Source organism: Streptomyces sp. iso_384 (assembly GCF_056172905.1).
The window spans coordinates 5,327,404-5,385,074 of record NZ_JBWBTT010000001.1 but is presented as its reverse complement, the minus strand read 5'-3'; the positions used below and the strand labels follow the sequence as shown (position 1 = coordinate 5,385,074).

The 57,671-nt window shown below is 71.2% G+C and carries 45 protein-coding genes (2 of these 45 only partly in view); 22 read left to right on the top strand and 23 right to left on the bottom strand.

Going from position 1 to position 57,671, the window contains the following annotated elements; all coding sequences use genetic code 11:
• A protein-coding gene (locus AC0VY3_RS24155) for a GNAT family N-acetyltransferase (RefSeq protein WP_475550574.1) crosses the window boundary here: on the top strand, nucleotides 1–438 show its 3' portion. 126 nt of this gene lie to the left of the window's left edge; 438 of the gene's 564 nt are visible here — the last part of the coding sequence; the start codon falls outside the window, past its left edge; the stop codon is at nucleotides 436–438.
• A 195-nt stretch (nucleotides 439–633) separates the two neighbouring features.
• A complete protein-coding gene (gene acnA, locus AC0VY3_RS24150) occupies nucleotides 634–3,360 on the top strand; it encodes an aconitate hydratase AcnA (protein ID WP_103510278.1) in 2,727 nt (908 codons plus the stop codon).
• An 81-nt stretch (nucleotides 3,361–3,441) separates the two neighbouring features.
• Here the strand turns inward: acnA and AC0VY3_RS24145 are convergent, their stop codons facing one another.
• Nucleotides 3,442–3,954, bottom strand: coding sequence for a hypothetical protein (locus AC0VY3_RS24145; RefSeq protein ID WP_242742840.1), 513 nt, complete (start codon nucleotides 3,952–3,954; stop codon nucleotides 3,442–3,444).
• Nucleotides 3,955–4,253: 299 nt separating this feature from the next.
• Between AC0VY3_RS24145 and AC0VY3_RS24140 the strand changes: the two genes are divergently transcribed.
• Complete coding sequence (locus AC0VY3_RS24140) at nucleotides 4,254–4,874, top strand: histidine phosphatase family protein (RefSeq protein WP_475550573.1); 621 nt, start codon at nucleotides 4,254–4,256, stop codon at nucleotides 4,872–4,874.
• Between the two features lie 95 nt (nucleotides 4,875–4,969).
• On the opposite strand, the gene AC0VY3_RS24135 is transcribed toward AC0VY3_RS24140, so the two are convergent.
• Nucleotides 4,970–8,851: a GH92 family glycosyl hydrolase gene (locus AC0VY3_RS24135; protein ID WP_475551729.1), complete on the bottom strand. Its 3,882-nt coding sequence runs from the start codon at nucleotides 8,849–8,851 to the stop codon at nucleotides 4,970–4,972.
• Nucleotides 8,852–9,357: 506 nt separating this feature from the next.
• Between AC0VY3_RS24135 and ngcE the strand changes: the two genes are divergently transcribed.
• The 9 genes from ngcE (at nucleotide 9,358) to AC0VY3_RS24090 (ending at nucleotide 21,600) form a co-directional block, all read left to right on the top strand.
• Nucleotides 9,358–10,803, top strand: a complete 1,446-nt coding sequence (ngcE, locus tag AC0VY3_RS24130) for an N-acetylglucosamine/diacetylchitobiose ABC transporter substrate-binding protein (RefSeq protein ID WP_103510282.1) — start codon at nucleotides 9,358–9,360, stop codon at nucleotides 10,801–10,803.
• 49 nt (nucleotides 10,804–10,852) lie between these two features.
• The gene (locus AC0VY3_RS24125) at nucleotides 10,853–11,773 is read left to right on the top strand and encodes a carbohydrate ABC transporter permease (RefSeq protein WP_030079758.1); all 921 of its coding nucleotides are present in this window, start codon (nucleotides 10,853–10,855) and stop codon (nucleotides 11,771–11,773) included.
• Nucleotides 11,773–12,723, top strand: a complete 951-nt coding sequence (locus AC0VY3_RS24120) for a carbohydrate ABC transporter permease (RefSeq protein WP_103510283.1) — start codon at nucleotides 11,773–11,775, stop codon at nucleotides 12,721–12,723. The genes AC0VY3_RS24125 and AC0VY3_RS24120 overlap by 1 nt, the downstream gene beginning before the upstream one ends.
• 228 nt (nucleotides 12,724–12,951) lie before the next feature.
• Complete coding sequence (locus tag AC0VY3_RS24115) at nucleotides 12,952–14,151, top strand: ROK family transcriptional regulator (protein ID WP_030079755.1); 1,200 nt, start codon at nucleotides 12,952–12,954, stop codon at nucleotides 14,149–14,151.
• A 120-nt stretch (nucleotides 14,152–14,271) separates the two neighbouring features.
• Nucleotides 14,272–15,384, top strand: a complete 1,113-nt coding sequence (locus AC0VY3_RS24110; protein ID WP_103510284.1) for a sugar ABC transporter substrate-binding protein — start codon at nucleotides 14,272–14,274, stop codon at nucleotides 15,382–15,384.
• 361 nt (nucleotides 15,385–15,745) lie between these two features.
• Nucleotides 15,746–16,534, top strand: a complete 789-nt coding sequence (locus AC0VY3_RS24105) for an ATP-binding cassette domain-containing protein (protein WP_030079750.1) — start codon at nucleotides 15,746–15,748, stop codon at nucleotides 16,532–16,534.
• Nucleotides 16,531–17,853: a sugar ABC transporter permease gene (locus AC0VY3_RS24100; RefSeq protein WP_181010950.1), complete on the top strand. Its 1,323-nt coding sequence runs from the start codon at nucleotides 16,531–16,533 to the stop codon at nucleotides 17,851–17,853. Before AC0VY3_RS24105 ends, AC0VY3_RS24100 begins: the two co-directional genes overlap by 4 nt.
• 164 nt (nucleotides 17,854–18,017) lie before the next feature.
• The gene (gene dxs, locus AC0VY3_RS24095; RefSeq protein ID WP_103510285.1) at nucleotides 18,018–19,931 is read left to right on the top strand and encodes a 1-deoxy-D-xylulose-5-phosphate synthase; all 1,914 of its coding nucleotides are present in this window, start codon (nucleotides 18,018–18,020) and stop codon (nucleotides 19,929–19,931) included.
• A gap of 190 nt (nucleotides 19,932–20,121) precedes the next feature.
• A complete protein-coding gene (locus AC0VY3_RS24090; protein ID WP_475551728.1) occupies nucleotides 20,122–21,600 on the top strand; it encodes an amino acid permease in 1,479 nt (492 codons plus the stop codon).
• 94 nt (nucleotides 21,601–21,694) lie between these two features.
• Here the strand turns inward: AC0VY3_RS24090 and AC0VY3_RS24085 are convergent, their stop codons facing one another.
• The 9 genes from AC0VY3_RS24085 to AC0VY3_RS24045 all read right to left on the bottom strand — a co-directional run bounded on the left by AC0VY3_RS24085 (nucleotide 21,695) and on the right by AC0VY3_RS24045 (nucleotide 32,256).
• Nucleotides 21,695–22,570 (bottom strand): hypothetical protein, encoded by an 876-nt coding sequence (locus tag AC0VY3_RS24085; protein WP_475550572.1) that lies wholly within the window; start codon nucleotides 22,568–22,570, stop codon nucleotides 21,695–21,697.
• A 780-nt stretch (nucleotides 22,571–23,350) separates the two neighbouring features.
• Complete coding sequence (locus AC0VY3_RS24080) at nucleotides 23,351–23,767, bottom strand: NYN domain-containing protein (RefSeq protein ID WP_475550571.1); 417 nt, start codon at nucleotides 23,765–23,767, stop codon at nucleotides 23,351–23,353.
• 39 nt (nucleotides 23,768–23,806) lie between these two features.
• The gene (locus tag AC0VY3_RS24075) at nucleotides 23,807–24,892 is read right to left on the bottom strand and encodes an LCP family protein (RefSeq protein WP_475550570.1); all 1,086 of its coding nucleotides are present in this window, start codon (nucleotides 24,890–24,892) and stop codon (nucleotides 23,807–23,809) included.
• Nucleotides 24,893–25,114: 222 nt separating this feature from the next.
• Nucleotides 25,115–27,244: a 3-hydroxyacyl-CoA dehydrogenase NAD-binding domain-containing protein gene (locus AC0VY3_RS24070; protein ID WP_475550569.1), complete on the bottom strand. Its 2,130-nt coding sequence runs from the start codon at nucleotides 27,242–27,244 to the stop codon at nucleotides 25,115–25,117.
• Nucleotides 27,241–28,467 (bottom strand): thiolase family protein, encoded by a 1,227-nt coding sequence (locus tag AC0VY3_RS24065; RefSeq protein ID WP_103510291.1) that lies wholly within the window; start codon nucleotides 28,465–28,467, stop codon nucleotides 27,241–27,243. The genes AC0VY3_RS24070 and AC0VY3_RS24065 overlap by 4 nt, the downstream gene beginning before the upstream one ends.
• A gap of 133 nt (nucleotides 28,468–28,600) precedes the next feature.
• Complete coding sequence (locus AC0VY3_RS24060; protein ID WP_475550568.1) at nucleotides 28,601–29,299, bottom strand: ferritin-like domain-containing protein; 699 nt, start codon at nucleotides 29,297–29,299, stop codon at nucleotides 28,601–28,603.
• Nucleotides 29,300–29,331: 32 nt separating this feature from the next.
• Nucleotides 29,332–30,606, bottom strand: a complete 1,275-nt coding sequence (locus AC0VY3_RS24055) for an HRDC domain-containing protein (protein WP_103510293.1) — start codon at nucleotides 30,604–30,606, stop codon at nucleotides 29,332–29,334.
• A gap of 114 nt (nucleotides 30,607–30,720) precedes the next feature.
• Nucleotides 30,721–31,383, bottom strand: coding sequence for a response regulator transcription factor (locus AC0VY3_RS24050; protein WP_003965521.1), 663 nt, complete (start codon nucleotides 31,381–31,383; stop codon nucleotides 30,721–30,723).
• Between the two features lie 213 nt (nucleotides 31,384–31,596).
• On the bottom strand, nucleotides 31,597–32,256 hold the full coding sequence (locus AC0VY3_RS24045; protein ID WP_103510294.1) for a DUF3000 domain-containing protein: 660 nt from the start codon (nucleotides 32,254–32,256) through the stop codon (nucleotides 31,597–31,599).
• Between the two features lie 92 nt (nucleotides 32,257–32,348).
• On the opposite strand from AC0VY3_RS24045, the gene hemE reads away from it, so the two are divergent.
• Nucleotides 32,349–33,446, top strand: coding sequence for a uroporphyrinogen decarboxylase (hemE, locus tag AC0VY3_RS24040; RefSeq protein ID WP_103510295.1), 1,098 nt, complete (start codon nucleotides 32,349–32,351; stop codon nucleotides 33,444–33,446).
• Between the two features lie 49 nt (nucleotides 33,447–33,495).
• On the opposite strand, the gene AC0VY3_RS24035 is transcribed toward hemE, so the two are convergent.
• Both AC0VY3_RS24035 and AC0VY3_RS24030 read right to left on the bottom strand, forming a co-directional pair.
• Nucleotides 33,496–34,884: an FAD-dependent oxidoreductase gene (locus tag AC0VY3_RS24035; RefSeq protein ID WP_475550567.1), complete on the bottom strand. Its 1,389-nt coding sequence runs from the start codon at nucleotides 34,882–34,884 to the stop codon at nucleotides 33,496–33,498.
• 75 nt (nucleotides 34,885–34,959) lie between these two features.
• Nucleotides 34,960–35,946: a DUF4349 domain-containing protein gene (locus AC0VY3_RS24030; protein ID WP_475550566.1), complete on the bottom strand. Its 987-nt coding sequence runs from the start codon at nucleotides 35,944–35,946 to the stop codon at nucleotides 34,960–34,962.
• 126 nt (nucleotides 35,947–36,072) lie between these two features.
• On the opposite strand from AC0VY3_RS24030, the gene hemG reads away from it, so the two are divergent.
• Complete coding sequence (gene hemG, locus AC0VY3_RS24025) at nucleotides 36,073–37,536, top strand: protoporphyrinogen oxidase (protein WP_475550565.1); 1,464 nt, start codon at nucleotides 36,073–36,075, stop codon at nucleotides 37,534–37,536.
• Between the two features lie 4 nt (nucleotides 37,537–37,540).
• Nucleotides 37,541–38,269, top strand: coding sequence for a hydrogen peroxide-dependent heme synthase (gene hemQ, locus AC0VY3_RS24020; RefSeq protein ID WP_103510299.1), 729 nt, complete (start codon nucleotides 37,541–37,543; stop codon nucleotides 38,267–38,269).
• A 154-nt stretch (nucleotides 38,270–38,423) separates the two neighbouring features.
• Here the strand turns inward: hemQ and AC0VY3_RS24015 are convergent, their stop codons facing one another.
• From AC0VY3_RS24015 to AC0VY3_RS23995, 5 genes are all read right to left on the bottom strand, one after another.
• A complete protein-coding gene (locus tag AC0VY3_RS24015; RefSeq protein ID WP_475550564.1) occupies nucleotides 38,424–39,986 on the bottom strand; it encodes an alpha/beta hydrolase in 1,563 nt (520 codons plus the stop codon).
• Between the two features lie 163 nt (nucleotides 39,987–40,149).
• Nucleotides 40,150–41,205 (bottom strand): TIGR04222 domain-containing membrane protein, encoded by a 1,056-nt coding sequence (locus tag AC0VY3_RS24010; RefSeq protein ID WP_475550563.1) that lies wholly within the window; start codon nucleotides 41,203–41,205, stop codon nucleotides 40,150–40,152.
• A gap of 5 nt (nucleotides 41,206–41,210) precedes the next feature.
• Nucleotides 41,211–42,602 carry a multinuclear nonheme iron-dependent oxidase gene (locus tag AC0VY3_RS24005; RefSeq protein WP_475550562.1) on the bottom strand — a complete coding sequence of 464 codons (1,392 nt, stop codon included), beginning with the start codon at nucleotides 42,600–42,602 and terminating at the stop codon, nucleotides 41,211–41,213.
• 129 nt (nucleotides 42,603–42,731) lie between these two features.
• Nucleotides 42,732–43,478 (bottom strand): DUF4142 domain-containing protein, encoded by a 747-nt coding sequence (locus AC0VY3_RS24000; protein WP_181010952.1) that lies wholly within the window; start codon nucleotides 43,476–43,478, stop codon nucleotides 42,732–42,734.
• A gap of 218 nt (nucleotides 43,479–43,696) precedes the next feature.
• Nucleotides 43,697–44,419 carry an aminoacyl-tRNA hydrolase gene (locus AC0VY3_RS23995; RefSeq protein ID WP_103510303.1) on the bottom strand — a complete coding sequence of 241 codons (723 nt, stop codon included), beginning with the start codon at nucleotides 44,417–44,419 and terminating at the stop codon, nucleotides 43,697–43,699.
• Nucleotides 44,420–44,489: 70 nt separating this feature from the next.
• Here AC0VY3_RS23995 and AC0VY3_RS23990 point away from each other — a divergent pair, with 70 nt between their 5' ends.
• Genes AC0VY3_RS23990 through AC0VY3_RS23975 form a run of 4 tightly spaced genes read left to right on the top strand, consistent with a single transcriptional unit; the run spans nucleotide 44,490 to nucleotide 47,151 of the window.
• Complete coding sequence (locus AC0VY3_RS23990; RefSeq protein WP_103510304.1) at nucleotides 44,490–45,164, top strand: AIM24 family protein; 675 nt, start codon at nucleotides 44,490–44,492, stop codon at nucleotides 45,162–45,164.
• A gap of 2 nt (nucleotides 45,165–45,166) precedes the next feature.
• Complete coding sequence (locus AC0VY3_RS23985) at nucleotides 45,167–46,243, top strand: ABC transporter ATP-binding protein (protein WP_475551727.1); 1,077 nt, start codon at nucleotides 45,167–45,169, stop codon at nucleotides 46,241–46,243.
• Nucleotides 46,240–46,908, top strand: a complete 669-nt coding sequence (locus AC0VY3_RS23980; protein ID WP_475550561.1) for an ABC transporter — start codon at nucleotides 46,240–46,242, stop codon at nucleotides 46,906–46,908. The genes AC0VY3_RS23985 and AC0VY3_RS23980 overlap by 4 nt, the downstream gene beginning before the upstream one ends.
• 9 nt (nucleotides 46,909–46,917) lie before the next feature.
• A complete protein-coding gene (locus AC0VY3_RS23975; protein WP_181010764.1) occupies nucleotides 46,918–47,151 on the top strand; it encodes a hypothetical protein in 234 nt (77 codons plus the stop codon).
• Nucleotides 47,152–47,168: 17 nt separating this feature from the next.
• On the opposite strand, the gene AC0VY3_RS23970 is transcribed toward AC0VY3_RS23975, so the two are convergent.
• Nucleotides 47,169–47,876, bottom strand: a complete 708-nt coding sequence (locus tag AC0VY3_RS23970; protein ID WP_475550560.1) for an AAA family ATPase — start codon at nucleotides 47,874–47,876, stop codon at nucleotides 47,169–47,171.
• A gap of 316 nt (nucleotides 47,877–48,192) precedes the next feature.
• On the opposite strand from AC0VY3_RS23970, the gene AC0VY3_RS23965 reads away from it, so the two are divergent.
• Together AC0VY3_RS23965 and AC0VY3_RS23960 are read left to right on the top strand one after the other, a co-directional pair.
• A complete protein-coding gene (locus AC0VY3_RS23965; RefSeq protein ID WP_475550559.1) occupies nucleotides 48,193–49,806 on the top strand; it encodes a S8 family peptidase in 1,614 nt (537 codons plus the stop codon).
• Between the two features lie 245 nt (nucleotides 49,807–50,051).
• A complete protein-coding gene (locus AC0VY3_RS23960) occupies nucleotides 50,052–52,928 on the top strand; it encodes an ATP-binding protein (protein ID WP_475550558.1) in 2,877 nt (958 codons plus the stop codon).
• 48 nt (nucleotides 52,929–52,976) lie between these two features.
• Here the strand turns inward: AC0VY3_RS23960 and AC0VY3_RS23955 are convergent, their stop codons facing one another.
• The 4 genes from AC0VY3_RS23955 to zapE all read right to left on the bottom strand — a co-directional run bounded on the left by AC0VY3_RS23955 (nucleotide 52,977) and on the right by zapE (nucleotide 57,079).
• Nucleotides 52,977–53,696 (bottom strand): polysaccharide deacetylase family protein, encoded by a 720-nt coding sequence (locus AC0VY3_RS23955; RefSeq protein ID WP_258047375.1) that lies wholly within the window; start codon nucleotides 53,694–53,696, stop codon nucleotides 52,977–52,979.
• Nucleotides 53,697–53,955: 259 nt separating this feature from the next.
• Nucleotides 53,956–55,329, bottom strand: coding sequence for an alkaline phosphatase PhoX (locus AC0VY3_RS23950; RefSeq protein ID WP_475550557.1), 1,374 nt, complete (start codon nucleotides 55,327–55,329; stop codon nucleotides 53,956–53,958).
• A 140-nt stretch (nucleotides 55,330–55,469) separates the two neighbouring features.
• The gene (locus AC0VY3_RS23945; protein WP_475550556.1) at nucleotides 55,470–55,895 is read right to left on the bottom strand and encodes an OsmC family protein; all 426 of its coding nucleotides are present in this window, start codon (nucleotides 55,893–55,895) and stop codon (nucleotides 55,470–55,472) included.
• A gap of 92 nt (nucleotides 55,896–55,987) precedes the next feature.
• Nucleotides 55,988–57,079, bottom strand: a complete 1,092-nt coding sequence (gene zapE / locus AC0VY3_RS23940) for a cell division protein ZapE (RefSeq protein ID WP_103511958.1) — start codon at nucleotides 57,077–57,079, stop codon at nucleotides 55,988–55,990.
• A gap of 37 nt (nucleotides 57,080–57,116) precedes the next feature.
• Here zapE and AC0VY3_RS23935 point away from each other — a divergent pair, with 37 nt between their 5' ends.
• Nucleotides 57,117–57,671, top strand: partial view of a pyrimidine reductase family protein gene (locus AC0VY3_RS23935; RefSeq protein ID WP_103511957.1) — the 5' portion only. It continues 234 nt past the right edge of the window; the window shows 555 of its 789 coding nt (coding positions 1–555); the start codon lies at nucleotides 57,117–57,119; its stop codon lies beyond the right edge, outside the window.

Sequence of the window (57,671 nt, the reverse complement as noted above, 5' to 3'; positions counted from 1 at the left end):
GCCTACCTGGGTGGCGCTCGGCCGCGTGACGAACTGGAGCGCGCGATACCCGCGGCGCCCGCACGGCGTTCCGGTCTTTTCGTGGTCGACCTCGGCGGGGCGATGATCGGCCAGGTCACGCTCACCAGGGATTCGGGGCACCTTGCCCAAGCCGCCGGGAGGGCCGAGCTCGGCTACCTCTTCCTGCCGCGGGCGTGGGGACACGGGTATGCCGCCGAGGCGTGCGCCGCGGTGCTGGGCTGGTTCGCCGGTGCGGTGCCCGGTGAGCCGGTGGTGCTCGCCACCCGGACCGCCAACGTCCGCTCGATGCGCCTCGCGGAGAAGCTGGGGTTCATCGAGGTGGAGCGGTTCGAGGCCTACGGTGCCGAGCAGTGGTTCGCCGAGCGGTCCTCGGTCACGTCGTCCGGCCGATCGCCGGTCAGGGGCACCTGGGCATGACCGAGCGGCGGCTATGTACTAGAGTTATCTCGACATCGAGATATCTGCCGAGGCGCACCACGGCCGCCGCCCAGTAAGGGTTACCTAACTAATCCTTACCTTAGCGGATGGCCGGGGCCGTAGGTGGCAAAACGCGGCGCCGGCTGCCAATGAGGCGCGGCGCGGTAGACGCGCACATTGAAGAAGGAGACTGTCGTGTCGGCGAACAGCTTCGACGCCCGCAGCACGCTGCGCGTGGGCGACGAGTCGTACGAGATCTTCAAGCTGGACAAGGTAGAGGGCTCCGCGCGCCTCCCGTACAGCCTGAAGGTCCTGCTGGAGAACCTGCTCCGTACCGAGGACGGCGCGAACATCACCGCCGACCACATCCGGGCCATCGGCGGCTGGGACTCCCAGGCGCAGCCCAGCCAGGAGATCCAGTTCACGCCGGCCCGCGTGATCATGCAGGACTTCACCGGCGTTCCGTGTGTCGTGGACCTCGCCACCATGCGTGAGGCCGTCAAGGAGCTCGGCGGAGACCCGGCGAAGATCAACCCGCTGGCCCCGGCCGAGCTGGTCATCGACCACTCCGTCATCGCCGACAAGTTCGGCACCAACGAGGCGTTCGCCCAGAACGTCGAGCTGGAGTACGGCCGCAACAAGGAGCGCTACCAGTTCCTGCGCTGGGGCCAGACCGCCTTCGACGAGTTCAAGGTCGTCCCCCCGGGCACCGGCATCGTCCACCAGGTGAACATCGAGCACCTGGCGCGCACCGTCATGGTCCGGGGCGGCCAGGCCTATCCCGACACCCTCGTCGGCACCGACTCGCACACCACCATGGTCAACGGCCTCGGTGTGCTGGGCTGGGGCGTCGGCGGCATCGAGGCCGAGGCCGCGATGCTCGGCCAGCCGGTCTCCATGCTCATCCCGCGCGTCGTCGGCTTCAAGCTGACCGGCGAGCTCCCGGCCGGCACCACCGCCACCGACCTCGTGCTGACCATCACCGAGATGCTCCGCAAGCACGGCGTCGTCGGCAAGTTCGTCGAGTTCTACGGTGAGGGCGTCGCCGCCACCTCGCTGGCCAACCGCGCCACCATCGGCAACATGTCGCCGGAGTTCGGCTCCACCGCCGCGATCTTCCCGATCGACGACGAGACGCTGAAGTACCTGCGCCTGACCGGCCGCGACGAGAAGCAGGTCGCCCTCGTCGAGGCGTACGCCAAGGAGCAGGGCCTCTGGCTGGACCCGGCCGCCGAGCCGGACTTCTCCGAGAAGCTGGAGCTCGACCTCGCCACGGTCGTCCCCTCCATCGCCGGCCCGAAGCGCCCGCAGGACCGCATCGTCCTCGCGAACGCCAAGGCGCAGTTCGCCCAGGACGTCCGCAACTACGTCGCCGACGACGAGGAGGCGGGCAAGGAGTCCTTCCCGGCCTCCGACTCCCCGGCGTCCTCCAACGGCGTCCCGTCGAAGCCGACCACCGTCACGGCCCCCGACGGTTCGACGTACGAGATCGACCACGGCGCCGTCACCGTCGCCGCGATCACCTCCTGCACCAACACCTCGAACCCCTACGTCATGGTCGCCGCCGCACTCGTGGCGAAGAAGGCGGTCGAGAAGGGCCTGACCCGCAAGCCGTGGGTCAAGACCACCCTCGCCCCGGGCTCGAAGGTCGTCACCGACTACTTCGACAAGGCGGGCCTGACCCCGTACCTCGACAAGGTCGGCTTCAACCTCGTCGGCTACGGCTGCACCACCTGCATCGGCAACTCCGGCCCGCTGCCGGAGGAGGTCTCCAAGGCGGTCAACGAGAACGACCTCGCGGTCACCTCGGTGCTCTCCGGCAACCGTAACTTCGAGGGCCGGATCAACCCCGACGTCAAGATGAACTACCTGGCGTCCCCGCCGCTGGTCGTCGCGTACGCCATCGCCGGTTCGATGAAGGTCGACATCACCAAGGACGCCCTCGGCGTCGACCAGGACGGCAAGCCGGTCTACCTGACCGACATCTGGCCCTCCGAGGCCGAGGTCAACGACGTCGTGGCGAACGCCATCGGCGAGGACATGTTCAACAAGTCCTACCAGGACGTCTTCGCGGGCGACGCCCAGTGGCAGGCGCTGCCGATCCCGACCGGCAACACCTTCGAGTGGGACTCCGAGTCCACCTACGTGCGCAAGCCCCCGTACTTCGAGGGCATGACGATGGAGACGACCCCGGTCGAGGACATCACCGGCGCCCGGGTGCTCGCCAAGCTCGGCGACTCGGTCACCACCGACCACATCTCCCCGGCCGGCGCCATCAAGGCCGACACCCCGGCCGGCAAGTACCTCACGGAGCACGGCATCGAGCGCCGTGACTTCAACTCCTACGGCTCGCGCCGTGGTAACCACGAGGTCATGATCCGCGGCACGTTCGCCAACATCCGCCTGCGCAACCAGATCGCGCCGGGCACCGAGGGCGGCTACACCCGCGACTTCACCCAGGCTGCGACTGCTGACGCGGCTCCGGTGTCGTTCATCTACGACGCCTCGCAGAACTACCAGGCCGCCGGCATCCCGCTCGCGATCCTCGCGGGCAAGGAGTACGGCTCCGGCTCGTCCCGCGACTGGGCCGCCAAGGGCACCGCGCTCCTGGGCGTCAAGGCCGTCATCGCCGAGTCCTACGAGCGCATCCACCGCTCGAACCTCATCGGCATGGGCGTCCTCCCGCTCCAGTTCCCCGAGGGCCAGACCGCCGAGACCCTCGGTCTCACCGGCGAGGAGGCCTTCTCCTTCACCGGCGTCACCGAGCTGAACAACGGCACCACCCCCCGTACGGTCAAGGTCACCACCGACACCGGAGTGGAGTTCGACGCGGTCGTCCGCATCGACACCCCCGGCGAGGCGGACTACTACCGCAACGGCGGCATCCTGCAGTACGTGCTCCGCAGCCTGATCCGCAGCTAGTCGATCCGGCGGCCGAGTGAAGAAGGGCCGCATCCCGGGACTTCCCGGGGTGCGGCCCTTCCGCCGTGCTGAGCCCTCGGGTCAGCCGGTCATCGCTTCGCGCTCGACCCGGTCGATCCGGCACTTCGTGCCCGCCGGCACCTCGCCGAGGCCCTGGGCCTCGATCCTGGCGGTCGCGCCGGGGGCGACGTCGTCGTCCGTGACCGCGAGGCCCTCGGTCACCACATCACCGTCACGGTCCACGAACGAGACGAAGACGACGTAGGACGCCGGGCTCGTGCTCCCGTTCACCACCTTGACGTCGGCGGACATCCAGTTGATCAGCGAGTCCCGCGTGCACTTCGTGATCGTGGCGTCTTTCTCGGCGGGCGGTCCGTCGGCCTCCGGCTCTTCGAACTCCCCGAAGCCCTCGGCGTCCTCCAGCTCTTCGAACTCCTCCCAGCCCTCGCCGTCCTCCGGCCCCGTCGTGTCGTACCGCGACGTCACCCGGTCCTCGGCCCGGGCGAAGGACTCCGAGGCCTCCTGCAGGAACGCGTAGACCAGGCCCGCCGTCGCACCGGCGACGACGAGCCCGCCGATCAGGGACAACGTCACGATCAGCCCCGTACGCCGCTGCCCCTGCGGCGGCGCGGCGGGCGGCGCCCACGGTGAGGGCGGCTGAGTGAACGCGGGCTGTTGCGGTGCCTGTGGCTCCGGGTCGGTCGGCGGAGGCGGAAAAGCGTCGGACATGAGGTCCCCCCACGGGAAATCGATCAAGTGAAGGCCCAACCGTACGTGCCTCCGGCTTCCCGCCGCTCCCGGATGCGATCGTGGGCCGGGGACCCGGACCCGCGGTCCCCACCCGCCGCACCCGACACCACCGGCATCATCGGTACAGAAAGCGAACGGACCCCATGGGCGAGCTGATCCTCATCCGGCACGGCGAGACCGAGTGGTCACGCTCCGGACAGCACACGAGCTACACCGACCTCCCCCTCACCGACGTCGGCGAGCGCCAGGCCCGCGCGCTCGTCCCGCTGCTGGCCGACCGGCACATCGGGCTCACGCTCGTCAGCCCGATGATCCGGGCCCGCCGCACCGCCGAACTGGCCGGACTCACCGACCCCCGGGTCACTCCCGAGCTGCGGGAGTGGGACTACGGCGGGTACGAGGGCGTCACCACCCGGGAGATCCGCCGCACCCGGCCCTTCTGGAACCTGTGGACCGACGGCGTCGACCCCGGTTCCGACGAGCACCCCGGCGAGAGCCCCGCCCGGATCGGGCAGCGGGCCGACCAGGTACTCGCGGGTGTCCGGTCGGCCGCCGAGGAGGTCGCGGACGAGGAGGACATCGCGCTCGTCGCCCACTCGCACTTCCTGCGCGTCCTCACCGCCCGCTACCTCGGCCTGACCCCGGCCGAGGGGCGGCTCTTCCAGCTCGCCACCGGTGCCGTCTCCCGGCTCGGCACCGAACACGGCCGGCCGGTCGTCGTCGCCCTGAACCTCGCCCTGCCCGAGAGCCTCCAGGACCGCTGACCGGCTCCGCCCGGGAGCCCGCGCAACGGATGAGGAACGCAGCCGGCCGGTGTCCCGCCACGGGACACCGGCCGCCTGCGCTCATCGCGTACGGATCAGGAGAGCAGCTCCACCTCCGCGAGCGTCGCCGAACCCGTCAGCACCAGCCGGTACTTCGGGTACGAGCCCGGCTTGGCCACCGAGAACACCCGGGTCTGCCTGTCCCAGGCGAACGACTGGCCGGAGCGGCGGTCGATGTCCGTCCACTTCTCGCCGTCCGTCGAACCCTGGAGCGTCCAGCCCTTCGGGGCCTTGTCCGCCGCCGCCGAGGTCAGCGTGTACTGGACGCCCTTCGTGGCCGAGGCCACCGGCAGCTCCACCGACTCCACCGTCGTCGACGTGGCCGAGGTGTCGTCGAACAGCGCGCCGTCACCCTTCAGCGCGTCGCCCTTGGGCGTCGGGACCTTGTCGTCCTTCTGCACCGAGACCGGGGCCGCGTCCTTGCCCGTGCCCCAGGCCGACGGCTTCGGGCCCATGTCGAACTCCAGCGTGCCGCCCTTGGCCAGCACGTCGTGCGGGAGCGCGGTGGAGGTCCACTTCTTGCCGTTGACCTTCACGCCCTGCACGTAGATGTTCTTGTCGCTGTTCTTCGGCGCCTTCACGACCAGCTTGCGGCCGTTGTCCATGCGGACGGTGACCTTCTTGAAGAGCGGCGAGCCGATCGCGTACTCCCCGCTGCCCATCACCAGCGGGTAGAAGCCGAGCGAGGAGAAGAGGAACCACGCCGACTGCTCGCCGTTGTCCTCGTCGCCGTGGATGCCCTGCCCGATCTCGCTGCCGATGTACAGCCGGCCCAGCACCTCGCGGACCTTCTCCTGCGTCTTGTACGGCTGCGAGGCCGCGTTGTACATGTACGTGGCGTGGTGGGCGACCTGGTTGCTGTGGCCGTACTGGCCCATCCGCACGTCCCGCGCCTCGGTCATCTCGTGGATGACCCCGCCGTAGCTGCCGACGAACTCAGGGCCCGCCGTCTCCGGCGTCGAGAAGTACGTGTCCAGCTTCTTGCCCAGGCCCGCGCGGCCGCCGTACAGGTTGGCCAGGCCCCGGCTGTCCTGCGGGGCGGTGAAGGCGTAGCCCCAGCCGTTGGTCTCGGTGTAGTCGTAGCCCCAGACGCGCGGGTCGTACTGGTCCGAGGGCAGGCGCCAGTCGCCGTTCGGCTTCTTGCCCTGGAAGAACCCGGCCTTGTCGTCGAAGAGCTTGACGTACTTCTGCGCCCGGTTCATGAAGTACTCGGACTCTTCCTTGTACCGCGCCTTCTTCGTCTTCTTGTACAGCTCCTGGCCCATGCGGGCGATGCCGTAGTCGTTGACGTAGCCCTCCAGCGACCAGGACAGGCCCTCGTGGGTGGCGGTGTCGGCGTAGCCGGTGAAGACCGAGGTATCCAGGCCCTTGCGGCCGACGCCCGAGGACGGCGGGGCCACGGTGGCGTTCTTGAGCGCCGCGTCGTAGGCCGCCTCGGCGTCGAACTTCACGCCCTTGACGTACGCGTCGGCGAACGCCACGTCCGAGCTGGTGCCGGTCATCAGGTCCGCGTAGCCGGGGGAGGACCAGCGCGAGGTCCAGCCGCCGTCCTTGTAGTGCTGGACGAACCCGTCCACCAGCTCGCCGGCCTTCTTCGGGGAGAAGAAGGAGTAGGCGGGCCAGGTCGTGCGGTAGGTGTCCCAGAAGCCGTTGTTGACGTACACCTCGCCGTCGACGATCTTCGCGCCGGTCTGCGTCGGGGTGTTCTCACCGGTCGCCTTGGAGAAGGGGCTGGCGTACCTGTTCTTGCCCTTCACCTTCTCGTGGCCGGAGTTCGGGTAGAGGTAGAGCCGGTAGAGGCTGGAGTAGAGCGTGGTCAGCTGGTCGGCGTTGGCGCCCTCGACCTCGACCGTCCCCAGGACGTCGTCCCAGGCGCTCTGCGCCTTGCGCTGGACCTTCCGGAAGGACGAGGACTCCGGGATCTCCATGGCCAGGTTCTGCTTCGCCTGGTCGACGCCGATCAGCGAGGTGGCCAGCCGCAGGTTGACCGTGCGGTCCTTGCCCGCGTCGAAGCGGAAGAACCCGGTGACGTCGTCGCCCCCGCCGCCCTTCAGCTTGCCGCTGTCGGTGACCGGGGCGTCGAAGACGCCGTACACGAACATCCGGGTCGCACCGGTGGACAGGCCGCTCTTGACGTCCGTGTAGCCGGAGAAGGAACGGTTCTCGGCGTCCAGCGTGATGCCGCCGTCGTTCGAGACGTTGTCGAAGATCAGGCTGGCGTCCTTGCCCGGATAGGTGAACCGCATCCGGGCCGCGTGGTCGGTCGGCGTCATCTCGGCCTTGAGGCCGTTCTCGAACGTGACGCCGTAGTAGTGCGGTGTCGCGGTCTCGTTCTCGTGCCGGAACGGCAGCGCGCGGGCCGTCCGGGACGCGTCCGGGGTGCCGGACGCGGCCGACGGCATCACCTGGAAGGTCTGCCGGTCGCCCATCCACGGGCTCGGCTCATGGCTGGCGCCGAAGGCCTGGAGCGTGGGGAGGTTGTCCTCGTTGTTGCCCCGCTGGTAGTCGTACAGCCAGCTCAGCGACCCGGCGTTGGTCACCGGCGTCCAGAAGTTGAAGCCGTGCGGGACCGCCGTGGCCGGAATGTTGTTGCCGCGCGAGAAGCCGCCGCTGGAGTTGGTGCCGCGGGTGGTCAGCGCGTAGTCCGACAGATGCGCCTTGCGCTTCTCGGGCTTCTTCGGGGCGATCGTGATGTCGTCGATCCAGCCCTGGAACTTCGCCGGGCCCTTGGGGGAGTCGTACGCCACCAGGATCCGGTCGACCGTCTTGCCCGCGGCGACCGTGCCGAGGCGGGCGGCGACCTTGTTCCACTGGTTGACGTAGAGGCGCTTGGCGTCCGCCTGGCCCTGCGGGGTGAGCAGACCGCCGTGGCTGTCGGTGGCCTTCAGCTCGCTCAGGTACGTGCCGTCGGTGAAGGCGAGGTCCACCGCGACGTGCGTGGCCGGGTAGTTCAGGTCCGTCTCGCCCATCTGCGGGTAGACGAGGTAGGACAGCTCGGTGTCCTTGGTGACGGCCGTGTTCACGTCGAAGATCTTGTTGTACGAGTAGGCGCGCCCGTCGGGCGTGTGCGTACCCGCGTAACGCAGTGCCTTCTTTCCGGTGAATCCCGCGCCCGACTTCGCGGTGGGGGAACCGGAGGGGCCGCGGTCGGGCTGGCTGCGCATCTCGTCGGGCACCGGCGCGGAGGTGTCACCGTTCGAGAACTGAACGTCGGCGAGCTGGAGCGCGTCCGCGCCGCCGTTCGCCGTGATCTCCAGCCGGAAGTGCTGATACGCGGTGTCGCCCGCGAAGTCGTAGCTCTTCGTCTCGTGCCGCTTGGCGAAGGTCTCGCCGCTGCGGGTGTCGAGGTCGGTCCACTCCTTGCCGTCCGCCGAGCCCTTGAGCGTCCAGTCCTTCGGGTCGCGTTCGGCGTGGTCGTTGGCCGAAGTGAGCGCGTACGTCACGACCTTGACCGGTTCGTCCAGATCGAACTCGACCCAGCCGGTCTTCGCGAACGTCAGCCACTTGGAGCCTGGTTCGACGTCGACGAGGTTCTCCTTGACCTCGCCGCCGGCGGTGTTCTCGGCGCTCGCGCGGAGCTCCGTGACCCGGTCGGTGACATTGCCCGGTATGCCGGAGGAGAAGCCTCCGTCGACACCGGAGGAGCGGGGTTTGCCGTCGGGGCCCTCCTCGACGGTGTTGCGCCACTCCGGCTGCTTCTCGTCCGCCTCGAAGGAGGTGGTGAACGTCCGCTCGCCGGAGGGCTTCCGGTCCGGCGACGCGGGCTGGGCGGTGGCGACCGCGGGGGCGATCACCACCAGGGCGAGGGATGCCGCCAGGGCGGCTGCTGTGGGGGTCCGTCTCCGGCGCGGGGCGGGGCGGGAGACCGCGTGAGGGGCCTTGTCGGAGCCGTGGTTGAGGCCGCGTGGTGGCTGCATGCCGAGCCGTTCCTCCCCGGGAAAATGCATGGACAACGTTGTCATAGCGGGATGCAAGGTCCAGTAGGGATCCAAGTGACAGGACGTGTCAAGGGTGTTGCCGCAGGGGGCGTCGGCGAATCGGCCCGAATGGGGAAATAGCCGCCGCGGGAGGAGGGGGCGCGGCGCCGAGGTATCCGTGAGGTCTCAACTCGGGAAAGACTGCCGCCCAAACCTGCGTTCGATCTTGCTCAGTTGGCGACAAGTGGACTATACCTGTCGGCATCTGCACGGCCGCTTCGCGCGGACGTGCGCACGGGGGAAACAGAGACGGTCGCGAGGACGCCAGGGGTGTCCTCGCTGTACGGTCTCCCCGCATCCCCACTGCACCGGCCCTGTCCGGTACATCTGCATATCTGCACGACCCAAGCGCAACTGACCGCGGTGGCGGGGCCCTTCGCCTGAGGCGAATTTTCTACGGGTGACCGGTACACCGCCTGAGTCCTGGAGAAGGCGAGGACTTGAGCATGGGATCCACCTCCGCCCACAACAATGAGGGCCTTGGCCGTCGCGATCTGATCAAGCGTTCTGCCGCACTCGGCCTGATCGCTGTTCCGACGATGAGCTTCCTGTCCGCCTGCGCGAGCGGCGACAGCAGCAGCGACAACAAGGTCGAAAAGGGCGAAAAGACCGAGAAGAACCCGCTGGCCGTCAACGGCAGCGCGCCGCTGGAGATCGTCATCTTCGACGGTGGCTTCGGCACCAAGTACGCCGAGGACGCCAAGGCCGTCTACGAGAAGACCTACCCCGAGGCGAAGGTCAAGTTCTCCGCGACGCAGAAGATCCAGTCGGTTCTTCAGCCGCGGTTCAACGGTGGCACCCCGCCGGACCTGATCGACAACTCCGGTGCCCAGCAGATGGACATGGGCGTCCTGGTCGGCAAGAAGCAGCTCACCGACCTGACCCCGCTGCTCGACGCCCCCTCCATCGACGACCCCGCCAAGAAGGTCCGCGACACCCTGCGGCCGGGCATCATCGAGATGGGCCAGTTCGACGGCGACCCGGTCTGGATCATGTACTACGCGTACACGGTCTACGGCGTCTGGTACTCGCAGACCGCGCTGGAGAAGCTCGACGCCACGTACCCGGAGACCTGGGACGACATGCTCGCGCTCTGCGCGAAGGCGAAGAAGGAGGGCATCGCCGGCTGGACCTACCCCGGCAAGCACCCCTACTACCTCCCCTTCTCGCTGTACCCCTTCATCGCCAAGATCGGCGGTGTCGAGGTCCTCGACGCGATCGACAACCTGGAGCCGAAGGCCTGGGAGCACCCCGCGGTCAAGGCGGCCTTCGAGGCGTACTACGAGCTCGTCGCCAAGGACTACATCCTCAAGGGCACCCCGGGCCTGGACCACCGCGGTTCCCAGGGCGCCTGGGCCCGCGGCAAGGCGCTGTTCATCCCGAACGGCTCCTGGGTCGAGAACGAGGAAGCGGCGATCATCCCCAAGGACTTCAAGCTGTCCGTGGGCGCCCCGTCCAGCCTCGACTCCTCGGACAAGATGCCCTTCGGCACCCTCTGGGCGTCCGGCGGCGAGCCGTTCATCGTCCCGAGCAAGGCGAAGAACCCCGAGGGCGGCATGGAGCAGCTGCGCATCATGCTCAGCGAGGCCTCCTCCAAGTCCTTCACCACGAGCACCAAGTCGCTCTCCGCCTTCAACGGCGGCACGGATGGCATCGAGCTCTCCGACGGCCTGAAGTCCGGTGTCGCGGCGCTGCAGAAGGCCGGCACCAACGTGGTCAACCCGCGCCTGCAGGACTGGTACGTGAAGCTCCAGAAGGAGCAGATCGGTGTCGCCGCGCTCGGCGAGATGATGGCCGGCCGCGCCAAGCCGGCCGAGACCATCAAGAAGATCCAGGCCTTCGCCGACGCGACCGCCAAGGACCAGTCCATCAAGCACTTCAAGCACCAGTGACCACGCGTCACCAGCGGCGGGCAGCACGGGAAGGTCGGAGTCGGTAACGATGCAACACGGTAAATACCGGTTCATAGTCGGGTTCTTGGTGGTCCCGATGGCGTTGTACGTCATCTTCGTCATCTGGCCCTTCATCCAGTCCATCTACTACTCGTTCACGGACTGGACGGGTCTGAGCCCCGACTTCAAGATGGTCGGGTTCGACAACTACACCAAGATGCTCGACGACGACATCTTCTGGAAATCGCTGCAGCACAGTGTGCTGCTGGCGGTGCTGCTGCCGCTGGTGACGCTGGGCCTCGCGCTCTTCTTCGCCTTCATGCTCAACGTGGGCGGGCGGCGCCGCAAGGGCGCCGCCGTCACCGGCGTACGGGGCTCGGGCTTCTACAAGATCGCGTACTTCTTCCCGCAGGTGCTCTCGATCGCGATCGTGGCCATCCTGTTCCAGTTCGCCTTCGACCCGGCCCAGGGCATGATCAACGGCACGCTCAAGGCCGTGGGGATCAGCGACGTGCCGGACTGGCTGGGCGATCCGAAGCTGGCCCTGTGGTGCATCATGGCGGTCCTCGTCTGGTGCACGACCGGCTTCTTCGTGGTGCTGTTCTCCGCGGGCATGGCCTCCATCCCCAAGGACTTCTACGAAGCCGCCCTGCTGGACGGGGCGAGCCGCTTCACGACCTTCTTCCGGATCACGCTGCCCCTGCTGTGGGACACGGTCCAGTCCGGCTGGGTCTACATGGGCATCCTGGCGCTCGGCGCCGAGGGCTTCGCCATCGTCCACATCATGAGCGTCGGCCCCGGCGGGCCCGACTACTCGACCACCGTCCTGCCGCTGTACGTCTACCAGGCGGCGTTCCGTGACGGACAGGCGGGCTACGCGACCACGATCGGTGTCGCCCTGCTCATCGTGACCCTGGCGTTCGCCGCCATCGTCATGCGGGTGGGCCGGCGCGAGCGGCTGGAGTTCTGATGAAGACCACTGACACCCCTCCCTCCGGGCCCTCCGGCTCCCCGTCCGACGCCGAGGCGGCCAAGGTCCCGGCCCAGCGCGCCGGGACGGTCTCCAAGGGCTCGTCGGCCCCCGCGAAGAGCAGTGAGGGCCAAGTCCTCAACGTCTTCTCGCACGGGATGCTGATCCTGTGGGCGATCATGGTCGTCCTGCCGCTGTTCTGGGCGGTGATGTCCTCGTTCAAGACCGACTCGGACATCTTCAACACTCCGTGGTCGCTGCCGCGTTCGCTGAACTTCGACAGCTGGGGCCGGGCCTGGAGCCAGGCCCACATGAGCGAGTACTTCCTGAACACCGTCCTGGTGGTGGGCGGTTCGCTCGTCGGCACCCTGGTCCTCGGGTCGATGGCCGCCTATGTGCTCGCCCGCTTCGAGTTCCCGGGCAACCGCTTCATTTACTTCTTGTTCGTCGGCGGCATGAGCTTCCCGATCATGCTGGCGCTGGTCCCGCTGTTCTACGTCATGGACAACATGGGGCTGCTGAACACGATCCACGGCCTGATCCTGGTGTACATCGCGTACTCGCTGCCGTTCACCGTGTTCTTCCTGACCTCGTTCTTCCGTACGCTGCCGACCTCGGTGGCGGAGGCGTCGATCATCGACGGGGCCTCGCACACCCGCACGTTCTTCCAGGTCATGCTGCCGATGGCCAAGCCCGGCCTGATCAGCGTCGGCATCTTCAACTTCCTGGGGCAGTGGAACCAGTACATGCTGCCGACGGTGCTCAACACCGACCCGGAGAAGCGGGTGCTGGCCCAGGGCCTGGTGGAGCTGGCCTCCAGCCAGGGCTACAAGGGCGACTACTCCGGCCTCTTCGCCGGCCTGGTGATCGCGATGCTGCCCGTGCTGGCCGCGTACATCATCTTCCAGCGCCAGGTCGTCTCCGGTCTGACGGCGGGCGCCCTGAAGTAGCAGATCACCTTCTGGACACGGCCCGGTGCCCCGGCGGAGGAATCCTCCGCCGGGGCACCGGGCCGTTCCCGCGCACGTGAGCCCCTGCCCGCTCAGGTCTTGACGGGAGGTACCCCCAAACGGTCAGCTTAGAGTTCACATGTTGGAGGAAGCCGGGGTCTCATCGCTGCGGCCCCGGCCGGGGCGGTCCTCAGGGACCGCCCGCCAAGGGCAGGAGTGGATGAGTCGATGGAGACTCCCGGGTCGCAGACATCGCTGCACAGGGCCAATCTGGAGCGGGTCGTACGGGCCGTACGGATGGCGGGATCGCTCACCCAGGCGGAGATCGCCCGGAGCACCGGGCTCTCCGCAGCCACGGTCTCCAATATCGTCCGCGAACTGAAGGACGGCGGGACGGTCGAGGTCACCCCCACCTCGGCGGGCGGCCGCCGGGCCCGCAGCGTCTCCCTCAGCGGCGACGCGGGCATCGTCATCGGCGTCGACTTCGGCCACACGCACCTGCGCGTCGCCGTCGGCAACCTCGCCCACCAGGTGCTCGCCGAGGAGTCCGAGCCGCTGGACGTCGACGCCTCGTCCGCGGAGGGCTTCGACCGCGCGGAAGTCCTGGTCAAGCGGCTGATCGAGGCCACCGGAATCGGCCCGGACAAGGTGATCGGCATCGGGCTCGGCGTGCCGGGCCCCATCGACGTCGAGTCCGGCACGCTGGGCTCCACCTCGATCCTGCCGGGCTGGACGGGCATCAACCCCAGCGAGGAGCTCTCCGGCCGCCTCGGCGTGCCCGTGTACGTCGACAACGACGCCAACCTCGGAGCGCTCGGCGAGCTGGTCTGGGGCAGCGGGCGGGGCGTCAAGGACCTCGCGTACATCAAGGTGGCCAGCGGCGTCGGCGCCGGTCTGGTGATCGACGGGACCATCTACCGGGGCCCGGGCGGCACGGCCGGCGAGATCGGGCACATCACCCTCGACGAGTCGGGCCCGGTCTGCCGCTGCGGCAACCGCGGCTGCCTGGAGACCTTCACCGCCGCCCGCTACGTCCTGCCGCTGCTCCAGCCCAGCCACGGCCCCGGGCTCACCATGGAGCGGGTGGTCCAGCTGGCCCGGGAGGGCGATCCGGGCTGCCGCCGGGTGATCGGCGACGTGGGCCGCCACATAGGCAGCGGTGTGGCCAACCTGTGCAATCTGCTCAACCCCAGCCGGGTGGTGCTCGGTGGCTCGCTGGCGGAGGCCGGGGAGCTGGTCCTGGGGCCCATACGGGACTCCGTGTCGCGTTACGCGATCCCCAGCGCCGCCCGGCAGCTCTCGGTGCTCCCCGGCGCGCTCGGCGGCCGTGCCGAAGTGCTGGGCGCCCTCGCCCTGGTGCTCAGCGAGATGGGGGATTCAACCCTTTTGGAGAGCACCCTCCCCGCAGCGACTCCTGCCTTCACTTAGATAACGAATGGCACCGTTGTCATCTCGTTAAGGATTTACTCCTTGACGCTGACGCTGCGGCCGAGTTGACTTCCAGCCACCTCGGCCGCAACGTCGCGGCCTCGTCAGGGAGGTTCGAGAATGAACACGCGTATGCGTCGTGCCGCCGTTGCCGTTGCCGCCACCACGATGGCGATCTCGCTGGCCGCTTGCGGGAGCGCCAAGGAGTCCGGCGACAAGGCCGAAAAGAGCTCGGAGAAGAAGGGCGACGACCTGAAGATAGGTCTGCTGCTCCCCGAGAACCAGACGGCCCGTTACGAGAAGTTCGACCGGCCGATCATCGAGAAGAAGATCGACGAGCTCACCGACGGCAAGGCGAAGGTCACCTACGCCAACGCCAAGCAGGATGCGAACACGCAGGCTCAGCAGGTCGACACCATGATCACCAACAAGGTCGACGCCCTCATCCTGGGCTCGGTCGACTCCAAGGCGATCGCCAACAGCGTCAAGAAGGCCAAGGACGCCGGCATCCCCGTCGTCGCCTTCGACCGCCTCGCCGAGGGTCCCATCGACGCCTACACCTCCTTCGACAACGAAGAGGTCGGCCGGGCCCAGGGCACCGCCCTGCTGGAGGCCCTGGGCGACAAGGCCGACGGCGGCACGATCGTGATGATGAACGGCGCGATCACCGACCCGAACGCCGCGCTCTTCAAGACGGGCGCCAAGTCCGTCCTCGACGGCAAGGTGAAGTACGGCAAGGAGTACGACACCAAGGAGTGGAAGCCGGAGAACGCCAACGCCAACATGGAAGCGGCGATCACCGCGCTCGGCAAGGACAAGATCGACGGCGTCTACTCCGCCAACGACGGCATGGCGGGCGGTATCATCACCGCCCTCAAGGCCGCCGGTATCGACCCGCTCCCGCCGGTCACCGGCCAGGACGCCGAGCTGGCGGGCGTGCAGCGCATCGTCTCCGGTGAGCAGTTCATGAGCGTCTACAAGTCCTACCCCGCCGAGGGCATCGTCGCCGCGGAGATGGCCGTCGCACTCGCCAAGGGCGAGAAGCTCGACTCCATCGCCACCTCGAAGGTCGACAGCGCCAGCACGAAGGGCATCCCGACGGTCCTCGTCCCGGTCGTCTCGCTGACCAAGGACAACATCCAGGACACCGTCATCAAGGACGGCATCTGGACGCTGGACGAGATCTGCTCGGCCAAGTACAAGGCCGACTGCGACAAGATCGGTCTGAAGTAGGCCCTGAGGGGCCTGTCGTCACCTTCCCGTCCGCCGGGCGACGTCCGGCCGCCCTTCGGGCGGCGACGGGAAGGTGACGACAGACCCCCCGGGAACCGGCCCGCCCCCGAGCCGCCGGGTCCCGCCCGCCGCAACGCCCACCGCGCCCGCGCGAGGGCATGAGCGGCCCCACCGCCCGCGTACGCGAGCGCCGCACCCCGGCCCGCGCGCGCACGAAGCCTGTCCGGCGCCCCGCACACCAACCGTCCCGCTACCGGGCGGGGCGCCGGACGGAACGCTCACACCTCATCTGTTCTCTTTGCTCGACACCGCCGCGCCTTCCCCCGGGCGCGGCATCCCCGCCGGTCAGGCGGCGAAGGAGATGGTTCATGTGTCCGCTACGCCCGTGTTGGCGTTGCGAGGGGTCTCCAAGCGCTTCGGTGCCGTACAGGTACTCACCGATGTAGAGCTTGAGGTCCACGCCGGCGAGGTGGTCGCCCTGGTGGGCGACAACGGCGCCGGTAAATCAACGCTGGTCAAGACAATCGCCGGAGTGCACCCCATCGATGACGGTGTCATCGAGTGGGAGGGCAGGGCCGTGCAGATCGACAAGCCGCACGACGCCCAGAACCTCGGCGTCGCGACCGTCTATCAGGACCTCGCGCTGTGCGACAACATCGATGTCGTCGGCAACCTCTACCTCGGCCGCGAGCTGCGCAGGTTCGGAGTCCTCAACGAGGTCGAGATGGAGCGCCGCTCCCGTGAGCTGCTCTCCACGCTCTCCATCCGCATCCCGAGCGTCCGCATCCCGATCGCCTCGCTCTCCGGCGGCCAGCGCCAGACCGTGGCCATCGCCCGGTCGATGCTCGGCGAGCCCAAGCTCGTCATCCTCGACGAGCCGACCGCCGCCCTCGGCGTCGAGCAGACCGCCCAGGTCCTCGACCTCGTCGAGCGGCTGCGTGAGCGCGGTCACGCGGTCATCCTCATCAGCCACAACATGGCGGATGTGAAGGCCGTCGCCGACAAGGTCGCCGTGCTCCGGCTGGGCCGGAACAACGGTGTCTTCGATGTGAAGACCACCTCCCAGGAAGAGATCATCTCCGCCATCACGGGCGCCACGGACAACGCGGTGACCCGACGTGCGGCGCGCAACGCGGAGGTTTCCAAGTGACCACCGACGAGACCACCAACACGGTGGACAAGATCAGCACCTCGCTGGACAAGTCCGACGAGCCGCCGGCCGGCAACCCGGACGCGGCCGACGGCGCCGCGACGGTCGTCGACCCCCGTCTGCTCATCCGCGAACAAGGCCTCGCCGGATACCTCACCGAGTTCAAGCGCAAGATCAGCGGCGGTGACCTGGGCTCGATCCCGGTGGTCGTCGGCCTCGCGATCATCGCCATCGTCTTCCAGAGCATGAACTCCGAGTTCCTCTCCGCGAAGAACATCAGCGACATCGCGGTCACCATGGTCGCCACCGGCATGATGGCCGTGGGCATCATCTTCGTCCTGCTGCTCGGCGAGATCGACCTCTCGGTCGGCTCCGTCTCCGGTGTCTCCGGCGCCCTCGTCGCGGTGCTCAGCGTCACCCAGGGCCTGAACGAATGGCTGGCGATCCTCGTCGCCATCGTCAGCGGTGCGGTGATGGGCGCGATCCACGGCTTCTTCTTCGCCCGGATAGGGGCGCCCGCCTTCGCCGTCACCCTGGCCGGCCTGCTGTTCTGGCTCGGCTTCATGCTCCAGCTGCTCGGCGACTCCGGCACGATCAACCTGGACGGCGAAGGCGTGGTCGGCCAGCTGACCACGTACTACTTCACCGACGTCGCCGCCGCCTACGGGCTCGCCGCCATCGCGGTCGTCGGCTACTTCGCCGCGGCCTTCCTGGACACCCGCCGCCGCGAGGCGGCCGGCATCCCGGCCCGCCCGATCGCCGACATCGTGGTGCGCACCGCCGTCCTCGCGGTGTTCGCCTTCGCCGCCGCGTACATGTTCAACCAGTACCGCGGCCTGCCGCTCGCCCTGGTCCTCTTCCTGATCGTCCTGGTCGGCACGGACTTCCTGCTCCGTCGTACGGCCTACGGGCGGAAGATCTTCGCGCTCGGCGGCAGCGTCGAGGCCTCCCGGCGCGCCGGCATCAACGTCACCGCGATCCGCATCTCCGTCTTCTCCATCGCGGGGACCTTCGCGGCGATCGGCGGCCTGTTCTGGGCCTCCAAGATCGCGGCGGCCAACCAGGGCTCCGGCACCGGCGACCTCCTGATGAACGTCATCGCGGCGGCCGTCATCGGCGGCACCAGCCTCTTCGGCGGCCGCGGCCGCACCTGGAACGCGCTGCTCGGTGTCATGGTCATCGTCTCCATCCAGTACGGACTGTCGCTGGAGGGCATCGCCACGCCGATCCAGTACATGGTCACCGGCGCCGTGCTTCTCGCCACGGTCGTGATCGACTCCGTCACCCGGAAGACCCAGAAGACCGCGGGCCGCGCCTGACCGCGGAACCGCGCAGGTGCCCGGTACCCCACGGGGGTGCCGGGCACCTGCGCGTGCCCGGACGGCGGTGTTCGAACACAGGCTCCCGCTGCCCACGTCCGGCGGTGGAACATTAGACTCATCGGATCGGCACGCTCGATCAGCTCAAACGCAAGGAGGCACGGGTGGATCTGCTGACCCGCATCAAGGGACCGCGCGACCTGGACCGGCTCAGCCTCGGTGAGCTGGACCAGCTCGCGGAGGAGATCCGCACCTTCCTCGTGGACGCGGTGTCCAAGACCGGTGGACACCTCGGCCCCAACCTGGGCGTCGTCGAGCTCACCATCGCCCTGCACCGGGTCTTCGAGTCGCCCCGGGACCGGGTGCTCTGGGACACCGGCCACCAGGCCTACGTCCACAAGCTGCTCACCGGCCGCCAGGACTTCTCCCGCCTCAAGAGCAAGGGCGGCCTCTCCGGCTACCCCTCCCGCGCGGAGTCCGACCACGACGTCATCGAGAACAGCCACGCCTCCGGCGTCCTCGGCTGGGCCGACGGCCTCGCCAAGGCGAACGAGGTCCTGAAGAAGGACGACCACGTCGTCGCGGTCATCGGGGACGGCGCGCTCACCGGCGGTATGGCCTGGGAGGCGCTGAACAACATCGCCGCCGCCAAGGACCGCCCGCTCGTCATCGTCGTCAACGACAACGAGCGCTCCTACGCCCCGACCATCGGCGGCCTGGCCAACCACCTCGCCACGCTCCGTACGACCGACGGCTACGAACGGTTCCTGGCCCGCGGCAAGGACATCCTGGAGCGCACGCCCGTCGTCGGCCGCCCGCTGTACGAGACTCTGCACGGCGCCAAGAAGGGCCTCAAGGACTTCATCGCCCCGCAGGGCATGTTCGAGGACCTCGGCCTGAAGTACGTCGGCCCGATCGACGGCCACGACATCGAGGCCCTGGAATCCGCGCTCCAGCGCGCCAAACGCTTCGGTGGGCCGGTCATCGTGCACTGCCTCACCGAGAAGGGCCGCGGCTACACCCCGGCTCTCCAGGACGAGGCGGACCGCTTCCACGCGGTCGGCAAGATCCACCCGGACACCGGCCTGCCGATCTCCACCTCCGGCCTCGACTGGACCTCCGTGTTCGGCGAGGAGATGCTCAAGCTCGGCCAGGAGCGCGAGGACATCGTCGCGATCACCGCGGCCATGCTCCAGCCCGTCGGCCTCGGCAAGTTCGAGGAAGCCTTCCCGGACCGGATCTACGACGTCGGCATCGCCGAGCAGCACGGCGCGGTGTCCGCGGCGGGCCTCGCCACCGGCGGACTCCACCCGGTCTTCGCGGTCTACGCCACCTTCCTCAACCGCGCCTTCGACCAGGTCCTGATGGACGTCGCCCTGCACAAGTGCGGCGTCACCTTCGTCCTGGACCGGGCCGGCATCACCGGCACGGACGGCGCCTCCCACAACGGCATGTGGGACATGTCGATCCTCCAGTGCGTGCCCGGCCTCCGGATCGCCGCCCCGCGCGACGCCGACCAGGTCCGCGCCCAGCTGCGCGAGGCCGTCGCCGTCGACGACGCGCCGACCGTGGTCCGCTTCTCCAAGGGCGCGGTCGGCCCCGCCGTCAAGGAGGTCGGCAAGGCCGGCGGCATGGACATCCTGCGCCGGCCGAAGGCCTCCCGTCCGGACGTCCTGGTCGTCTCCGTCGGCGCGCTCGCCCCGATGTGCCTGGAGATCGCCGACCTGTTGGACGCCCAGGGCATCTCCACCACTGTCGTCGACCCGCGCTGGGTCAAGCCCGTCGACGAGGCGCTCGCCCCGCTCGCCGAGCGCCACCGGGTCGTCGTCACGGTCGAGGACAACAGCCGCGCCGGCGGTGTCGGTTCGGCCGTCGCCCAGGCCCTGCGCGACGCCGGGGTCGACGTACCGCTGCGCGACTTCGGCATTCCGCCGGTCTTCCTCGACCACGCTTCGCGCGGCGAGGTCATGGCCGAGATCGGACTGACCGCACCTGACATCGCCCGGCAGGTCACCGGACTGGTCGCCAAGCTCGACGGCCGCTTCGAGAGCTGCGCGGTCGAGCCCGCCCGCGACTGACGCGCTCGCCTTCGTACGGCCGGATGGGCCGGGCGAACCGCCCCTGTACGGGTGGTTGCCCGGCCCATCCGCGTGAAACGGGTCGGATGGCGCGATCCCGCGCCGAACCGGTCCGAATCATGGCGTTCACAACGAATGCGTGGAGGTAACGCAGGTGAGCGCGCAGGTCACACCACCCCGCGGAAACGGCATGTTCCGCACCAAGTCCGTCGAACAGTCGATCCAGGACACCGAGGAGCCGGAACACGCGCTCAAGAAGTCCCTCTCCGCCCTGGACCTGACGGTTTTCGGCGTCGGCGTCATCATCGGCACCGGCATCTTCGTCCTCACCGGCCAGGTCGCCAAGGAGACGGCGGGCCCCGCAACCGCCATCGCGTTCGCCGTGGCGGGCGTCGTGTGCGCGCTGGCCGCGCTCTGCTACGCCGAATTCGCCTCCACCGTCCCGGTGGCCGGCTCCGCGTACACCTTCGCGTACGCCGCGCTCGGCGAACTGGTGGCCTGGATCATCGGCTGGGACCTGGTGCTGGAGTTCGCGCTGGGCACCGCGGTCGTCGCGGTCGGCTGGTCCGGCTATGTCCGCTCACTGATGGACAACGTCGACTGGACGATGCCCGAGGTGCTCTCGGGTCCGGACGTGGCGGAAGGATTCGGCTTCGACATCCTGGCCTTCGCCCTGGTGCTGGTGCTGACCGTCATCCTGGTCGTCGGTATGAAGCTGTCCGCCCGGGTCACCTCGGTCGTGGTGGCGATCAAGGTCGCGGTGGTCCTCATGGTGATCGTCGCGGGCCTGTTCTTCATCAAGGCCGAGAACTACAAGCCCTTCATCCCGCCGGCCGAGTCCCAGCCCGCCGGTTCGGGCTGGGACGCACCGCTCGTGCAGCTGATGTTCGGTTACGAGCCCACCAACTTCGGTGTGATGGGCATCTTCACCGCCGCCTCCATCGTCTTCTTCGCCTTCATCGGTTTCGACGTGGTGGCCACCGCCGCCGAGGAGACCAAGCTGCCCCAGCGCGACATGCCGCGCGGCATCCTCGGCTCGCTGGTCATCTGCACGGTGCTCTACGTGGCGGTCTCGCTCGTGGTCACCGGTATGCAGAACTACAGCGAACTCTCCGTCAGCGCCCCGCTCGCCGACGCCTTCAAGGCCACCGGGCACCCCTTCTACGCCGGGCTGATCAGCTTCGGCGCGGCGGTCGGTCTCACCACGGTCTGCATGATCCTGCTGCTCGGCCAGACCCGGGTCTTCTTCGCGATGAGCCGCGACGGGCTGCTGCCGAGCTTCTTCTCCAAGACCCACCCGCGCTTCCGCACGCCCTACCGCCCGACGATCCTGCTCGGCGTGCTGATCGCGATCATCGCCGGGTTCACGAGCATCGAGGAACTGGCCACCCTGGTGAACATCGGCACGCTCTTCGCGTTCGTCGTCGTCGCCCTCGGTGTCCTGGTCCTGCGCCGTACCCAGCCGGACCTGCCCCGCGCGTTCCGTACCCCGTGGGTGCCGGTGCTCCCGATCGTCTCGGTGGCCGCCTCGGTCTGGCTGATGCTCAACCTTCCGGTGGAGACCTGGGTGCGCTTCGGCGCCTGGATGGTCCTCGGGGTGGTCATCTACTTCGTGTACGGGCGCTCCCACAGCCGGATGGCCGAAGAAGGACACCGGAGTTCGTCGTGAGAGGGGCCGACGACGTGCCGATGCCGCAAGGGGGAGCCCCCGGGTGTGGCCCCGGGGGCTCCCCCTTGCGCGGGAGAGCGATCGGCCGAGGCCGTCACACCGTCAGCTTGACGGCCTCGAACCAGTTGTTGTTGTCGGTGGTGCCGACGAACATGTACTCAGGTCGGCCGTTCTTGCAGAACTGCTGCCCCCAGCCGCCGTTCTGCATCTTGGCGGTGTGGCAGACGTTGCCCTTGCCGACGTTCATGGCGAAGCCCGTCAGGAACGGTGCGCCCGGCTTCGAACTGCCGATGTAGTTGTTCTTGCCGTCACCGACGACCGCTGTCCAGCTCGGAGCCCATTTCGCGTTCGAGGAACCCTCCTCGTGAAGCAGAGCGTTGGCCGAGGAGCCTTCGACGTTCCAGACCGCGATGTTGAGGGCCGTGATCTTCTTGCCCTGACCCGTTGTCCCGGTCATCGTCCCGTCACACACGGCCGTCTGCCAGCCCTGACCGGAGACGAAGGCGCGATAGCAGATGTGCCGCCCCTGCGGGTCGCTCTTGGCGAGGCCGGCCAGTGCGGCGGCCGCCGTCCCCGGTGGTGGGCCCGTCGCCGCCTTCTTCTCCGGCTTCTTCGCCGCCGGTTTGCTCGCCGAAGGACTCGGGGAGGGAGGCACGACCACCGGCTTGGGCGCCGGCGGGACGGAGGGCTTCACCGTCTCCTTCTTGCTGGGTTTCACGGAGGGTTTCGGCGACTCGCTGGTGTAGGTCTCCGGGGCAGGGGGACGTTGAGCGTCCAGAACCGTGCCCGCCGCGTTCTGGGTCTGGTCCTTCTCGGGCTTGCGGTCGTCGTCCTGCCCCGCTACGAGGAACGGCACCGAGATCAGGACCGCGCCGACGATCGCCGCGGCGGCCAGCATCGGCTTCTTGGGCCTGTTGCCGGGTGGCTCCTCGTCCGTGTGCGTCCCCGCACCACCGCCCGGAGACGCCACTGCCGTCGCGGCTTCCGGGGATCCGCCGGAGGCGGCTGCCGCGGCCGGTTCCGAGGAAGGCTCCGCCGCCGAAGCCGCGCCCGTTCCTCCGGCAGCGGCCGATGCGTCTGCCGAGGGCTTCCTCTCCGAAGGCTTCGGAGTGCCGGTACTGCGGAGGGCTGCGGCGTTGACAGGGGCCTCCGCCCCTTGCCTCTGCGAGGCCGGCTGCTCGGCTTCCTTCTCCTGCTCGGGTTCGCTCGTCGGGCCTTGTGCGCTCGCATCCGGGTCGGACGACGAGGACGGGGTTTCGGAGCGGCCGCGCTGAGCGGCCGGCGCCAGAGCGTCGCCGGGTTCCCCCGCACTGCCTCGCATGGTGACCGCCCGACGGACGGAGACCGGTGAACTCGCGGAGGCCCCAGTTCCGGAACCACCGCTCGTCCCGGACGTGGTCTGCCGCGGTGGTATGTGACCATCAGGATCGTGCTCTTGCGCCATGCGCTTTCCTTACTCACGTCTGGATCAGGAGCCATGTCGAGAACCGGCGCCGAGTGCACCTCGCCCAGGGCCTCACCCGGCCGGTCTCCGCAGGCCGAGTGAGTGAAGCGCCGGACACGGCAAGCGACTTCGGGTGCGACCGTGCGTACCGACGGGACACAGCGCGGGGCGCGGGCCGGCGTGCAGGGGCTCGTGGCACGCCTTGACGGCACGGGGTCGGGGACGACCGTACAGGAGTCCACCCTGCCGCAGGAGCCGCGCCTGCCTCTTCGATCCTGAAAGGGCAGCCTTTCCCCGAAATCTTCATCAGCCCGACATGCTCTCGTTTCCCGGCCGGCGCGGTGGACGTACCGTACGGGGCCCCACGCACCGGGCCCCGTACGCCTCGACCCGCTGCCGCAGTCCGCGGTCGGCGGTGACGACGACGCACTCCCGGTCCGGGCCGGCGGTGGCCGCCAGTTCGGCGATCAGGTCGTCACCGCTGCCGGGGGCCGATGCGACCCGCACCCCGGGCACGGAGTCGACGCCCCCGGCGGCTCCCTCGACCACCAGCACGATCTCCACCGGGCCGGGGAGCCCCGGCAGCCCGGCCGCCGCGTACGGGACCAGGGAGTCGCGCAGCCGGACGGCCGCCCCGTGCCGGTCGCGCCACCAGCCGTCGGGCACGGACCCGACCACATTGGCGCCGTCCACGATCACCAGCACCGCTTCGTCCTCGCTCATCCCGGCAGGGTGTCACGGGGAGAGCGGTACGACGGGCCGTCAGCCGCCGGTGGCGGGGGACTTCTTCGCGTCCCCGGGGATCGTGGCGTCCTCGCGGATCGCCTTCCACAGCTGACCGGCCTGCGGCTCAGCGGCGATCACCCGGTTCGGGTCGACCTTGTCGTACGCCACCGGCAGCATGATCGTCTCCATCGAGCCCGGGTCGACGCCGTTCATGGAGCGGGCGAACTCCGCCAGCGAGGTGAGCGAGGCGAGCCCGGAGTCGGTGGTGAGCGCCTTGGTGGCCGAGTCGGCGATTCGGTAGGAGCTCGCCGGACTGCCCAGCAGGTCCTGCGACTTGACCTCGCTCAGCAGGGCCAGCAGGAACTGCTGCTGGAGTCCGATGCGGCCGAGGTCGCTGCCGTCGCCGATGCCGTGCCGGGTGCGGACGTACGCGAGCGACTCGGTGCCGTCCAGCCTCTGCGGACCTGCGGTGAGGTTCAGCCCCGACGCCTTGTCGTGGATGTCCTGCGGTACGTCGACGGTGACGCCGCCGATGGCGTCGACCAGGTCTTTGAACCCGGAGAAATCGATCTCCAGATAGTGGTCGATCCGGACGCCGGACATCTTCTCCACCGTCTTCACCACACAGGCCGGACCGACCTGCGCGTAGACGGAGTTGAACATGACGCGTTCCTTGGAAGACACGGTGGATCCGTTGTCGCCGGCGCACTCGGGCCGGGTCACCAGGGTGTCGCGCGGGATGGAGACGGCGACGGCCTCCGACCGGCCCTCGGGTATGTGCACCACCAGCGCGGTGTCGGAGCGGGCGCCGCTGACGGCCCCGCCGCCGCCCAGCTCCCTGTTCTCCGCCCCGGCCCGCGAGTCCGAGCCGAGGACCAGCAGGTTCTGCCCGCTGGTGGGCAGCTTCTCCGGGCGGTCCTCGCCGAGCGCCTTGTCGATGTCGACGCCCTTGATGTTCCCGTCGAGCCGGCTGTAGAGCCAGTAGGCGGTGGAGCCGGTGGCGAGCAGCAGGACGCACAGGACACCGAGGGTGATCTTGAGGCCGCGGCGGCGCCTGCGGGGTCGCGCCTGGCGTCGGGAGGCGCGGGAGCCCGGTGTCGGTGTCGTCTCGTCGTTGCTCATGGTGTCGAGTCCTCAAGTCTCATCGCCCAGGAGGGCAGCGGAGTGTGTGGGGACTCGGGTGGGGGTGTGACCGGTCCGTGAATGTTCGACTGACCGAGCACTATAGAACAGTTGTCTGCGGGAATGGGCGTCCGGATGTCGGCCGGCTCGGCCGGATACGCGCTCGGGCCGTACAGGAGCAAGTCCTGTACGGCCCGAGCGCGTTGGTTCCGGGCGGAGTGGTTACGCCGGAACGCTCGCCACGCCCTGCGCGAGGAACGGCTTGCCGTTCACCCGCTGGGAGACGCCCTCACGGTCCAGGTACGGCGTGATGCCGCCCAGGTGGAAGGGCCAGCCCGCACCGGTGATCAGGCACAGGTCGATGTCCTGGGCCTCGGCGACGACGCCCTCGTCCAGCATCAGGCCGATCTCCTGCGCCACCGCGTCGAGCACGCGGTCGCGGGTCTGCTCCTCGGTGAGGACGGTGTCGCCCTGCTTGAGGAGCGCCGCGACCTCGGGGTCGAGGACCGGAGCGCCGGAATCGTAGACGTAGAAGCCGCGCTTGCCGGCCTTCACGACCGCCGCGAGGTTCTGCGAAACGGTGAAGCGCTCCGGGAAGGCGCGGTTCAGGGTCTCGGAGACATGCAGGCCGATGGCCGGGCCGACCAGCTCCAGGAGCACCAGCGGGGACATCGGCAGGCCGAGCGGCTCGACGGCCTTCTCCGCGACCCCGACCGGGGTGCCCTCGTCGATGACGTTCTGGATCTCGCCCATGAAGCGGGTGAGGATGCGGTTGACGACGAACGCCGGGGCGTCCTTCACCAGCACCGCGGTCTTCTTCAGCTTCCGGGCCACACCGAACGCCGTCGCCAGCGAGGCGTCATCCGTCTGCTCGCCGCGCACGATCTCCAGCAGCGGGAGGATCGCGACCGGGTTGAAGAAGTGGAAGCCGACGACGCGCTCGGGGTTCTTCAGCTTCGACGCCATCTCGGTCACCGACAGCGAGGAGGTGTTGGTGGCGAGGATCGCGTGCGCCGGGGCGACCGCCTCGACCTCCGCGAACACCTGCTGCTTGACGCCGATCTCCTCGAAGACGGCCTCGATGATGAAGTCCGCGTCCGCGAAGCCCTCGGCCTTGTCGAGGACACCGGAGACCAGGCCCTTGAGGCGGTTGGCCTTGTCCTGGTTGATGCGGCCCTTGCCGAGCAGCTTCTCGATCTCGGCGTGGACGTAGCCCACACCCTTGTCGACGCGCTCCTGGTCGATGTCCGTGAGGACGACCGGGACCTCCAGGCGGCGCAGGAACAGCAGCGCCAGCTGCGAGGCCATCAGGCCCGCGCCGACGACGCCGACCTTGGTGACCGGGCGGGCCAGGTTCTTGTCCGGGGCGCCGGCCGGGCGCTTGGCGCGCTTCTGGACCAGGTTGAAGGCGTAGATGCCGCTGCGCAGCTCGCCGCCCATGATCAGGTCCGCGAGGGCCTGGTCCTCGGCGTCGAAGCCGGCGGACAGGTCGCCGTCCTTGGCCGCGGCGATGATGTCCAGCGCGCGGTACGCGGCCGGGGCGGCGCCGTGCACCTTGGAGTCGGCGATGGCCCGGCCACGCGCGACGGCCGCGTCCCAGGCCTCGCCGCGGTCGACCTCGGCGCGCTCAACCGTGACCGAGCCCTTGAGCACGTTCGCGGTCCACACGAGCGACTGCTCCAGGAAGTCCGCACCCTCGAACAGCGCGTCCGCGATGCCGAGTTCGAAGACCTGCTTGCCCTTGAGCTGACGGTTCTGGTTCAGCGAGTTCTCGATGATCACCGAGACCGCGCGGTCCGCGCCGATCAGGTTCGGGAGCAGCGCGCAGCCGCCCCAGCCGGGGACCAGACCGAGGAAGACCTCGGGCAGCGAGAACGCCGGCAGCGCCTTGGAGACGGTGCGGTAGGTGCAGTGCAGACCGACCTCGACACCGCCGCCCATGGCCGCGCCGTTGTAGTACGCGAACGTCGGGACCGCGAGACCGGAGAGGCGGCGGAAGACGTCGTGGCCGCCCTTGCCGATGGCCAGCGCGTCCTCGTGACGGCTCAGCAGCTCGACGCCCTTGAGGTCGGCGCCGACCGCGAAGATGAACGGCTTGCCGGTGATGCCGACACCGGTGAGGGTGCCGTCGGCGGCCTCCTTCTCGACCTGGTCGATCGCGGCGTTCAGGTTCGCCAGCGACTGCGGTCCGAAGGTGGTCGGCTTGGTGTGGTCCAGGCCGTTGTCCAGCGTGATGAGCGCGAACCGCCCCGCGCCGAACGGCAGGTCCAGGTGACGTACGTGCGCCTGGGTGACGACCTCGCCGGGGAACAGCTCGGCCGCACCCTTCAGAAGCTCAGTGGTGGAGCTCACTTGTTGCCTCCGTCAGCGTTGAAGTGCGGGTTCTCCCAGACGACCGTGGCGCCCATGCCGAAGCCGACGCACATCGTCGTCAGGCCGTAGCGGACCTCGGGCTGCTCCTCGAACTGGCGGGCCAGCTGCGTCATGAGCCGGACGCCGGAGGAGGCCAGCGGGTGGCCGTAGGCGATGGCGCCGCCGTACTGGTTGACCCGGGCGTCGTCGTCGGCGATGCCGTAGTGCTCCAGGAAGGCGAGCACCTGAACGGCGAAGGCCTCGTTGATCTCGAAGAGACCGATGTCCTCGATGGACAGACCGGCCTGGGCCAGCGCCTTCTCGGTCGCCGGGATCGGGCCGTAGCCCATGACCTCCGGCTCGACGCCGGCGAAGGCGTAGGAGACCAGGCGCATCTTGACCGGGAGGCCCAGCTCGACTGCGACGTCCTCGGCGGCGAGCAGCGAGGCGGTGGCGCCGTCGTTGAGCCCCGCGGCGTTACCGGCCGTCACACGGCCGTGGGCGCGGAAGGGGGTCTTGAGGCCCGCGAGGGACTCCATGGTGGTGCCCGGACGCATCGGCTCGTCGGCGGTGACCAGGCCCCAGCCCGTCTCACCGGCTTCGGCGTTGGTGCGGCGCACCGATACCGGCACCAGGTCCTGCTGGATCTTGCCGTTGGCGTACGCCTTGGCGGCCTTCTCCTGCGAACGCACCGCGTAGGCGTCGGCGCGCTCCTTGGTGATCGTGGGGTAGCGGTCGTGCAGGTTCTCCGCCGTCATGCCCATGAACAGGGCGGACTCGTCGACCAGCTTCTCCGACACGAAACGCGGGTTCGGGTCGACGCCCTCGCCCATCGGGTGGCGGCCCATGTGCTCGACGCCACCGGCCACGACGACGTCGTACGCGCCGAACGCGATGGAACCGGCCGTCGAGGTGACGGCGGTCAGCGCGCCCGCGCACATGCGGTCGATCGAGTAGCCCGGGACGGACTGCGGCAGACCGGCCAGGATTCCGGCGGTACGGCCGAGCGTCAGGCCCTGGTCCCCGATCTGCGTGGTCGCGGCGATGGCGACCTCGTCGATCTTCTTGGGGTCCAGGTCCGGGTTGCGGCGCAGCAGCTCCCGGATGGCCTTCACGACGAGGTCGTCGGCGCGGGTCTCGTGGTAGATGCCCTTCGGGCCCGCTTTGCCGAACGGGGTGCGGACGCCGTCGACGAAGACGACGTCCCGGATGGTACGAGGCACGGTGGCTCTCCTCCAGGGTGCGGGATGGCACTGCTGCGGGGCACGCCACGGGGGCGCACCGCCTGCCATCATGCTACTTGCGGGTAACCAGACTGCCCACCCCCCACGGCCGGAGCGTCGAAGGTCACACTCCTCACCGCATCGTCGCCGCGATCGGCCCCGAGGACCGGACCACCTCACGGGCGAACCGGAACCGGCCCACTCCCAGCCGCCGCAGCGCCGGTCCGTGGTCCACCGCCACCACCAGCGCGGCCGCCGCCAGGCCGGCCCGCCACCCGGAGGTCACCAGCACCCGCACCGGCGGCGGCAGCGGGCGCAGCGCCCGGCGCAGCCGGTGGCAGTGGAAGGGCACGTGCCGCTCCTCGTCGGCCAGGATCCGCCCCGCCACCTCCCGCGTCAGCGCATCGCCGGCCCCGTCCCGCAGCGCGCGGTAGTACCGCAGCGCGACCACCTCCGCGATCATCAGGACCAGCAGTTCGAGGCGGAGCCCCAGCGCCCGCCGCAGCGCCACGAAGATCCGGTCGCTCCAGTGCGAGGCGATCACCGGCGCGCCGCCCGAGGCGAGCAGGAGCGCCAACAACCTGGCGTGATTTCGCTCCTCCGCGACGAACATCCGCACCGCCGACGCGTACTCCGCGTCACCGGCCGCCTCCGCTTCGGTGATCAGCTCGGCCCCGTCGCCGTCCTCGCCGACCTGGAAGCGCTGCACACTGCGCCGGATCGCGGGGTGCGGCGGGACGCCGGTGCTCCAGTCCGGATCGCCCCGCTCGCCCCGCTCACGGCGCGCCGCCTCGAAGTCGCGTATCCCATCGCCGTACGTCGTGGTCCCCATGGCCGCCCCCTCCCGCGTCCGCCCCCGGGGGGTCAGGCGCCGGCGTTCAGCGCCCGGACCAGGAGCGGGGCGACCTGCTGGATCTGCCAGTTCCGCGCCCCGTACCCGGCGAGGGTGTCCTCGACGGCGCCCGGGGTCGGGTTCTTCGGCGGCTCCCAGCAGACCCGGCGCACGGTGTCCGGGGTGATCAGGTTCTCCTGGGGCATGCGAAGGCGTTCGGCCAGCTCGGAGACGGCGGTGCGGGCGGCCGAGAGCCGGGCGGCGGCGGCTGGGTCCTTGTCGGCCCAGGAGCGCGGCGGCGGCGGGCCGGCCGGCTGCTGACCGGGCTGCGGCAGCTCCGACTCGGGCAGCGCCCTGGCCCGGTCCACGGCGGCCTGCCACTGCTCCAGCTGACGGCGGCCCATGCGGTGGCCGAATCCCGGCAGCGCGGTCAGGGCCTGCACATCGTTCGGCAGCGCGAGCGCGGCCTCGACGATCGCGGTGTCGCCGAGCACCTTGCCCGGCGAGACGTCGCGGCGCTGGGCGACCTGGTCACGGGTGGTCCACAGCTCCCGGACGACGGCCATCTGACGGCGGCGGCGCACCTTGTGCATGCCCGAGGTCCGGCGCCAGGGGTCCTTGCGGGGCGGCGCGGGCGGCGCGGCGGCGATGGCGTCGAACTCCTCGCGGGCCCACTCCAGCTTGCCCTGCCGCTCCAGCTCCTCCTCCAGCTCGTCGCGCAGGTCGATCAGCAGCTCCACGTCGAGTGCGGCGTAGCGCAGCCAGGGCTCGGGCAGCGGGCGGGTGGACCAGTCGACCGCGGAGTGGCCCTTCTCCAGGGCGTAACCGAGGACGTTCTCCACCATCGCGCCGAGGCCGACGCGCGGGAAGCCCGCGAGCCGTCCGGCCAGCTCGGTGTCGAACAGCGAGGTGGGGGTCATGCCTATGTCCCGCAGGCACGGCAGGTCCTGGGTGGCGGCGTGCAGGATCCACTCGGCGCCGTTGAGCGCGGAGCCGAGGCCGGAGAGGTCGGGGCAGCCGACCGGGTCGACCAGGGCGCTGCCCGCGCCGTCGCGGCGCAGCTGTACGAGGTAGGCGCGCTGGCCGTAGCGGTAGCCCGAGGCGCGCTCGGCGTCGACGGCCACCGGGCCGGTGCCCGCGGCGAAGGCGGCGATCACCCGGGCCAGGGCGTCGTCGGACGTCACCACCGGGGGAATGCCCTCGCGAGGTTCGAGCAAGGGGATCGGCGCCGGGGCGACGTCGTCCGGGGGAGCGCCCCCGGTGGTTCGCAGTGAAGTGTCTGCTGCGGTCTCTTGGGCGTCGGTCACGTGTCAAGGGTATCTGTGTATGCACGGAGCCCGTCGACGGAACGTTCCGTCGACGGGCGGCCATGCACGTATTCCAGCCGGAGGCGCATCGGTGCACGTCCCGGCGGGGTGCGGTCAGTGGATGATGCCCGTCCGCAGGGCGACCGCGACCATGCCGGCCCGGTCTCCGGTGCCCAGCTTGCGGGCGATGCGGGCGAGGTGGGACTTGACGGTCAGGGCGGAGAGGCCCATCGAGACGCCGATGGCCTTGTTGGACTGGCCTTCGGCGACCAGGCGGAGCACCTCCACCTCACGTCCGGACAGTTCGCGGTAGCCGCCCGGGTGGCTCGGGGAACCGGGAGGCCTGCGGTGCATACGGGCGGCGTTGGCGCCGATGGGGGCGACGCCGGGGCGGGTGGGGTGGCCGATGTTGGTTCGGGTGCCGGTGACGACATAGCCCTTCACCCCGCCCGCGAGGGCGTTGCGAACGGCGCCGATGTCGTCGGCGGCGGAGAGGGCGAGACCGTTGGGCCAGCCTGCGGCGCGGGTCTCGGACAGCAGGGTCAGCCCGGAACCGTCGGGCAGGTGGACGTCGGCAATGCAGATGTCGCGCGGGTTGCCGACGCGGGGGCGTGCCTCCGCGATGGACGACGCTTCGATGACGTCACGTACTCCGAGGGCCCACAGATGGCGGGTGACGGTGGAACGGACGCGCGGGTCGGCCACGACGACCATGGCCGTCGGCTTGTTCGGGCGGTAGGCGACCAGGCTTGCGGGCTGCTCAAGGAGAACGGACACCAGGCCTCCTGGGGGGAGTGGCGGGACGGGCCGGCTCGGGGGATGAAGCCGGGGGGCGAACCGTGCTTGAAGGGTCATTGACCTCTTCGGCAGCGGACCCGTCCTCCTTTAGGGGAAGATCACGATTTGGTGAGTAACAATTCGGGCAAATAGGACGCGCGATCGATTGTACGAAAAGAGATCCGGCGCTTGTGCGAAACGGGTGACGGAGTGTTACGAAACCTGCGGCCCGCGCCGCTGCGGCAGCGTCACCACCGCCGCGTCCGCCGGATCCGACGGCGGCAGCCCCGCGATCTGGCACAGCAGATCACCCCAGGCCATCAGGTGTGACGCCGCGTCCGGCACCCCACCCCGCCCCTCGCGCGGCGTCCACGAGGCGCGGATCTCGATCTGCGTCGCCGGACGGCGCGCGGAGAGCGCACCGAAGTAGTGCGATCCGGCGCGTGTCACCGTTCCGCCGGCCTCTCCGTACGACAGGCCGCGCGCGTCCAGCGCACCCGTCAGCCAGGACCAGCACACCTCCGGCAGCAGCGGGTCCGCAGCCATCTCCGGCTCCAGCTCCGCCCGGACCAGCGTCACCAGCCGGAACGCGCCCTGCCAGGCGTCGTGCCCCGCCGGATCGTGCAGCAGCACCAGCCTGCCGTCCGCGAGATCGTCCTCGCCGTCCACCACCGCCGCCTCCAGGGCGTACGCGTGCGGCGCGAGGCGCTGGGGCGGCCTGGTCACCTCCACCTCCAGCTCCGGGCGGAGGCGCGCGGAGCGCAGCGCTTCGACCGCCGCCTGGAACGCGGGCGGTACGGAAGGACCCTCCGCGCGTTCCTCGCTTTCAACGCCGTCGGAATGATCGGAAAATTGTCCCTGAGCCGGAGCCATGCGGGGAAGAGTAGGCGGAAGGCGGGCCTCGCGCAGGGAGAGACACCCGTGCGGGGCCGGGCTCCTTCGGCACGCGTGCGAAGATTCTGTCCGTGAGTGCCAACGACAGCCCTTCGGGCCAGCAGACGACGACCTCCGCCAGCCTCGACGCGGTCCGCCACGCCACCCACGACTCGGCGTTCCTCAAGGCCTGCCGCCGCGAACCCGTCCCGCACACGCCGGTCTGGTTCATGCGCCAGGCGGGGCGCTCGCTGCCCGAGTACCTGAAGGTCCGCGAAGGCATCGCGATGCTCGACTCCTGCATGATGCCGGAGCTGGTCACCGAGATCACCCTGCAGCCGGTACGCCGCCACAAGGTCGACGCCGCGATCTACTTCAGCGACATCGTCGTGCCCCTGAAGGCCATCGGCATCGACCTCGACATCAAGCCCGGCGTCGGACCCGTCATCGCCGAGCCGATCCGCACCCGCGCCGACCTCGCCCGGCTGCGCGACCTCACCCCCGAGGACGTCCCGTACGTCACCGAGGCCATCGGGATGCTCACCGCCGAGCTGGGCGCCACCCCGCTCATCGGCTTCGCCGGGGCCCCGTTCACGCTGGCGAGCTACCTCGTCGAGGGCGGCCCCTCGCGCAACCACGAGCGCACCAAGGCCATGATGTACGGCGACCCGCAGCTCTGGGCCGACCTCGTGGACCGGCTCGCGGAGATCACCGGCGCCTTCCTCAAGGTGCAGATCGAGGCCGGCGCCTCCGCCGTCCAGCTCTTCGACTCCTGGGTCGGCGCGCTGGCCCCCGCCGACTACCGCCGCGCGGTGCTGCCCGCCTCCGCGAAGGTCTTCGACGCCGTCGCCCCCTACGGCGTCCCCCGGATCCACTTCGGCGTCGGCACCGGCGAGCTGCTGGGCCTGATGGGCGAGGCCGGCGCGGACGTCGTCGGCGTCGACTGGCGGGTCCCGCTGGACGAGGCCGCCCGTCGTGTCGGTCCCGGCAAGGCGCTCCAGGGCAACCTCGACCCGGCCGTGCTGTACGCGCCGACCCCGGCCGTCGAGGAGAAGACCCGCGAGGTGCTGGACGCCGCCGCCGGTCTGGAGGGCCACATCTTCAACCTGGGCCACGGCGTCATGCCGACCATGGACCCGGACGCGCTGACCCGCCTCGTGGGTTACGTCCACGAGCAGACCGCGCGCTGAACGACCGGTCGTACCGGGGGCCGGCCGGAAGAACCGGCCCCCGGGGCGCTCAGCCCCCCGCGCCCCGCACCGCCGCCACCGTCTTGCGCGCGGCGACCAGCACCGGGTCCCAGACCGGCGAGAACGGCGGCGCGTAGCCCAGGTCGAGCGCCGTCATCCGCTCCACCGTCATCCCGGCCGTGAGCGCCACCGCTGCCACGTCCACCCGCTTCGCCGCCCCGTCCCGGCCCACGATCTGCACCCCGAGCAGCCGGCCCGTGCGCAGCTCCGCGATCATCTTCACCGTCATCGGCTTCGCCCCCGGGTAGTAGCCCGCCCGCCCCGTCGACTCGATGGTCGCCGTGACATAGCGCAGCCCGACCGCGTGGGCGTCCTTCTCCCGCAGCCCGGTCCGGGCGATCTCCAGGTCGCAGACCTTGCTCACCGCCGTACCGACCACACCCGGGAACGTGCCGTAGCCGCCCCCGACGTTGGAACCGATCACCTGGCCGTGCTTGTTGGCGTGCGTGCCCAGCGCGATGTGCCGGGTGCGGCCCGCCACCAGGTCCTGGACCTCCACGCAGTCGCCGCCCGCCCAGATGTCGTCGTGGCCCACCACCCGCATCGACAGGTCGGTGAGGAGCCCGCGGTGCGGGCCCACCGGCAGCCCGGCCTCGCGCGCCAGCTCCGTCTCCGGCTCCACGCCGATGCCGAGGACCACCACGTCCGCCGGATACGTGCCCGCCTCCGTCGCCACCTCGGTGACCCGGCCGTCGGGACCGGTCAGGATCCTCGTCACGGCCGCCCCGTTGACCGTGGTGATGCCAAGACCGTCCATCGCGTCGTGGACGAGCCGCCCCATGTCCGGGTCGAGCGTCGCCATCGGCTGCTCGCCCCGGTTGAGCACGGTCACCTCGAACCCCCGCTTGAGCATCGCCTCGGCCATCTCCACGCCGATGTACCCCGCGCCCACCACGACCGCCCGGCGGGTCTCCTTGCCGCCCAGGGCGTCCAGCGAGTCCAGGAGCGCCTGCCCGTCGTCCAGGGTCTGCACCCCGTGCACCCCGGCCGCGTCCATGCCGGGCAGCGCCGGGCGCACCGGACGGGCCCCGGTGGCGATCACCAGCTTGTCGAAGCCCGTCCAGGAGGCCCGCCCGCTCTCCAGGTCCAGCGCCTTCACCCGCCGCCCGGCCACGTCCAGCTCGGTCACCTCGGTCCGCATCCGCAGATCGATGTCCCGTGCCCGGTGCTCCTCGGGGGTGCGGGCGATCAGGTCGTCGCGCTCCTCGACGTCGCCGCCCACCCAGTACGGGATGCCGCAGGCGGAGTACGAGGCGAAGTGGCCGCGCTCGAAGGCGACGATCTCCAGCGCGTCCGGCCCCTTCAGTCTGCGGGCCTGTGACGCGGCGGACATGCCCGCCGCGTCACCGCCGATGACCACCAGTCGCTCCGTTGCCATGCCGGGTCCCTTCCGCCGGTCCGCCGATTCGGCGAACCGGCGGGTCAAGGCCCCACGCTACGACGCCCGAGCGGCTCAGGAGTCCGAGGCGCCTTCGTCCTTCCCCGCCGCGGGCGCCGTGACCGCCGGAACGGTCCTGCGGGCCGCCCAGCGCCTGCGCAGCACCCGCCAGACCAGCACCGCGACGGCGGCGGTGACCAGGAACGGGAGCGCGGCCCCGAACGCCACCGCGACCCACCGCAGCACCGTCACGAAGGCGTCCCAGCCGCCGCCCAGCGCCTGGAGGAACTCCGGGTCGTCCTCCTTGTCCCCGTCGTCGTCCGGGGCGTCCGGCGGCGTCAGGTCCAGCGTGATCGTCGCCAGCGAGGTGCGGTCCTTCAGACTCGCCTGCTGGGCCAGCAGCGACTCCAGATCGGACTGACGGCTGCTCAGCTCGCCCTCCAGGGCCACCACATCGCTGATCCGCTCCGCCTGGTCCATCAGCTCCCGCACCCGCGCCACACTCGCGCGCTGGGTGGAGATCCGGCTGTCCACGTCGACCACCTGGTCGGTGACGTCCTTCGCGTTCGAGGTGCGCGACAGCAGCTTCCCGGAGCCGGACAGCTCCCGCAGCACCTCCTGGAAACGCTCCTGCGGCACCCGCAGCACCAGGTGCGAGGTCTCGTAGGTGTCGTCGAGCCGCTCGGTGTTCTCCGACGCCACCAGGCCCCCCGCGCCCTCGGCGGCGCCGCGCGCGGTGGCGACGGCCTTCGGCACGCTCTTCACCTCGACGGAGAGCGTGGCCGTACGGATCACATGGGCGCCCCCCGGCTTCGGCGGCGCCTTCTTCCCGGCCGCCTTCCCGCCCGCCTGCTCCTCGGGGGCGGCGGAGGCCGCCGCCCCGTCCTCGTCCGTGAACCCCTCGCGCGGCGCGGCCTTTCCGTCCGCCGCCTTCGCGCCGCTGTCCGACGCGTCGGACGACACCCCGCAGCCGCCGACGGCGAGCAGCAGGCCGAGAGCGCCGGCCACGAGTACCGCACGTGCGCGGACGAACGACCGGCCGTTTCTGCTTTCCCCATCCATAACTGGTCCCCCCAGGACGTTGGTTGATATCGCCGGTTCGACGTGGCGACCCCGGGACGGGTTGCCGCCCACCGGTTTCGAAGTGGTCACGGTCGGGACGCGGCACGGGTTTGAGAGAGTGGACCCATGCAGCGTTCTCAACAGCGTGCGGAAACGCCCCCGGGCCACGTCGTCGTCATCGGCGGCGGCATCGCCGGCCTGGCGGCCGCCCACCGTCTCGTCACCACCGGAGTGCGGGTCACCCTCCTGGAGGCGACGGACCGGCTCGGCGGCAAGCTCATGACCGGGGAGATCGCGGGCGTCCAGGTCGACCTGGGAGCCGAGTCGATGCTCGCCCGGCGCCCCGAGGCGGTCGCCCTGGCCCGGGAGGTGGGCCTCGCCGGCCGCCTCCAGCCGCCCGCCACCGCCACCGCCTCGCTCTGGACGCGCGACGCGCTGCGCCCCATGCCCAAGGGCCACGTCATGGGCGTCCCCGGCGACCCGGCGGTCCTCGGCGAGGTGTTGTCACCCGAGGGCCTGGCCCGGATCGCCGAGGAGCGCGACCTCACCCCGACGCCCGTCGGCGAGGACGTCGCGGTCGGCGCGTACGTGGCCGACCGGCTCGGCCGCGAGGTCGTGGACCGCCTGGTGGAGCCCCTCCTCGGCGGGGTCTACGCGGGCGACGCCTACCGGATCTCGATGCGCGCCGCCGTACCCCAGCTCTTCGAAGCGGTGAAGGAGGGCGGCCCGCTGCTGGAGGCCGTGGGCCGCATCCAGGAACGCGCGGCGGCCCGGCAGCAGACCGGCCCGGTCTTCCAGGGCATCGAGGGCGGCATCGGCACCCTCCCGGCCGCTGTCGGCGACGCCGTACGGGCCGGGGGCGGCGACATCCTCACCGAGACGCCCGTCCTCGGTCTGACCCGTACGGAAGCGGGCTGGGCCGTCCGCACCGACACCCGGACGATCGCCGCCGACGGCATCGTCCTGGCCACCCCCGCCTGGTCGGCCGGCACCCTGCTGGCCGCCGAGTCCCCGGCCGCCTCCGCCGAGCTGTCCGGCGTCGAGTACGCCTCGATGGCCCTGGTCACCCTGGCCTTCCGGCGTACCGACATCGAGGCCCACGAGGCCCTGCGCGGCCGCTCCGGCTTCCTCGTACCGCCGGTCGACGGGCACACGATCAAGGCGTCCACCTTCTCCAGCAACAAATGGCAGTGGGTCGCCGACGCCGCCCCCGACCTCTTCGTGCTCCGTACCTCCGTCGGCCGGTACGGCGAGGAGGACCACCTCCACCGCGAGGACGAGGAGCTCGTCGCCGTATCCCTGCGCGACCTCGCCGCGGCCACCGGACTGACCGCCCGGCCCGTCGACAGCGAGGTCACCCGCTGGATCGGCGGCCTGCCGCAGTACCCGGTCGGCCACCTCGCCCGGGTCGCCCGGATCCGCGACGAGGTCGCCAAGCTGCCCGCCCTGCGGGTCTGCGGCGCGGTCTACGACGGCGTCGGCATCCCCGCCTGCGTCGCGAGCGCCCACCGGGCGGCCGACGAGATCATCAGGGAGATCATCGCCACGCCGACCCTGGTTCGGGGCACGGGGAGCGAGGCGGGACAATAGCCGTATGAGTGCTCCTGAGACTGCGACATCAAGCAAGAGTCCGAACGCCGGCAAGAAGGCCAAGGACCTCAACGAGGTCATCCGCTACACCCTGTGGTCGGTCTTCAAACTGCGCGACGTTCTCCCGCTGGACCGCGCGGGATACGCCGACGAGGTCCAGGAGCTGTTCGACCAGCTCGCGGCCAAGGACATCACCGTCCGCGGCACCTACGACCTCTCCGGTCTGCGGGCCGACGCGGACCTCATGATCTGGTGGCACGCCGAGACCTCGGACCAGCTCCAGGACGCGTACAACCTCTTCAGGCGCACCAAGCTCGGCCGCGCGCTCGATCCGGTCTGGTCGAACATGGCGCTGCACCGCCCCGCCGAGTTCAACAAGTCGCACATCCCGGCGTTCCTCGCCGACGAGACGCCGCGCGACTACATCAGCGTCTACCCCTTCGTCCGGTCCTACGACTGGTACCTGCTGCCCGACGAGGACCGCCGCCGCATGCTCGCGGACCACGGCAAGATGGCCCGGGGCTACCCGGACGTCCGTGCCAACACCGTCGCCTCGTTCTCGCTCGGCGACTACGAGTGGATCCTCGCCTTCGAGGCGGACGAGCTGTACCGCATCGTCGACCTGATGCGTCACCTGCGCGCCTCCGAGGCACGGCTCCACGTGCGCGAGGAGGTCCCGTTCTACACGGGCCGCAGGAAGAGCGTCGCAGACCTGGTGGCCGGGCTCGCATAACCAGCGAGTCCCGCACCACCCCAACCCGGAAGATCAGAGGGACGGGCACCGGGCACCGATCGTGCCGTCCGCCCCTCCAGCGACACCGGGTTCGGCTTCGGGGGCCGTCGCACCGTGAAGGTGCGGCGGCCCCCGCTCCGTGCTCACCGCCCGGTCAGTCCAGCGACACCGGGTTCGGCTCCGGGTGCGCGGCACAGTCCGCACCCCGCCCCGGCACCTCGCCGGTCAGCAGATACCGGCGCAGATGGTCGTCCACGCACGTGTTCCCGGCCCCGCCGATGCCGTGCGTCCCCGCGCCCCGCTCGGTCACCAGCGACGACCCGGGCAGCCGCTTCCGCAGCTCCAACGCCCCCTTGTACGGCGTCGCCGCGTCCCGCTCCGCCGCCAGGATCAGCGCCGGCGGCAGCTCGCCCCACCGCGTCCCCACCTCCAGCGGCCGCTGCCGGGGCGCGGGCCAGAAGGCGCACGGCAGGTTCGTGAAGGCGTTGTCCCAGGTCTCGAAGGGAGCGACCCGCGCCAGGTCCGTGTGGTCGCGGTCCCAGACCTCGAACTCCTCCGGCCAGGGCGCGTCGTTGCACTCGACCGCCGTGTACACCGCCTGCGCGTTCTCGTTGTCCTTCGCCGCCACCGCACGCGGAGAGGCCTGCGCGACCAGCGGCTCCGGGTTGCCCCGCACGTACTCCGACAGGGCCGTCGCCCGCATCGCCCAGTAGTCGTCGTAGTAACCGGCCCCCAGGAAGGCCGAATGCAACTGCCCCGGGCCCACCGTGCCGCCCGCCGGCTTCACCGCCAGCTCGGCGCGCACCTGGTCGTAGTGCTTCTGCACCGCCTCCGGGGTGGCCCCCAGGTGATACACGTCGTCGTGCCGGGCGACCCAGCGCCGGAAGTCCTCCCAGCGCGTCTCGAAGGCCAGCGACTGGTCCATGTTGGAGCGGTACCAGATCTGCTCCGGGTCCGGATCGACCACCGAGTCGAAGACCATCCGCCGTACGTGCGAGGGGAACAGCGTCGCGTACAGCGCGCCGAAGTACGTCCCGTACGACGCCCCCATGAAAGTCAGCCGGCTCTCGCCGAGCGCGGCCCGCAGGACGTCCAGGTCACGGGCGTTGTTCAGCGAGGTGTAGTGCCGCAGCGTCGCGCCCGCGTGCTCCGCGCAGCCCTGCGCGTACGCCTTCGCACGGGCGACGCGCCGCTCCTTGTACGCCTGCGTCGGGTGCGTCGGGGCGTCCGTCGGGCCCTTCGTGTACGCGGCGGGGTCCTGGCAGGACAGCGGGTCGGAGGAGCCGTTGACGCCGCGCGGGGCGTAGCCGACCAGGTCGTACGCCTCGGCGATCTCCTTCCACTCCGGCAGCTCCCCGGCCAGCGGGAAGGTGATGCTGGACGCGCCGGGGCCTCCCGGGTTGTAGACGAACGCGCCCTGCCGCTCCTTCGGCGGACCGGTGGCGGGCGTGCGGCTGACGGTCAGTTCGAGCTGCCGCCCGTCCGGTTCGGCGTAGTCGAGGGGCACCTTCACCGTGCCGCACTTCAGGGAGTCCGGGAGCATCTCCTCCTCGGGACAGGCGGCGAAGTCGATCCCGGCGGCGGTGGCTCGGGCGGCGGCGATCGCGGTGCCCCGGGCCTCGGCGGAGCCCGGCGCCTCCCAGGCGTTCGCGGGAGCGGCGGCCAGGGCGGACAGGACCAGGGAGCCGATCGATGTGTACAGCGCAGCTGTTCTCACGCGCGGGGCCTCTCTGCGGATGCGGAGAGGGATGGTCGGGCGGACGGCCGCCGATGTCCAGTACCGCCCCGGAATGTCACCGGGAACCACCCTGATGGTCGGTCAACAACCTTACAGTGAGCCCGGTTCGCCGGGATCAGGAGCTGTTCGGGTCAGGAGCGGTTCAGGACCCGCCGCCGCAGCTGGAGCCCCCGCCCCCGCCCCCGCCCCCGCAGCTGGAGCCGCCCGAGCTGCCACAGCTCGACCCGCTGCTGCCTCCGCACCCGGACCCGGAGGAACATCCGGGCCCCGAGGAGCACCCGGACCCGCCGCCGCAGCTCGATCCGGAGCCTCCCCCGGTCGACCCGCCGCAGCTGGAGCCGCCGGGGCTGGACGCGGCGCACCAGACCGTCGCGACGCCGACGGCGGTGACGCCCGCCGCCGTGGACCCGGCGACGTACGACGAGGACCGCCGGCGCGGAGCGCTCAGCCGTGCCGCGGCCACCAGCTGGGCCTGGAACACCGGGTCCGGCAGCGCGCGGAGTCCCAGAGTGGCGACGAGGTGGGCGGGGGTCACCACATGGGCGTAGGCGGCCCGGAACGCCAGGGCGGCGTGCTGCCCCGACTTCGTGATGCGGCTCGCGGAGGTGCCCGCGACGATCAGGCCGGTGAACGCGCCGATCACGATCGCGGGCAGGACCTTCACGATGAACGGGACCGGGAAGTCCATGGTGTCGACCACGGCGAGCTGGACGAACGTGACCACCAGGCTCAACGGCAGGGCGATGAGGCATGCCACCCCCTGGATCAGCCCCCATCGCCGCAGCGGCCGGACCCGGTGGGGCGGCACCAGCAGCCCGCGCGCGGCGAGCCCGTCGCCGACCTCCTGGACGGCCGGGTGGCGCATCACCCTTTCCCGCAGGACGTGCAGCGCGCCGCTCGGGGCGGCGGCCAGCTCCTGGAACACCGCACGTTCCACCGGGTCGTTCGCCTGCGCCCGCCGTACGGCGACGATGCCGGGCCCGCCGACGGCCAGCCGGCCGTCCGCGTGCAGGGCGGTCAGAGCGGTGTCCACCACCCTGGCCGGACCGCCGTTCAGGAACGCGACCTCGTACAGGTCGTGAAGGGCGACGCCGGGACCCGGAGCGGGGCGGCGGGACCGCTCGGCCACCGCCTTGACGACGAGCAGCACCGACGAGACGACGATCCCGAGGGTCGCCAGCAGAGCGAAGAGGTTCACAGCGGTCACTTCCCCCCGAGGACGGCACGGGCCGCCCGGACCAGACGGGTGGCGCGGCCCGGCGGCCGGGCGCCCGACCGGTCCCGCCACCAGTACGTCAGCCGGCGCCGGGCCGCCGGATCGGCGGGACCGCCCGCGATGAGCACATGCTCCGCGAAGTCCAGGGCGTCGCGGCGGTACCCACCGGACATGGGCCGGCTGCCGGCGTACGCGAGGAACCCGGCACGGTAGCCGTCGCCGAGGATCTCCGGCAGTTCGGGGGCCACCTTGGCGACGACATCGGCGCGCTTGGCGGCCAGCGCCCGGCTCTGCACCCGCAGCCGCCGGTGGTCGAAGCCCTCGGGAGCGGGAGTTCCGGCCACCAGCGCGGAGAGCAGCGCGGTCTGCGCGACGGCGGTACGGTCACGGGTGCCGGCGGGCACGGGGTCGGCTACGGCGCGGCCTTCGGCGGGCGCGGGGTCGGCGACGCCCGTACGCTCACCGGCTGCGGCGGTGCTCGAACGTTCACCGGCTCCGGCCGATACCGGGTCGGCGACGCCCGTACGCTGACCGGCCGCGGCCGGCACGCGTACGGTCGCCGCCCGCCGCAGCGTCGCCCGGATCGCGTCCAGTTCGCCCGCCAGCTCCGCGCCCGGCGGGAACGCGTCGTCCCGCTCCAGCAGCACGCCCGGCGGGTCGACCCGGGAACGCAGCTCGGCCAGCACCTCCAGGACGGGTTCGGACACCGGATGGGCGTGCGTGTCGTGCCAGACGCCGTTCTTCTCCACCCCGCCCGCCACATGCACGTACGCGATGGCCTCCACCGGCAGCTCGTCCAGCGCCTTCGCCGGATCCTGGCCGAGGTTGACGTGGTTGGTGTGCAGATTGGCCACGTCGATCAGCAGCCGCACCCCGGTCCGCTCGACCAGCTCCGCCAGGAACTGCCCCTCGGTCAGCTCCTCGCCCGGCCAGGAGATCAGCGCCGCGATGTTCTCCAGGGCGAGCGGCACCGGCAGCGAGTCCTGCGCGATCCGCACGTTCTCGCACAGCACGTCCAGCGCGTCCCAGGTGCGCGGCACCGGCAGCAGATGCCCCGCCTCCAGCCTCGGCGACGCGGTCAGCGGCCCTCCGGCCCGTACGAACGCGATGTGCTCGGTCACCAGCGGCGTCCCCAGCAGTTCGGCGCGCGCCGCGAGAGAGGCGAGGCGGCCGGGGTCGGGCCGGTCCGCGCCGCCGAGCCCGAGCGCCACCCCGTGCGGCACGACGGTCACCCCGCGCTCCCGGAGCCGTACCAGGGAGTCCGGGAGATGGTCGGCGCAGAGATTCTCCGCGACGGCCTCGACCCAGTCGATCCCCGCCAGCGCCTCCACCTCGTCCGCGATCTCCGGCCGCCAGCCGATGCCGATGCCCAGCTCCATGCTGTCCCCCTGCTCACCCAGGCTTCGCCCCGTCGCTCTGTCCAGGGGTCATGACCCCGTCGAACGGTGCCGAACCCGACAGAGGGGACGTTCAGAGCTGGATTTGAGGTTCCGGGACCGGTGGCCTCGTTATGGCATCGGCATCATCGTGGGCGGCACCGGGCGCGAGGTGAAGGACTGGTCCCCGGTCGGCGTCGCCGGTACCGGGGCCAGCGGGACCTGGCCGTCCCGGGGCATCGACGGGCCCGAGGGACTGGCGGTCGACCCGCTCGCCGCTTCGCGCGCCAGGGCGTCGAAGTCGACGAAGCCGGTGGCCTCCAGCATGGTGATGTGGTCCAGCACGGTCTGGTTGGCGTCGCTCGCCAGCTGCCGGATCAGCGTGTTCCGGGTGGTGTGGCGGACCTGGCCGATCAGGCCGAAGACCTTGCCGTGGGCGGCGCGCAGGATGTTGGCGAACTTCCGCTCGTACTCGTCCCCGCTGGCCGCCGTCAGCTCCCGCAGCCACTCCTGCTGCTGGGCGGTCGGCTGGTTGGGCAGCTCCACCCCGAGCTTCGCCGCCACGTCCCGGGCCCGCCGGTCCAGGTCCGCGTGCCCGACGACGAGGTGGTCCCCGGCGGCCTTCGTCGCCTCGCTGGGCGCCCGTTCGATAGCCTGCTGCCCGGCGGGCAGCTCCCACAGTCCGGCGAGCCGCACCTTGACCAGGAAGTCCCGGTCGGTCGCGGAGAGCGGCCCCCACTGGGTCGCGACACTGGAGGCGTTGAGGTTCGCCTCGCCGGTGCCCGAACGGTCCGCGTAGGACCAGACGGGGAACGCGAGTGCGCCGATGGTGGCGACCAGCGCCGCGATGATGAGGGCCGTTCCGTTGATGCGTCGCAACAAGGTGTCTCCCGGGGCCGAGGCGTGGCAGCGTCGATCGAACAGGCGTCAATCAACCGCCAGTCGACCGGCTGCGCAGGCTACTTGGCGGTAATGCCGAAAGGGCAGTACCGGGAGATACGGAGAAGGGACCGGAAACGTTCAGCGCGGCGACGATGTGGTCGCGTCCCGCTCGGCGGCTCCGCGACACGGGCGATCCGTCGTGGTCACCGCCCCGCTCAGCGGCGCAGCGCCGGATGGTCGGCGACCACGGTGCAGGAGCCCGGGGCGATCTCGGTGAACCCCGCGTCGCGCACCACCGGCAGCCCGCTCGCCGTCAGCTCCCGCCAGCGCTCCGCACCCGGGGTGGCGACGGAGAGCGGGAACCCGGCCTCGCGCCAGGCCTTGCGCTCGGCGTCGGACAGCTCCCACCAGGCGAGCTGCGCCCCGTGCCCGGCCTGGGCCATCGTCTTGCCCGCCGACATGTCCACCTCGGGGTTCAGCCACAGCACGGGGCCCGAGAGATCGGGTGCCGCGGGCGGCTCGGGGTCCTCCAGGTCGGTGCCCGAGACCTGGAGTTTGGCCAGCTCCTTGGGCCAGCCGTCCAGCGGGATCGGCGGGAACACCCGTACCTCCGCGCCGTCCTCGCCCGTCACCGTGATGCCGTCCAGCGCCGCGGCCTTGCGCCACTCCGCACCGCGCGCCCGGCGCACGACCTTGCGGATCCGGGCGTCCTGCCAGTCCCGCATCGCCGCGGCCCACTCGCCGTCGCCGAGGGACCGCTCGTCGGAGAGGATCGTCAGCACCGCGCGGGCGGCGGTCCGCAGCGCGTCGGTGCGGGCGGGCGGGTCCGTCTTCTCCAGGTGGAGCACCAGCGGCAGCACGAACTGCGGCGCCTGGTCGCGGTCGGTCGGACCGTTGTGGAACGGGCTTTCGGAGACAGGGGTGTCGTTGCTGGTCACCGCCCCAGTCTGCCAGGTGGTCGGTTCACCTTCTTGGCGGAACGACCGGCTCCGGGTGAGGATGCTCCGCATGAAGAGCGATCTCTTTTCCAGCGAGCACATGGCCCAGCCGGCCATCGCCCCCGGTATGACCCTGCAGAACTCCAAGTCGATCAAGTACGCCGTCAACGGGGAGATGCACGCCCGGCAGGGCTCGATGATCGCCTTCCGCGGCAACCTCCAGTTCGAGCGCAAGGGCCAGGGCATCGGCGGCCTGCTCAAGCGCGCGGTCACCGGTGAGGGCCTCGCGCTGATGGCGGTCCGGGGCCAGGGCGAGGCATGGTTCGCGCACGAGGCGGCGAACTGTTTCATCGTGGAGCTGGACCAGGGCGACTCCATCACCATCAACGGCCGCAACGTCCTGTGTTTCGACCCGACGCTCTCCTACGAGATCAAGACGGTGAAGGGCGCCGGAATGGTCGGAGGCGGCCTCTTCAACAGCGTCTTCACGGGTCACGGCAAGCTCGGCCTGATGTGCGAGGGCACGCCGATCGTGATTCCCGTGACGGCCGCTCAGCCGGTGTACGTGGACACGGACGCGGTCGTCGGCTGGAGCCAGCAGCTCGCGACCAGCCTCAACCGCTCCCAGAGCGTCGGCTCGATGGTGCGCGGCGGCTCCGGCGAGGCGGTTCAGCTGATGCTCCAGGGCGAGGGCTTCGTCATCGTGCGGCCCAGCGAGGCCCGGCCCGAGAAGACCTCCAACTGACCCTGCACCTCGAGGGAGTGGGCCACCGGTACGGTCTCCGCGGCGCCTGGGTGCTGCGCGGGGTCGACCTCGTGCTGCCCGCGCGGGCGCTCGTCCGGGTCGAGGGTGCCAACGGCGTCGGCAAGTCGACCCTGCTGCGGCTGCTCGCCGGGATCGACGCCCCTGCCGAGGGACGGATCACCGGCCGCCCGGCCCGTACGGCATACGTTCCCGAGCGCTTCCCGGCTGCGCTGCCGCTGACCGCCACCGGCTACCTCGTCCACCTCGGCCGGATCCATGGACTGCGGACGGCCGAGGCGAAGCGGCGGGCGGGGGAGTGGCTGACCCGGTTCGGCGCGGCGGATCACGCCCGTACCCCGCTGGCGGAACTCTCCAAGGGCACCAGCCAGAAGGTCGCCGTCGCCCAGGCGCTGCTGGCCGCGCCGGACCTGCTGGTTCTGGACGAGGCCTGGACCGGCCTGGACACCGCGGCCCGCGCCGAGCTGGACCGCGCCGTGGCCGAACGCGTGGCGGCCGGCGCCACCGTCGTCTTCGTCGACCACGACCCGCGACGCCTGGCCGGGGCGGCGGACCTCACCCTGCGAACCGCCGACGGCGGGGTGCACCGGGCGACGGCTGCGACAGCGCCCGGCCCCGACCCCGGCCCCCGGGTCCTGATCGAGGCGGCGGGCCCACCGGGCGCGACGCTGCCCGCGGCCCTGCCGGGCGACCCGGTCCGGGAGCGGAGGAGCGGGACGGGCGGCTTCGGCGCGGGTGCGGCCGTCTCCGTCCCGGGCGGCGGCCCCGTCCCGGGCGGCGGCACCGCTTACTACAGCCCTGTCCCGGGTGACGGCCCCGTCCACGGCGCGGGCTCCGCCGTCGTACGCCTCACCGTCCCCGCCCCGTTTTCCGACGCGCTCCTGGCAGCCCTGCTCACGGCCCGCCCGCCGTGGCACATCCGACAGGTCGCCCCGGCACAAGCCCCCGTGCTGCCGGAGACCTCGGTGCGGCCGGAGACCGGGGAAGCCCCCGCACCGGCCGAGTCACCCACGTCAACCGGGTCCCCCGAGGCAGCGGCAGAGGTGTCCGAACCATCATGACCGCCCTCCTCCGCTACCAGACCGCCCTGCTCGCCCGCTCCCAGCGCTGGCTGGCGCCCCTCCTGCTGTACGCGGCCGTCCTCGCCGTCGGCGTGCAGGGCGGGCAGCCCGTGCTGGGCTCGCTCGGCGTCGAGGCCGCCGCCCTGCTGCCCGTGACCGCGTGGGCCGTCCACCTCTGCGTCACCCAGGAGCCGCCCGCCGCCCGGACGGTCGCCTCGGCCGTCGTGGGCCCCCGGCGGGTGCACCTGGTCGCGCTGCTCACCGCCACGGGCTGCGCGGCGGCGCTCGCCGTGGTGAGCACCGTCGTCGTCCTGCTCGTCAGCAGCCCGTCCACCGACGACGGCGCCCACGCGGTCTCCCGACCGTCCGCCGCGCTCGCCGGACTGGCGGCCGCCCTGTGCTGCGTCCTGCTGGGCGCGGTCGTGGGGGCGCTCAGCAGCCGTCCGGTGACGGTCCGCCGGGGCTGGTCCGTGGCGGCGGCGGTGCTCGGCTCGCTCCTGGCGCTGGTGACCACCGGATCCCCGGCGCGTTACGCGGTCACCGCCCTGGTCACGGGATCACGGACCGGGACGTTCCAGCCACCCGCCCTGGCCCTGCTCGGGGCGGCGGCCCTCGCCGGGGCGGTGGCGCTCGCGGTCTGCTGGCTCGCCGCCCGGCGCGGATGAGCCGGGCGGATGAGTAGGCTCGTGGACGTGGACACGGACGACACGGACGACACGCACGGTTCGTACTGCGAGGCCCCGGGACCGATCGCGCCCGCCCCGCCCGCCGGAGCCGCCGAGGGCCCTCCGTACGCCGAGTGCGTGCTGTGCCGTGAGCCGACCGAGTATCCGGAGTCGACGAAGGGCGCCACGCTCTGCCCGGTCTGCGCCTGGCAGGAGGCGGGCCGCACGGCCTGTTCCGGCTGAGAGCTCCCGTAACCGGTTCAGCCGAGAACGTGCCGCAGATAGGACTGCGGGTCGGCCAGGTAGCGGCGCCAGTGATCGACCAGAGCCAAGTCGCTCCAGGCCACGCGGCGCATGCCGTGCTCGCCGATCTCCACGATGTCCGCGCCGGGAAAAGCGGTCAGGAGGGGAGAGTGGGTGGCGCAGATGACCTGGCCACCGTTCTTCACCAGTTGGTCGATGTGGCCGAGCAGTTCCAGGCAGGAGGAGAACGACAGCGCGGCTTCCGGCTCGTCCATCACATAGAGCCCCGGCCGGAAGAACTTGCCCCGGAACGCGGCGAGGAAGCCCTCGCCGTGACTGACCGAGTCCGGTGCGAATCCTTCCCGGTCCAGGGCGTCCAGCGCCGTCTCGGCGCGCAGGAAGAACCCCTTACGGGCTGACCAGCTGCCCATCATGCGCCGGCCGTACGCAGTCGCGTCGAGCCGGATCCGCTCACCCAGCACCGATTTGGGCCGATGGCTGGCGTAGCGCCAGTCGTGGGAGCCACCCCAGGAGTCCAGACCGAAGCCCTCGGCGATGGCCTCCACCAGGGTGGACTTTCCCGAGCCGTTCTCGCCGACGAGAAAGGTCACCGGCGTGGTGATCCGCAGTCCCTCCTCCAGCAGCTGACGCACACACGGCACGGACCAGGGCCACTCCGACCGGTCGCACGAGGCCACGTTTGCGTACGCACGTTCGATGATCATGGGATGAGTCTCTCAGGACTCGCGGAAACGGGCCCGTGGTCGCCGGCCGAATCGCGCCGGGCGGGTTCAGCGATCCGGCGCGGCCGGCACGCATGCCTCCCCCTCTTCTTTTAGGTAGCGCCACGCATTGATAGGCGCTGTCCGAGCGCCGCACACTCTGGGTGGCCCGAGGGTGTCGAACGGCGGGTCTCGTCGCAGGACGTCCCACGGCCGCCGGACCTGACCTCCGGTCACCCCGCCTCTCCGCGGTGCCCCCGTGCCGAGCTGACCACCCCCACCAGGCCCGACCGGGCCTGACGCATCATGAGGAGAAACTGTGGATCGTCCATCTCGCACTGTGCGGAGACTGCTGGCCGTCGGCGCCGGTGCCGCCCTGCTCGCCGGTGCCGTTTCGACCGCTGGAGCCGCCGCCGCGCCCGCACCGCCGGGCGGTGGCGAAGGTCGCATCGTCGGTGCCGACCGCCCCGGCGCGGTCGAGGGCTCCTACATCGTCACCCTCAAGGACTCCGTGGCCCGTGCGGAGATACCCTCCGTCGCGAAGTCCTTGTCCAAGCGCCACGCGGGCGAGGTGAGGAGCACCTACACCACCGCCCTGCGCGGCTTCTCGGTGAAGATGAGCGAGGAGAAGGCGAAGCGCCTGGCCGCCGACCCCTCGGTGGCCCGGGTCGAGGCGGACGGAGCGGCCTACGCCACCGGCACCCAGCCCAATCCGCCCTCGTACGGCCTGGACCGCATCGACCAGCGCAGCCTCCCGCTGGACAGGAGCTTCAGCTATCCCGGCGACGCCTCCGACGTCACCGTCTACGTCGTCGACTCCGGGGTGCGGCTGAGCCACAGCGACTTCGGCGGGCGGGCCGCCAGCGGTTACGACTTCATCGACAACGACTCCAACGCATCCGATTGTCATGGGCATGGTACGCATGTGGCCGGGACCGTCGCGGGCGGCTCCTACGGAGTCGCCAAGGGCGCCAAGATCGTCAGCGTTCGCGTGCTGAACTGCCAGGGCTCGTCCGGTACCACCTGGGACCCGGTCCTCCGCGGCATCGACTGGGTCACCAAGAACGCCAAGAAGCCCGCAGTGGTCAACATGAGCGTCGGGGGCGGCAAGACCCAGTCCATCAACGACGCGGTCAGCAACTCCATCGCCTCCGGCATCACCTGGGTCGTCGCGGCGGGGAACAACAACGCCGACTCCTGCCAGTACTCGCCCTCGTCCACACCGGCGGCGATCACGGTCGGCGCCACGAACAGCTCGGACGCCCGCGCCACCGGCTGGAGCAACGGCCAGGCCTCCAACTACGGCACCTGCCTCGACATCTTCGCGCCCGGCGACAAGATCATCTCCACCTCCAACGCGGGCGACGGCGCCAACCAGTCCATGAGCGGCACCTCCATGGCATCCCCGCACACGGCCGGCGCGGCCGCGCTCGTCCTGGCCGCCTCCCCGTCCCTCACCCCGGCCCAGGTCCGCGACAAGCTGGTCGCCGACGCCACCCCGGACAAGATCAGCGACGCCCGCCCCGGCTCGCCCAACCGCCTGCTGTTCACCGGCACCGGCGGCGGTGAGGACCCCACCGATCCCCCCGGCAGGAAGTTCGAGAGCGCCGGCCAGGTCCAGATCCGCGACAACGCCACCGTCGAGTCACCCATCACCGTGACCGGCATCGACGGGAACGCCCCCGCCACCCTCTCGGTCACCGTCGACATCCGCCACACCTTCCGCGGCGACCTCAAGGTCGAACTGCTGCCCCCGGGCGGAGGCACGGCCGTCCTGAAGAACTTCAACTCCGCCGACAGCGCCGACAATGTCCAGGGCGCGTTCACGGTCGACGCCTCCGGCAAGCCCGCCAACGGCGTCTGGAAGCTCCGCGTCACCGACAACTGGGTCAACGACACGGGGTACATCAACGCCTGGTCGCTCCAGTTCTGATTCCGCGTCCGAGCAGGTCCGGCCGGAGGGGGCGGCCGCGGCGCCCGCAACACGCGCCGCAGCCGTCCCCCCTCTATCCACCGACGTCGCGACGGGCCATCATGAGGCCGTCCGGCGGCCCGGTCGGACCGCGTCCGCCCGGCCGGATCGTGTCCGCGCGGTCGGACCGCCTCCGCCCGCTTTGCGTCTGCCCGCATCGCGTCCGCCCGTCGTGCCGATGCCGCCCAGGGACGCGGAAGGAAGCCGTGAACGCCCAGTCGCCGCCCTCCGTCCCCGGTGTCCTGATCGGACGGTCCGCCCTTCTGGACGACGTCCGCGCGGAGTTCGACCGCAGACCCGCCGTCGTGGTGCTCACCGGCGAGGCAGGGGTGGGGAAGAGCCGGCTCGTACGGGAACTCCTCCGGCGGGCCACGCCACCGGGTGTCGTCACCCTGATCGCCCGCTGCCAGGAGTCGGACGGGCCGTCCTTCCCGTTCGCACCGATCATCGAGGCGATCGGCTCGTCCGAGGCGCTGGCGGCGGCCCTGCCCGCGGAGCTACCGACGGTGACCGGGGCCCTTCGCGGGCTGCTGCCCGACCTCGCCGATCGCCTCCCGCCCGCCCCGCTTCCTCTGGGAGACCCGGCTGCCGAACACCACCGCGTCCTGCGCGCCCTGTACGCGCTGACGGCGTCTCTGGGGGACGTCGTCCTGGTCGTGGAGGACCTCCAGTGGGCCGATGCATCCACCCGCGCCTTTCTCCGTACGGTCGTCTCCGACCCGCCGCCGCGCCTGGGGCTCGTGCTCACCGCCCGCGGCCACACCGTTCCCCACACCGATGCCGAGGGCGGCGGCGGGCTCCCGTTCCCGCTGCGCGCCCCGGCCCATGTCACGGTGGCCGAGCGGCACCTCGCACCGCTGTCGGCGGCGGAGACCGGGGTGCTGGCCGCCGGGTTGCTCGGCGCGCAAGCGGTGCCGGAGGAGTTCGCCGAGCGACTGCACCGCTGGACCGGCGGCCTGCCCTACGTCGTCGAGGAGGTGCTGCGCGAAGGGCCTGCCCGCACGGAGCCGCGTACGGAGACGGCGGAGGAGCCGGACCCGCCCCTGCCCGCGTCCGTGCGCCGTGTGGTGGTGGAGCGCCTGCGTCACCTTCCGCCGACGGGGCGCCGGGTGGTCGCCGCGGCGGCCGTCCTCCGCGACCCCGCGCCCGTGGAACTTCTGGGGGCCGTCGCGGGGCTGGACGAGCCGGAGACGCGCCGGGCGCTCGCCGCCGCCCTGAGGGAAGGATGCCTGCGGGCGGCCTGCGGCTCCTACACCTTTCCCTACGACCTGGCGCGCCGGGCCGCCTACGAGGCGGTCGCCGAACCGGAGAGGCCCGTACTCCACCTGCGGGCGGCCCGCGCCCTGGCCCGGCACACGAGCCCCCTTCCGCTGGCGGGAATGGCCGGGCACTACCGGTGCGCCGGCCGCGGCGCGCAGGCGGCGCGCTGCCTGGAGGCGGCCGCGGACCGGGCGGCCGGCGGCGGCGACGCGGGTACGGCCGCCGCCCACTATCTCGATGCCCTGCGCGGGGGCCCCTCGCCCGTCGCCCGCGACCGGATCGCGCTGAAGCTCGCCCGGGTCGCGCTGAACGCACGCCCCGGCCCGGAGGTGCCCGCCGCCCTGCGGCAGGTGCTCGGCCGGTGCTCGCTCGGACCCGGCCCGAGCGGTGAGATCCGGCTGCTCCTGGGTCTGTTGCTGCGCAACCAGTCGGGTTCCGGTCTTGAGGCGCTGGAGGAGATAGCGCGCGCGGTTCCCGATCTCCTCAGCGTCTCCACCGGGCAGGCCGCACGGGCGTTGGCGATCACCGCCATCCCCTCGCTCAAGGGCTGGCCGATGAGCGAGCACCGGCGTCTGCTGGCCGAGGCGGAGCGGCTGCTGCCCCGGGTCGAGGAGGCGGACCTGCGCTCGGCGGTCCTGGCCAACCGCGCCACCGCCCTGGCCCTGATGGGCGACCCGTCGGCGTGGGAGGCGGTGGCCGACCTGCCCGGCACCCTCACCGGTGAGGCGGTGGCCAGGGTGCACGCCAACCTCGCGGGCGCCGCCGCCTCCTTGGGACACCCGGAGCGTGCCCGTGCCTTCCAGGCCCGGGCCTGGAAGGCGGTGCGGACGAACCATGCCCCGTATCTCGAAGCGTTTGTCGAGACCACGGACGTGGTCGCCGCTTTCACGGCCGGCCGGTGGAATGGGCTCCTGGAGCGGGCCGGGCGTGCCGAGGAGCAGTACCGGAACGTGCCCGACTTCCACGCGGAGGCCCTGCTGGTCTGCGGGCTGCTCCGCCTCCACACCAAGGGGCAGACGGATGTGGCGCGCCGCCTCCTGGAGCAGGCCGTTCGGACGACCGCGCTGGACACCGGCGTCGTGCTGACCTCCGCCGCGGCCGCCGTCGCCCGGGTCCATCTGGCGGCCGCCCGCCCCGCCCGGGCCGTCCAGGCGGTGGAGGGGGCGCTGCACCACGTCCGCCGTACGGGCGCGTGGGTGTGGGCGACGGCGCTCGCGCCCCCGGCCGTCGAGGCCCTGATCCGGGACGGCCGCCCCGGTGAGGCCCACCGCCTCGTCGCGGAGCTGGCGGAGGGCATCGCCGACCGGGACGCTCCGGCCGCCCGGGCCGCCCTGCTCGGCTGCCGGGCCCTGCTCACCGCCACGGACGGCCCGCGGGCCGCAAGCGGTACGCCCGACGCGCTGTACGCGGCCGCCGCGGACGCCTGGACGAAGCTGGAGCGCCCCTACGAAGCCGCGTACGTGAGGGAGGCTCTGGGCCTCCACCTGCTGGCCACCGGGGCGGCGGGCGGGCGCACGGTGCTGCACGAGGCGATCACGGGCTACCAGGATCTCGGTGCCGTATGGGATGTGCTGCGGTGCCAGCGCGGACTGCGGGAGCACGGCCAGGTCACCGTCCGCAGACCCGGCGCGCTGGGGTACGGCGACCATCTCTCGCCCCGGGAAAGGGCGGTGGCCCGGCTGGCCGCACTGGGGCTGTCGAACCGTGAGATCGCGCGCGAGCTGGTTCTCTCGCACCGGACGGTCGAGCACCACGTGGCACGTGCCCTGCGGAAGCTGGGAGTCTCGTCCCGCACCGAGATCGGCCCACAGCTCGGACGCTGACACGACGCCCCCGACGCTTGCCGTTGCCGGCGGTCGGAGCCTGTCGCCCTACCGGGCGCCGTCCTCCATCAGCTCCGACACCTTCACGAAGCGGTAGCCGCGCTCGCGCAGCTCCGGCACGACCCGGCGTACCGCCGCCTCGGTGGCCGGGGCCGCGCTGCGGGTGCAGTGCATCACCACCAGCGACCCCGGCCGCACCCCGTCCAGCACCTGTTCGGCCACCGCCCCCGCATCCGTCGCGAACGCGTCGCCGCCGACCACGTCCCACTGCACCGCCGTCACGTCGGCCGGGGCCAGTGCGCGCAGTGCCGTGTTGTCGTAGCAGCCGCCGGGGAAGCGGAAGTACGGCACCACGTTCCGTACGCCCGCCTTCCGGAACGCCGTGAAGGCGCGTTCCACATCGCGGGTCATCGCGGCCTTCTCGACCACCGGCAGGCCGTAGCAGGGGGCGCTGAAGGCGTGGTGGCTGTAGGAGTGGTTGGCGACCTCGAACAGGGGGTCCGCGCCGATGGCCTTCGCCTGCGCCGGGTACTCCTCGGCCCAGCGCCCGGTCATGAAGACGGTGGAGGGCACCTTCAGCCGGCGCAGCAGCGCGATCAGTTCCGGGTTGTCGAAACGCTCGCCGGAGGCCGCCCGGGGGCCCTGATCGGCCGTCATGTCGGCGTCGAACGTCAGCGCCACGACCTTCTCCGCCGAGCGGGCGGCCGTACCCCCGCCCGCCGGTCTCCGCTCGAAGACCGGGATGCGGCCCGCCGGGCCGGGGGCCATCGTGGGCGGCTTCTCCGGTGCTGCGGAGGCAGGGGCGGAGGCCTTGGAAAGGGGGGTGGGAGCGGCCGGGGGAGCGGGTGCGGGGGGTGTGCCCCCGCACCCGGTCAGGGCGGCGCCGGTCAGCGCCCCCAGGACCGTCAGTGTCGTCGTCTTCCGTGCAGCAGTGATCACTCACGGAAAATATCCGACAAGATGGTCATATCTTCTGACGGCGCTCCGGCGGGCCCGGCACTCCGTCGGAGCGCCGGAGCGGGCTACCTCAGCACCAAGGGCCCGTCACCGCGAACGTCGTCCCCGGCGTGTAGCAGTTCACGTACATCGTCGAGCCGTCCGGCGAGAACGTGACGCCCGCGAACTCGCCCCACTCCGGCTCCTCGGGCGTCCCGATGTTCTGCCGCCCGCGCGCCATCGCGTACACCTCGCCGCGCCGCGTCACCCCGAGCACGTGCTGCGCGCCGCCGCCGTCCTCACAGACCATCAGCCCGCCGTCGGCCGCCAGGCAGATGTTGTCGGGGGACTCGCCGGGCAGCTGGATGTCGGTGTCCGGGCCGAAGAGCACGACCAGGGTGAGCCGCCGCTTCTTCGGCTCGTACCGCCACACCTGCCCGTAGTGGTCGGCCGCCGAGCCCTCGTCGCGGTGGGCGAAGCTGGAGACGAAGTAGACCGAGGAGTCGCCCCAGTAACAGCCCTCCAGCTTCTGCGCGTGCGTGATGCCCTTCGGCCCGAAGTCCTGGAAGCGGATCGCCGTCCCGGAGGCCAGCGGATCCGGGACGGGAACCCACTCGATCCGGTCGAAGCTCGCGCCGGTCTCCTGCACGGCCGACAGGTCCGGCACGCCCGGCACCCGCATCGCCTCCAGCACCCCGCCCGCCCGCAGCGAACCGGTGCCGCCGAGCGGCTTCTCGGGCAGGAAGCGGTAGAAGAGCCCGAACGGCTTCTCGAACGCGTCCTCCGTCTCGTACACGATCCCGGACTTCGGGTCGACGGCGATCGCCTCGTGCTGGAAGCGGCCCATCGCGGTCAGCGGGACGGCCCCGGTGCGGTGCGGATCGGCGCCGTCCACCTCGAAGATGAAGCCGTGGTCCTTGGTGTAGCCGTTGGTTCCGGCCTTGTCCTCGGTCTCCTCGCACGTCAGCCAGGTGCGCCAGGGGGTGGGCCCGCCCGCGCAGTTCACCGCCGTACCCGCGATGGCGACGCGTTCGCCGAGCACCTTGTTGCGGCCGTCCAGCTCCAGCGACGTACAGCCGCCCTTGGCCGCCGGGTCGTAGGTCAGTCCCTCGACGGTCGGTACGCCGATCTCGGCCGTGTGCCGGTTCTCGTGGTTGCGGACGAGGTGGATCCGCCCGTTGCGGCCGCGCAGGGCGGTCATCCCGTCGTGGTTGCTGGGCACCGGCCCCTCGCCGGAGCGCAGCGGTTCGCCCTCCCGGGACAGCACCCGGTAGCGGAATCCTTTCGGCAGGTCGAGCAGACCGTCCGGGTCGGGGACGAGGGGGCCGTAGCCGCCGTGGCCGCGTGCGGCGGCCGTGCCCGCGAAGAGTTCGGAGAAGGCCCCCGTGAAGGCGACCGCGGCGGCTGCGCCGCTGCCTGCCAGGACCTGACGTCGGGTGGCGGTGGTGCGGGGTGCGGTTGACATGAGGTGACTCCCTGTTGGCGGACAGGTGAAGTGACCCGCACGTGTGTAGCACGCACGGAGGCGCGGGGGAACCATGCGTACCCCCGCGCCCCGTGTTGCCGCTGGGACGGGCCCCGTTGGGAGCAGCCGTCCGCGGAAGATCAGGCCAGCGAGGCCGACAGCGTGATCGTCGTGCCCGTCAGCGCCTGGCTGACCGGGCAGTTCGCCTTGGCGTCCTCGGCGGCCTTCACGAAGCCGGCCTCGTCGAGACCGGGTACCTCGCCCACGACGCTGAGGTGGATGCCGGTGATGCCCGTACCGGGCTGGAAGGTCACCTCGGCCTTGGTCTCCAGCTTGGTGGGCGGCGTACCGGCCCCGGCGAGTCCGTGGGAGAGCGCCATCGAGAAGCAGCTGGAGTGCGCGGCGGCGATGAGCTCCTCGGGGCTCGTCCTGCCGTTCGCCTGCTCCGAGCGGGAGGGCCAGGAGACCGGATAGTCACCGATGCCGGAGGAGTCGAAGGTGACGACCCCCTTGCCCTCGATCAGGTTGCCTTCCCAGTTCGTGTGCGCCTGACGCGTGGTAGCCATGCTGGATCCCTTCGGACGGTGTGCGCGGTGGTACGGGACAACAAGAGGCTCCTCGCGGCGCGTGGTGCCCCGTTTGCGTTACGCCCCCGAACCTACTGCGCCACCAGCCCCTTCGCGTCACGCGCCAGTGCCGTCAGTCGGGAGATCGCCCGGAAGTACTTCTTCCGGTACCCGCCGTTCAGCATCTCGTCGCTGAAGAGCTTGTCGAACGGCAGCCCGGAGGCGAGCACCGGCACCTCCCGGTCGTACAGCCGGTCGGCCAGCACCACCAGGCGCAGCGCGGTCGACTGGTCGGGCACCGCCGTCACCCCGGTCAGGCAGACCGCGCCGATGTCGTCGGTCAGCGCGCCGTACCTGCTCGGGTGGACCCGGGCCAGGTGCTCCAGCAGCCCGGGGAAGTCGTCGAGGGACGCGCCGGGCGTGGCGTACGCGGCCCGGGTGACCTGCTCGTCGTCGTACGGCGGCGGGGCCTCGGGCAGCCCCCGGTGCCGGTAGTCCTCGCCGTCGATGCGCAGCGGGCGGAAATGCGCGGACAGGCCCTGGATCTCGCGCAGGAAGTCGGCGGCGGCGAACCGGCCCTCACCGAGCTTGCCCGGCAGGGTGTTCGAGGTCGCGGCGAGCGCCACCCCGGCCTCCACGAGCCGGCTGAGCAGCGAGGACACCAGCACGGTGTCGCCCGGGTCGTCGAGCTCGAACTCGTCGATGCACAGGAGCCGGTGCCCGCTCAGGGTCCGCACGGTCTGCTGGAAGCCCAGCGCGCCCACCAGGTTGGTCAGCTCCACGAACGTGCCGAACGCCTTCAGCGACGGCTCGGCGGGCGTGGCGTGCCAGAGGGAGGCCAGCAGATGGGTCTTGCCGACGCCGTAACCGCCGTCCAGATAGACCCCGCGCGGCCCGGTCGGCGCGGCCGGCTTCTTGCTGAACCACTTGCGCCGCCCGGCGCCCGTCGCGTGCGCCCCGCCGAGCCCGGCGGCGAAGCCCGCCAGGACCGTGACGGCCTCGCTCTGGCTGGGCTGGTTCGGGTCGGGTACGTACGTGTCGAAGCGCACCGAATCGAAGCGCGGCGGCGGCACCATCTCGGCGACCAGACGGTCTGCGGGGACGTGCGGCTCACGGGCGCACAGGGACAGCGGGGCCGTTTCGGAAAGGGGGCTCTGCCCCGGAAACGCGGTGGATGACGACACAACTCTCCACCCTAAGGCCCGTGCCAGACTGCAACCCATGCGAAGCCTGTTCCCTGTGACGGACCTGACAACGACGGGCCCCGCCGCCCCCGACCGCGAGTGGAGCCTCGACGAGCTGGCGGAGGCGTACGCCTACCCCGCCGGCCTCGCCGCCGGGACTCCCCGGCTGCGCGCCAACATGGTCTCCACCCTCGACGGGGCCGCCCAGCACGACGGCCGCTCGCAGCCCATCTCCTGCGCCGCCGACATGCGGATCTTCGGCACTCTGCGGGGCCTGGCCGACGTGGTGATCGCCGGGGCCGAGACCGTACGGCAGGAGGGGTACCGTCCGGCCCGTGCCCGGGAGGCGTTCGCGGCGCGGCGCGCGGCGGCCGGGCAGGGGCCCGCGCCCGCCGTCGCCGTGGTGACCGGTTCCCTGGACCTGGACTTCTCGCTGCCGCTCTTCACCGAGCCGCTCGTCCCCACCCTCGTGGTGACCGGCGCCGGAGCCCCCGCCGACCGGATCGCGGCGGCCCGGAAGGCGGGTGCCGAGGTGGTGATCGCGGGGGACGGCACCCGGGTGGACCCGGCGCGTGCCGTGCGCGAGCTGGCC

Coding starts and splice junctions, on each gene's coding strand:
- AC0VY3_RS23950 (WP_475550557.1), bottom strand. CDS start 55,329: ATGTCAACCGCACCCCGCACCACCGCCACCCGACGTCAGGTCCTGGCA.
- AC0VY3_RS24140 (WP_475550573.1), top strand. CDS start 4,254: ATGGGCGAGCTGATCCTCATCCGGCACGGCGAGACCGAGTGGTCACGC.
- AC0VY3_RS24120 (WP_103510283.1), top strand. CDS start 11,773: ATGAAGACCACTGACACCCCTCCCTCCGGGCCCTCCGGCTCCCCGTCC.
- AC0VY3_RS24045 (WP_103510294.1), bottom strand. CDS start 32,256: ATGGCTCCGGCTCAGGGACAATTTTCCGATCATTCCGACGGCGTTGAA.
- AC0VY3_RS23970 (WP_475550560.1), bottom strand. CDS start 47,876: ATGATCATCGAACGTGCGTACGCAAACGTGGCCTCGTGCGACCGGTCG.
- AC0VY3_RS24135 (WP_475551729.1), bottom strand. CDS start 8,851: ATGCAGCCACCACGCGGCCTCAACCACGGCTCCGACAAGGCCCCTCAC.
- AC0VY3_RS24080 (WP_475550571.1), bottom strand. CDS start 23,767: ATGAGCGAGGACGAAGCGGTGCTGGTGATCGTGGACGGCGCCAATGTG.
- AC0VY3_RS23955 (WP_258047375.1), bottom strand. CDS start 53,696: ATGGCCCCCGGCCCGGCGGGCCGCATCCCGGTCTTCGAGCGGAGACCG.
- hemQ (WP_103510299.1), top strand. CDS start 37,541: ATGAGTGCTCCTGAGACTGCGACATCAAGCAAGAGTCCGAACGCCGGC.
- AC0VY3_RS24060 (WP_475550568.1), bottom strand. CDS start 29,299: ATGGGGACCACGACGTACGGCGATGGGATACGCGACTTCGAGGCGGCG.
- AC0VY3_RS23975 (WP_181010764.1), top strand. CDS start 46,918: ATGAGTAGGCTCGTGGACGTGGACACGGACGACACGGACGACACGCAC.
- AC0VY3_RS24075 (WP_475550570.1), bottom strand. CDS start 24,892: ATGAGCAACGACGAGACGACACCGACACCGGGCTCCCGCGCCTCCCGA.
- AC0VY3_RS24105 (WP_030079750.1), top strand. CDS start 15,746: ATGGTTCATGTGTCCGCTACGCCCGTGTTGGCGTTGCGAGGGGTCTCC.
- AC0VY3_RS24005 (WP_475550562.1), bottom strand. CDS start 42,602: ATGGAGCTGGGCATCGGCATCGGCTGGCGGCCGGAGATCGCGGACGAG.
- AC0VY3_RS23990 (WP_103510304.1), top strand. CDS start 44,490: ATGAAGAGCGATCTCTTTTCCAGCGAGCACATGGCCCAGCCGGCCATC.
- AC0VY3_RS23945 (WP_475550556.1), bottom strand. CDS start 55,895: ATGGCTACCACGCGTCAGGCGCACACGAACTGGGAAGGCAACCTGATC.
- AC0VY3_RS24030 (WP_475550566.1), bottom strand. CDS start 35,946: ATGGATGGGGAAAGCAGAAACGGCCGGTCGTTCGTCCGCGCACGTGCG.
- AC0VY3_RS24115 (WP_030079755.1), top strand. CDS start 12,952: ATGGAGACTCCCGGGTCGCAGACATCGCTGCACAGGGCCAATCTGGAG.
- hemG (WP_475550565.1), top strand. CDS start 36,073: ATGCAGCGTTCTCAACAGCGTGCGGAAACGCCCCCGGGCCACGTCGTC.
- AC0VY3_RS24090 (WP_475551728.1), top strand. CDS start 20,122: ATGTTCCGCACCAAGTCCGTCGAACAGTCGATCCAGGACACCGAGGAG.
- AC0VY3_RS24125 (WP_030079758.1), top strand. CDS start 10,853: ATGCAACACGGTAAATACCGGTTCATAGTCGGGTTCTTGGTGGTCCCG.
- AC0VY3_RS23980 (WP_475550561.1), top strand. CDS start 46,240: ATGACCGCCCTCCTCCGCTACCAGACCGCCCTGCTCGCCCGCTCCCAG.
- AC0VY3_RS24110 (WP_103510284.1), top strand. CDS start 14,272: ATGAACACGCGTATGCGTCGTGCCGCCGTTGCCGTTGCCGCCACCACG.
- AC0VY3_RS24035 (WP_475550567.1), bottom strand. CDS start 34,884: ATGGCAACGGAGCGACTGGTGGTCATCGGCGGTGACGCGGCGGGCATG.
- ngcE (WP_103510282.1), top strand. CDS start 9,358: ATGGGATCCACCTCCGCCCACAACAATGAGGGCCTTGGCCGTCGCGAT.